This is a genomic window from Kitasatospora sp. LaBMicrA B282 (genome assembly GCF_050325825.1).
In the GTDB taxonomy this organism is placed as follows: Bacteria; Actinomycetota; Actinomycetes; order Streptomycetales; family Streptomycetaceae; genus Kitasatospora.
In genome coordinates, this window is the sequence record NZ_JBNQTI010000034.1 from 1 (window position 1) to 57671 (window position 57671).

Genomic DNA, 57671 nt, shown 5'->3' on the forward strand with positions numbered 1-57671 from the left:
GGTGCGTTGCCGGGGTACGGGCCGGCGGGGGGCACCGGGGCGCCCGGTCCGGGGGGCTGGGCGCCGGCCGGCTGGGGGCGGACCCAGCCGCCCGCGCCGCCGCGCGCGGTGGGGTCCCAGACCGCCGGTGTCATGTCGCCCTGGTCCGTCATCGTGTCGCCCCCGCCTTCGGGTCGGGCCCTGCGGCTGATCGCTGGTCGGTGCTCTGCCGGTGGTCACGGTACCGGCCACGGGGCACCCCGGGTGCGTCGGCTCCCGGAAAGGCGGCGGAAACGGGTCGACCCGGGACCGGTTCGGCCGACTTGTCCGTTCGGGGGGCGACGAGGCCGTCGGGGCGGGTCAGTGGCGTGGGGGCGGAGCGGGCGGCGGCGGGGTCAGGCCGCGCGGCGGCGCAGGACGCGCAGCGAGCCGGTGACGGAGACCTCCTCGAAGCCCTCGGCCAGCGCGCGCAGGTAGACCCGGTAGGGCGCCTGACCGCCGTCGGCCGGGTCGGGGAAGACGTCGTGCACCACCAGCAGGCCGTCCGGCGCCAGGTGCGGGACCCAGCCCTCGTAGTCGCCGGTGGCGTGCTCGTCGGTGTGGCCGCCGTCGATGAAGACCAGCGCCACCCGGCCGCCCCAGACCGCCGCGATCTGCGGCGAGCGGCCGACCAGCGCGACCACGTGCTGCTCCAGGCCGGCCGCGTGCAGGGTGCGGCGGAACCGCGGCAGCGTGTCCATCAGGCCGACCTCGGGGTCGACCAGCGAGGCGTCGTGGTACTCCCAGCCCGGCTGCTGCTCCTCGGAACCGCGGTGGTGGTCCACGGTCAGCGCCACGGTGCCGGCGCGCCGGGCGGCGTCGGCCAGCAGGATCGCCGAGCGGCCGCAGTAGGTGCCGATCTCCAGCACCGGCAGCCCGGTCCGCTCGGCGGCCGTCACCGCCGCGGCGTAGAGCGCCAGGCCCTCGTCCACCGGCATGAAGCCGTCGGCCGCGCTGAAGGCGGCGAGCACCTCGGGGGCAGGGGCGGGCGCCGGGGCCGCGTGGTCGGGGCCGGTCTGCTCCCGGGTCTCGATCATGGCGGCGCTGCTCCCTGGTCCGGCGGACGTGTCCGATGGACCTTACTCGATCCGGAGTGCGCCGCTGTTACCCGCGGGTAGCACCGCGGGCGGGCGGGTGGCGGCCTGGGCCGAGGCGGTGGCCCGCCGGGTCCAGGACGGTCGGCCGGGCCGGATCGGTTGCACCGGGTGGGTCGGAGGTGACGGGAGGGACCGCGGCGGCGGGGTCGTGCGGGCCGGAAGTAACGGACGGAACCGGGGTGGTGACGCGGGCCGGGTCGCCGGCGGGCGGCGTGTCGCCACGCCGACCCGGCGCCACCGCGGACTGCCCGGACAGCCAGTGCCCGACCAACTCCCGGTAGAGCGGCGAGAGCACCTGCAGGTCGCCGTGGCGCGCGACGGTGGCCTGCCCGCCGTCCAGCAGCAGCACCCGGTCCGCACGCAGCGCCGAGCCGATCCGGTGCGCGACCACCACCAGCGACCCGGGCCGCGCGGCGAACGCCGCCTCCACCCGGGCCTCGGCCGCCTGGTCCAGGTGGCAGGTGGCCTCGTCCAGCAGCACCACGGCGGCCGGCGACAGGTAGAGCCGGACCAGGGCGAGCAGTTGGCGCTCGCCGGCCGACAGCGCGGCCGGGTCGGCCAGTTCGGCGTCCAGCCCGCCGAGCCGGGCCACCAGCGGGCCCGCGCCGAGCAGCGCCACGGCGGGCGCCGGGTCGGCGTCGGGCGCGAGCCAGGTGAGGTTCTCCCGGACGGTACCGGTGAACACGTACGCCTGCTGCGGCAGCAGCGCCACCCGGGCGGCGCGCTGCGCGGCAGGCAGCGCGTGCAGTGGCACGCCGTCCAGCGTGACGCGTCCGGCGTCCGGGGCCAGCAGGCCGGCCAGCAGCGCCGCCAGCGTGGACTTGCCCGCACCGCTGGCGCCGACCACGGCGAGGTGCTCACCGGGCGCGATGCCGAGGTCCAGCCCGGTCAGCACCGGAGCAGCGGCGGGGGAGTGGGCGTAGCGCAGCCGCTGGACCCGCAGCGTGCCGGGCGGGTCGGCGGTCGCCCGGGCGGTGCGCCCCGGGCGTGCCGCGGCGGGGGGCGACACGCCGGAGGCGGGGGCGCGCGGGGTGGGGGTGCGTGCAACGGTGGTCGTGGTCTCCGCCAGCCGCTCGAGGGCGATGGTGAGTTGCGGCAGCCAGCCGCCGAACGCGCCGGACAGGGTCCGCACGGCCGGTTCCAACTGCTGGGTGAGGTAGGCGATCACCCCGAGCACCGCACCGGTCGTCAACCAGTGGTGCAGCACCAGCCAGGGCGCCGCGAGGACCACCAGCAGCACCGGCAGCCGCCCGCCGAGGGTCACCGCCAGGGCCCGCAGCGCGCCGGCCCGCCCCAGCGCCCGGGTCGCCGCACCCTGCGCCCGGACCGCCGCGCCGACCGAGGCCGCCACCCGCTGCTCGGCCCCGCACGCCGCCACGTCGCGCAGCCCGCCGAACACCTGCCCCGCCTCCGCGGCCACCCGCTCACCGGCCAGCACCACCTCCTGGCGCCGCCGCAGCAGCGGCGGCAGCAGCCGGACGAAGAGCAGCCCGCCGGCGCCCAGCGGCAGCAGCACCAGCGGCAGCACGACGGGTGCGAGCAGCGCCAGCCCGAGCAGCGCGCCGACCAGGCCGACCCCCACGCCGCGCACGGTGCGCAGCAGGGCGGCGGTCAACTGCCGTACCGTCTCGACCTGTTCGGTGAGCCGGGCGACCGCGGCGAGGTCGTCGGCGTGCGGGTCGGCCAGGGCAGCCGTCACCACCTGGCCCACCAGGGCGTCGCGCAGCGGCTCGACCACGGCGGCGACCTGCGGGAACGCCGCCCTGGCGGCCCAGCCGCGGAGCACCAGCCCGGCCCCGAGCAGCGCCAGCCAGCCGCAACCGGCCAGCGGTCGGCCGACCAGGAAGCCCCGGTCGGCGGCGGTGGCCAGGATCAGCCCGGAGCAGAGCGTGGGCACGGTCTCCACCGCGGCCAACAGCAGCAGCCGCAGCAGCGGGCCCCGCGCAGCGCCGAGCGCGGCACGGCGCAGCGGTGCGAACGGGCCGGGGGAGTCGGGCCGGCCGAACCGGGGACCCGGCCGAGGGTGGGTGCCCGGGGTGCGGGCGGTGGTGTGGCGGCCCATCAGGACACCGCCGTCGCGACCAGCACAGCGCGGTACTCCGGGTCGGCCAGCAACTCGGCATGCGGCGCCAGTGCCCGCAGCCGGCCCCCGTCCAACCACGCCACCAGGTCGGCCCGGGCCGCGGCCGCCGCACGGTGGGCGACCACCAGTCGGGTCCGCCCGGCGGTGGCAGCCGTCAGGGCCCGGGTCACCTGGAACTCCGTGACCAGGTCGAGGCTGCCGGTCGCGTCGTCCAGCACCGCGACCCGCGTGGGCCGGGCGAGCAGCCGGGCCAGCCCGAGGCGCTGCAGTTCGCCGCCGGAGAGTCGCAGTTCGCCGGGCGGGGTGGCCGGCCCCGCCGGCAGCCGGGCGACGAACTCGGCTGCCCGGGCCGCCCGCAGCTGCTCCGGGCCGGCGCCCTCCAGCGCCTCGCCCAGCGTCCGGCCGACCAGCACCGGCCGCTCGAAGGCGTAGCCGACGGCAGCCCGCCGGGCGGTGGGGGAGAGCCGGTCGAGCGGCACGCCGTCCAGCGTCACGATCCCGCGGTCCGGCGCGCGCAGGCCGCCGGCGACCGCGGCGAGCAGCGACTTGCCGGCGCCCGAGCGGCCGACCAGGGCCACCGTGCTGCCGCCGGGCACGGTCAGGTCCAGCGGGCCGAGCAGCGGGGCGCCGCCGGACTCGCCCGCGACCACCACCCGGTGGAGCCGTAGTTCGCCGGGCCCGTCCGGCGGCAGCTCGGCGGTGCCGGGCGTCGGGGCGGGCGCGTCGAGCACCTCGGCCAGCCGTTGCCGCCCCGCCCGGGCGTGGGCCAGCCCGGCCAGCGCCTCCACCTGCTCGAAGAAGCCGATCCCGAGCGCCGACCAGCCGGCCGCGGCCGCCAGCGCGCCCGCGGGCAGCGCGTGCCGGGCCACCAGGGTGCCGGCGGTGGCCAACACCGCCAGTTCCACGGCCGCGATCAGCAGCATCGCCTGCCACACCGTGCGACGCTGGGTCGCCCAGAACTCCCGTCCGGTGGCGGCCAGTTCGGGAAGCGGCGCGAGCACCCGGGCGGCCTCGCCGGCCTCGGCCCCGGCGGCGTGGATGCTGCGCAAGCCGGTCAGCGCACCGCTCAGCCGGGCCGCGATCGCGGACTGGGCCTGCTGGTAGCGGACGAACCCGTCCCCCGCCGCCTGCCCGAACAGCCGCACCAGCAGCACCCCCGGAACCACCCCGCCCAGGAAGGCGAGCGCCAGCCAGGGCGACAGCACGCCGAGCCCGAGGATCGCGCCGAGCGAGGTGAGCAGCGCGGTCCCGGTGCCGACCGCCGCCGGGACGCGGTTGCCGGCGTCCGCGGCGGCGGTGACCAGCCGGGCCGTCAGATCACCGGCGGCCCAGCCGACCCGCTGGGGCCCGAGGGCCAGGACGTGGTCGAGGAAGCGTTCCCGTTGCGCGACGGTCGCCGCGGCCGAGCAGGCGGGACCGGCCAGCGCCAGTACGGTGGCGGCCACCGCACCGGCGAGCAGCACGGCGGCCAACAGCAGTACGGCCGGGGTCGCGGCCGCCGGCCGCTCGGGGTGGGCCAGGACGGCGTCGGCGGCCCCGGCGAGCGCGGCGGGCAGGGCCAGCGTGAGCGCGGCGTCGACCGGGGCCGCGACAACCAGGGCGAGAGTCCAGCGCCGCGCCATGTGAGCTCCGGGGGGGTAGGTGGGGGTGACGTGTGAGGTGGGGCACCAGGAGGTGCCGGGTGTGCCGCAGGGCACCGGCCGGTCGGGCGGACGGTGCCCTGCGGGCGGCAGCACCGCGGTCCGCGGTCCGCGGTGCTGCGAGGTCGTGCGGTGGTGTACTGCCCGGTGCCGGGCCGACGGTGGGTCAGCCCAGCCCCTCTCCTGGGGTCAGGAGAGGGTGAAGATCAGGCAGGTCAGGATCAGGCAGGTGAACTGGCACCCGCTGCCGTGGCCGGTCAGCTCGGCCGACTCGGTCTCCGGCAGGTCCTGCAGGGCCGCGAGGTCGGTCTCGAAGCCGGTCATGTTCTCCACGATGGGTCCTCCCCTTGCTGGTGGTGCGCAGCGCGAACTGCCCTGCGCACCTTCGGTGTCGGTTCGCCGTGCGGTCCGTTCCGGACTGGACCGGACCGCACGGGCGGTGCTCCCCGGCCGGCCCGTGGGACGGGCGGGTCGGGGAAGTCTCGAGAGTGGCGGGCCGGCCGCAGTGGCGGGCCCGCCGCGGGGCTAGCCGCGCAGGAAGCCGGCGAGCAGTTCGTGCAGCACGGCTGCGCCCTCTTCGGCGAGCACCTCGTGCCCGGCGCCGGCCACCTCCAGGTAGCGGAAGTCGACGCCCTCCACCCGGCCGAGCCGCAGCAGTTCGTGCCGCAGGGTGCGGGACTGGCTCACCGGAACCACCTCGTCGCGGTCTCCGTGGACCACCAGCAGCGGCACGGTGAGCGAGCCGGCCAGGGCCAGGACGTCGCGCGGGCCCAGGGCGTCCTCGATCGGCTCACCGCCGCCGAGCCGGGTGGTCAGGGCCCGGACCGGGGCGGCGGCCTCGGCCAACAGCCGGGCGCCGGACAGGAACGGGGCGACCACCGCACAGCGGCCGAGCTGCCCCGCGGGTGCGTGGGCGGCGGCCAGCAGCGCCAGGAAGGCGCCGTAGCTGACCCCGAAGAGGCCGGGCGGCGGCAGGCCGAGGGCGGCCCGCCGGTCGGCGACGGCGGTCACCAGCGCGAGCACGTCCGCCAGGTCGGGCCCGCCCCAGGCGCCCTTGATCGACATCGCGTGGGCGACCCCGTAGCCGGTGCTGCCGCGCTGGTTGGGCGCCAGCACCGCCAGGCCCTCGGCGGCCATCCGCTGCAGGGCGGGGTCGAACTCCAGTCGCCAGGCGTCGGCCGGGCCGCCGTGCAGGGCGATGGCCAGCCGCGGGCTGCTCAGCCAGGCCGCGCCGCCGTACACCACGGCCTCGATCGGTCCGGCGGGGCCGGCGAGTTCCAGGCTGTGCGCACCGTGCCAGCGGCTGCCGCCGCCGGGCTCGGCGCTGCCGTCCAGCCGCCAGCCGGTGGCCGCCGTGTCCACGACCCGCGCGGTTGCACCGAGCGCGCCGGCCGGCGCGCCCGGCACCGCCCCCTGACCCGTGCCGGGGATCGGCAGCACCGGGAGGACCGGCGTCAGCGCCGACGCGGATGCCGGCCCGCCCCGCCCGGCCAGCAGCCGGTCCACCGCCAGGGTGGCCAGCGCCGCCGGGTGGTCCGGCGCCGAGTACGGCATCCGGAGCCCGGCCGCGGCCGACCAGTGCCCGATCGCGCCGAACCGTCCGGGCGGCACCGGCAGTCGCTCCAGCCGTCCGTCGGCCGGCCGCCAGAGCACCAGGGCCGAGGCGGCGCCGTGGTCGATCTGCACCGCCACCCGGCTCCGCTCGGCAGTGACCGAGCCGGGTTCCACCGCCACCGGGCGCAGGAACCGGCCGGGGGTGTGCAGGCAGTCCGGGAAGCGCACCGGCCGCTCGCTGCCGAGCACCCCCCAGCCGAGCCGGTCCTCGCCGGCGGCGTCGCTGCGCAGCAGCAGGAAGCCGGTGTCGGGGTCGAAGAGCATCAGTCGGTCGTTGCTGCGCTCGGCGATCTCCAGCAGCGGGGTCACGGTGCCCAGCCGCAGGTCCAGCGCGACGGTCTTGACCACGCCGGCGTGCACCCGGTCCAGGGCGAGCAGCCGGCCGGTGCGGTCCAGCCAGACCCCGCCGCCGTGCAAACCGGGCAACTCGGCGACCTGGCGCGGGGCGCGGCCGTCGGCGTAGACCAGGTAGGCGGTGGTGGTCGGCTGGATGTCGGTCCCCAGGGCCACCGCGACCGGCTGGTCGCCGGGGGCCGCCAGCGGGTCGACCGGCAGCGGCAGCAACCGGAGCCCGGGGGTCCGCAGCGTGCTCAGCGACTGTTCGGCGGCCACCTCGCCGTCCCGGGCGAGCAGCACCAGGTCGTGCCGGTCGCCGTCGTGCCGGCAGACCAGGACCCGGCCGTCCGGCAGCGCGACCAGTTGCGAGCGCAGGCTCTCCGAGCGCTCCCCGGGGAGCAGTAGCGGCACCGGGCGGGCCGGACCGGTCGGGTCCAGCGCCCAGCTCTCGGCGTACCAGCCGCCGTCCGCGCCGGCCGCCAGGCAGGCGGCGTGCGAGCCGTCGGCGGCGAAGGTGAAGCTCAGCCGGCGCAGGGCGGGTGCGGTGGCGCGCAGGACGGCGGTCATCGGGGCACCGCCCCGGTGGCGGAGTCGCGTTCCGGTGCCCGGCTCTCCGGGACCCGGGGCCGGCCCTGGGCCTGGCCCGTCGCGACCTGCGACTGCTCCTGGCCCGTCGTGTCGGGCAGTCGGCCCGCCGTGGCCGGCACCGGGTCCAGCCAGAGCCGCGGGCCGCCGTGCCGCAGGCGCAGCAGGAAGGCGAGCGGACCGGCGGTGCCGGTGCCGTACCCGGCGGCGCAGCCGGTGCCGGTCTCGTCGGGCACCACCAAGAGCCCGTCGCGCAGCACCGCCCGGGCGGCGATCAGCCGGGCCAGTTCGCGCGCGCCGGCCAGGAACCGCGGCTCGCCGGTGGCCTGGGCCAGGTCCAGCAGGTACTCGCCGTCCCCGGCCAGCCCGTGGCAGGCGCTGGTGCCGCTGCGCCACCGGTTGGCCAGCACCGCCGTCCCAGCGGCGGTCGCGAGTTCGCGCACCGCCGGGTCGCCGTTGACCTGCCAGAGCCGGATCAGGAAGCTGCCGACCCCGGAGGAGCCGCTGCACCAGTGGGACAGCCGCACGTGCGGCGGGTCCCCGGCGCTCTGCGGCCACCAGGCCGTCGGTGCCGCGGTCGTCGTCGGTGCAGCCGTCGTCATCGCGGCCGTCGTCGGCGCCGCGGCCGGTGTCGTCGCAGCCGCCTCCGCGTCGCCGCCGCGGCGCACCGTGGCCGCGAGGGTGGCCGCCGCCCGTTCGGCTCCGGCCAGTGCGGCCGGGTCGCCGGTGGCGCGGTGGACGGCGAGCAGGAAGGCGCCGACCCCGGCCACCCCGTGGCCATAGCCCAGGTGGGTGATGCCGGCCAGGGTGGAGTCGAAGTCCGCGGGCACCGGCCAGACCGTGCCGTAGGGCTCGGTCGTCGCGGCCGCCAGCAGGCTGCGCGCCGCGGCCAGCGCGGCCTCGTGCTCGCCGAGCCGCAGCCGCAGGAAGCCGGCGCCGGCCGCGCCGTGGCAGATGTCCGGGTTGGGCCAGTGCTGCGGCACGGCGGCGGCCAACCGGCGGGCACGAGAGGCGAGTTCGGGATCGTCCAGGGCCTCGGCGGTGTCCAGCAGGGCCCAGGCCGCGCCGGAGCGGCCGAAGTGCAGGCCGGGCAGCACCACCGGTTCGGCGGCGCACCGTCGCTCGATCCACCGAGCGGCGTGACGAACCGTCAGCTCGACGTCGCCGTAGGTCGATTCGTCGAGCAGGTCGGGCGTGGCCAGGGCTCGGGCCAGCACCGCGAGCACCCCGGCCGCGCCGTGCTGGACGTTGCACGGGTCGGTCTGCTGGCCGTTCGGCACGGTGGGCCAGAGCCGGTCCGGGCGCTGCGGGGTGGCGGTGGCGGCCAGGTGCCGCAGGCCGTCCAGCAGGACCCGGTCCAGCACCCCGTCCGCGGCGCGCTCGGCCGCCTCCGCCGCCCCGCCCGCACCTGCCGCCCCACCCGCATCGGTCGCGACGGTCACTGCCGGGTCCTGGGCCGGGTCCGGGGCGGAGTCAGGGTCCGCGTCCGCCGCCAGTGCCTCCCGCACCCGCGCCGGTGACCACCGCTCCGCCGCCACCGGCGCCCGCAGCCCCAGCAGCGCCGCCTGCAGCCGGCGGGCGCTCTCGCCCTGCCGGGCGGCCAGCGCGAGCCAGCGCCCGAGCCGCTCGGGCACCGGTCGGGCCTGCGGCAGGTCCTCCGGCAGCAGCGGATCGTGGCCGGTGGCGAGCAGGAAGAGCAGCCCGCCGAGGGCGAACAGGTCGGCGCTCGGCGCGGCGCGCAGCGAGCCGACCCGCTGCTCCGGCGCCCGGTAGCCGGGGGTGCCCGCCGTGCCGGCCAGGACGCCCGTGGGGCAGGCGAGTTCGAGGTCGATCAGGTGCAGCTGCGGCGCTTCGTCGCCGTCGGGCAGCACCAGGACGTTGCCCGGGGACAGGTCGCGCAGCACGTACCCGGCCGCGTGCACCCGTGCCACCAGGTCGACCAGGGCCAGCGCCATCGGCCGGGCCGTCGCCCAGGGCACGCCGGGCGCGCCGTCGGTGGTCAGCCGGGCGGCGACCCAGCTGCCCAGTGGCTGGCCCGGGATGTGCTCCTGCACCAGCAGGACCGAGTCCGCCTGTTCGATCAGGTCCAGCGGTCGGGCGGTGAGGCCGCGGTCGGCCAGCTCCGTCAGCACCCGGGCCTCGTGGTGCAGCGCGGTGCGCGCCTCGGTGCCCGCCCGGTCCACCTCGATGTGCGCCCGGGCCTGCTTGACCACCACGTTCCGTCCGGTGCGGGTGTCGTTGCCGAGGAACACCCCGCCCTTGCTGCCGTGCCGCATCGCTGCGGTCAGCAGGTACCGGTCGCCGATCAGCACGCCGCCCTCCTTGCCTTCCGGTCGTCGCGCGCCTGCCGGCCGTCCCGCACCCTCCGGTCGTCCCGCCGGGCGGCCGGCCGGTCCGGTGGCGCCCGCGGGCGGTGCGCCGGCCGGCCGCCGACCCTCGACGGGGTCGACCACCCACGGCGGGCGCCGGTAACTGGCTCCGCGCACGTCCTCGATCCGCCGGCCGTCCGGCGCCCGCAGCAGCGAGCGGTAGGCGCCGTCGTTGCCCAGCTCGGCGCGGGCGGAGATCACGCCGTACCGGTAGTGCACCCGGCTGCCCGGCGCGAACGGCCGGTCGGAGAGCACCACCGGGCCGGGCCGGCCCTCGGTGGCCCGGTGCAGCGCGCCGGCCAGTCGCTCGAACTGGGCTTCGTCCAACGGGTAGACGGTGATGAACTTGCCGGCCGAACCCCGCTCGCTGTTCCGGGAGTTGATCTGGTGCAGCCGCTCCCGGTCGGCCGCGAACTTGAACACGCACGGGTCCTCGGCCAGCACCTCGGCCACCGCGCCGAGCACCTCGGCCGCCACGCCGGCGGCCGCGCTCACGTGGATCTTCCAACCCTGTTCGGGCAGCAGCTCGGGACGGGCGAGCACCGCGGGCGGCCGCACCGTGCACCAGAACTCGTCGAAGGCGGCTCCCCAGCCACCCGCGACCCTCCCCGGTGTCGTTCCGGTGCCGGCCACGGCCGCCCGGGCCACCTCGACCAGCGTGTCGTCCGCAGGTGCTCCGGTCCGCCACGTCCGGTCCACCGACTCCGGCCCCGCGGCCAGTCGCAGCGGTATGCCCGTTGCCATCCGCTCCCACCCCACTCCGTGTCCGTCCGGCTGTCGGTCATTCCCCCCGGGAAATCCCCCCGGGGATCCCTGCGGGACCCCCGCGCACCGGGTGCTGCCGGCGCCATCGGCTGCCGCAACTCCCGTTCGCACCGGAGAAGTTACTTTCGGCCCTGGGGTCACTCAACGCAGCGCGGGTCACTTCACTCTTTGGGGTGATGTGGCGGCCCTTTCGGGTGCGGACCGACCCCCGGCTCTGCCACAGCGACGTCGTGGCGGGGCTGGCGGGACCGGGTTCCGGTGGGCGGCGCGGCGGGTCGTACGAGCGGGTCGGGGCAGGTCGCGGGGGTGCGCGCGGGTTGACGGCGACGCGGCCGGGCGCACCCCGGTCGGGTCTCGGCCGGCCGTCGGCCGCGCCCCCCGGATCCCGCGCCCGGTCCTCCCCGGCCGCGCGCCCGGTCCTCCCCGGGATCCCGTGCCCGGCTCTCCCCGGCCCCGCGCCCGGCCCGGCCGGGGACTCGGGCCCGGCCCCGCGCGCGGTAGTCTCAACGGGTGCCGAAACTGTCCGACGTCATCAACGCGCTCGACGAGCTCTACCCGCCGCAGTGGGCGGAGTCCTGGGATGCCGTCGGCCTGGTCTGCGGCGATCCGGACGACGAGGTGCGCCGGGTGCTGTTCGCCGTCGACCCCGTGCAGCCGGTGGTCGAGGAGGCGGTGGCCTGGGGCGCCGACCTGGTCGTGACGCACCACCCGCTCTACCTGCGCGGCACCACCAGCGTGGCCGCGACCTCGTTCAAGGGCCGCGTGGTGCACACCCTGATCCGGGCCGGCATCGGCCTGTTCGTGGCACACACCAACGCCGACAGCGCCGACCCCGGCGTCTCCGACGCCCTCGCCGCCGCGCTCGGCCTGACCGTCCTCGGCCCGTTGGACCCGGACCCGACCGACCCGGCCGGCCGCCGCGGCATCGGGCGGATCTGCGAGCTGCCCGAGCCGATGCCGCTGGCCGCGTTCGCCGCGCAGGTGGCCGCGGGGCTGCCCGCGACCGCCACCGGCGTGCGGGTTTCCGGCGACGGCGACCGGCCGATCCGCCGGGTGGCGGTCTCCGGCGGCTCCGGCGACGGCTTCTTCGCCCAGGTCCGGGCGGCCGGCGTGGACGCCTTCGTCACCGCGGACCTGCGCCACCACCCGGCCGCCGAGGCGGCCGAGGCCGCCCCGATCGCCCTGCTCGACGCCGCCCACTGGGCCACCGAGTGGCCCTGGCTCGACCAGGCCGCCCGCGAGCTCACCGCGGCCGCCGCGAAGCACGGCTGGGAAGTGGCGACCAGGGTCTCCACCCGGGTCACCGACCCGTGGACCGCGCACGCACCCATGCCGTACGACGCCGAGTCGGCCCGCCCGGCCACCGCACACCTCTGACCCGCACCACCCCGTCATCACAGGAGCCCTCCGCTTGAACGCCGCGCCCGCCGACCAGATCCGCCTCCTCGACCTGCAGGCCATCGACTCCAAGCTCGACCAGCTGGCCCACCGGCGCCGCACCCTGCCCGAGCACGCGGAGATCGACAAGGCCACCGCCGACCAGACCGCGCTCAAGGACCTGGTGGTCGCCGCCCAGGCCCAGCAGGGCGACACCGCCCGTGAGCTGACCAAGGCCGAGCAGGACGTCGAGCAGGTCCGCACCCGGGCCACCCGCAACCAGCAGCGGATGGACTCCGGCACGGTCAGCTCCGCCAGGGACCTGGAGAACCTGCAGCACGAGATCGGCTCGCTGGCCAAGCGCCAGGCCGACCTGGAGGACGTGGTGCTGGAGGTGATGGAGCGTTCGGAGGCCGCGCAGACCCGGGTCACCGAGCTGACCGCCCGCCTGCAGCACGCCGACGTGGTGCTCGGCGAGGCCGTCGCCCGCCGCGACGCCGCCTTCGGCGAGATCGACGCCGAGGCCGCCAAGGTGGGCCGCGACCGCGAGGCCGTCGCCCAGGTGATCCCGGCCGACCTGCTGAAGCTCTACACCCGCCTGCGCGAGCAGCAGGGCGGCGTCGGTGCGGCCCGCCTCTACCAGCGCCGCTGCGAGGGCTGCCGGGTCGAGTTCGCGGTCTCCGACCTGAACGCGATCAAGGCCGAGCCGAAGGACGCCGTGGTGCGCTGCGACAACTGCGGTCGGATCCTGGTCCGCACCGGCGAGTCGGGCATCTGAGCGTGACCGCTCGCAGGTTCGTCGTCGAGGCGGACGGCGGCTCCCGGGGCAACCCGGGCCCGGCCGGCTACGGCGCCGTGGTCCGCGACGGTGACACCGGCCAGATCATCGCCGAGGCGGCCGAGTACATCGGCCGGGCCACCAACAACGTGGCCGAGTACCGCGGGCTGATCGCCGGCCTGCGGGCCGCCCACGCCATCGACCCGACCGCCACGGTGGACGTCCGGCTGGACTCCAAGCTGGTGGTCGAGCAGATGTCCGGCCGCTGGAAGATCAAGCACCCGGACATGCAGCCGCTGGCCGCCGAGGCCCGCACGGTCTTCCCGCGCGGGCAGGTCGGCTACTCCTGGATCCCGCGCGAGCGGAACAAGGAGGCCGACCGGCTGGCCAACGAGGCGATGGACGCGGGCCAGGCGGGCCGCGCGTGGCAGCCGAAGGCCCGCCCGGCGGCACCCGAGCTCTCGGTCGCCGAGGCCGCGCCCGAGCCGCTCGCCGAACCGCCGGCCGCCAAGGCCGGCTGGGCCGCGCCCGCCGACCTGGGCACCCCCACCACCCTGGTGCTGCTGCGGCACGGCGAGACCGCGCTGACCCCGCAGAAGCGCTTCTCCGGCAGCACCGGCAGCGACCCGGAGCTCTCCGAGCGCGGACTGTGGCAGGCCGAGCGGGCCGCCGAGGCACTGGCTGCCCGCGGCACCGTGCAGGCGGTGGTCTGCTCGCCGATGCTGCGCACCCGGCAGACCGCCGAGGCGGTGGCGCTGCGACTGGGCCTGCCGGTGCGGGTCGAGGAGGGGCTGCGCGAGCTGGACTTCGGGGACTGGGAGGGCCTCACCTTCGCCGAGGTGCAGGAGCGCCACCCCGAGGACCTGACCGCCTGGCTCGCCTCCACCAAGGCCAAGCCGACCGGCAGCACCGAGAGCTTCGCCTCGCTGACCCAGCGGGTCGGGGTGGCCCGGGACAAGATCCTGGCCCGTTACGCGGGCCGGACGGTCCTGGTGGTCTCGCACGTCAGCCCGATCAAGACGCTGGTCCGGCTGGCCCTCGGGGCGCCGCCGGACGCGGTCTACCGGATGGAGCTGTCGGCCGCCTCGTTCTGCGCGGTGCAGTACTACGCGGACGGCAACGCCTCGCTGCGGCTGCTCAACGACACCGGGCACCTGCGCTGAGCGGTTCCCGGAGCTGATGGGGCGTCCCGTGTCGACGCCCCATCAGCCCTCCTCCCGGCCTTCCGCGAGGCTCTCCTGGCGTTCCATCGGGTGATCATCCCGACTCGCCGTCAGTGGATCTCGGTGACCACCACGTCCAGCTGCCACGGCTTGCGGGCGCTGCCGGCGGCCGCCGTCTCGACCGTGTAGCCGAGGCCGCGCAGCACCTCCAGCAGCTCGCCCGGGGTGGCCGGCTGCTCACCCGAGTTCAGCAGGTCGCGCACCAGCCGCCCCTTGGTGGCCTTGTTGAAGTGGCTCACCACGGTGCGCTTGCCGTCCTTCTCCTGGAGCACCCGCACGGTCGCAGTGCGCGCCACCAGCTCGCCGGCCGGCTTCCAGGAGGCGGCGTAGGCCGAGCTGCGCAGGTCCAGCACCAGGCCGTCCGCCTCGGCGGGCAGCACCTCGGCCGTCTCCCGGCGCCAGTACCCGCCGAGCGCGCCGAGCGGCGGCAGCTTCACGCCGCCCGAGCACCGGTAGCCCGGGATCCGGTCGCCGATCCGGACCGCGCCCCACAGCCCGGAGAAGACCAGCAGCGAGCGCTCGGCCCGGGCGTACGCCGCCTCGTCCAGCTTGGCCAGGCCGAGCGCGTCGTAGAGCACCCCGGTGTACAGCTCGCCGGCCGGCAGCGTGCCCGCGGTGCGCAGCGCGGCATTGCGGGCGATCTCGCCGCGCAGGCCCTTGCTCAGTCCGAGCACCTCGGCGGCCCGGTCCTCGGCGGCCTGGTCCGCCGCCGCGTCCCGGCACAGCTCGACCAGTGCCGCCAGCACCCGCTCCCGGGCGGCAGTCAGCCCGGGCAGCGAGAGCGAGGCGAGGTCGAGTGGTGCTCCCGCGGGTGCCTCCGCCTTGCCCTCGGACGGCGGCAGCAGGACCAGGTAGGCCATGCGCTGGCTCCTCTCATCTCGTCTCGTCGCGCGTCGGGCGACGCGGTGCGTCGCGTCGTCCCACGCATTGAACAGTTTGTTGAATCGGCGCCCGGAAATCTACCCGCCCGCCCGCCGCCTCCCTACCATGGGCGGCAGGGGGTGCATGCCGGTGCGTTACGTCGAGCAGGTGGAGATCCGGGTCCCGGCCGCCGAGGTCTGGGTGGTACTGGCGGACGTCCAAGGATGGCGCAAGTGGACGCCGTCGATCGAACTGGTCCGGCGGCGCGAGCAGCACCGGCCGTTCGGACTGGGCTCCGAGGCCTGGGTCAAGCAGCCCCGACTGGCCGGCTCGATCTGGCTGGTGACCACCTTCGAACCGGAGCGCTCCTTCGTCTGGCAGACCGAGTTCCCCGGCCTGCGGACCACCGCCGGGCACCACCTGCACCCGCAGGCCGACGGCGGTACCCGGGTCACCCTGGAACTGCGGCAGAGCGGCCTGCTGGCCCCGCTCGCCGGCCTCGCGCTGGGGCGGTTGACCCGCCGCTACCTGGCGATGGAGGCGGCCGGGCTCAAGTCATACTGTGAGGGGATTCGTCCCATCCATACCTAGGCTGGTCGGGTGACCGATCAGACCGCCCTCACGCGGGGCCGCCGCCTGTTGATCCTGGCGATCTGCTGCATGAGCCTGCTGATCGTCGGGCTGGACAACACCATCGTCAACGTCGCGCTGCCGTCCATCCAGCACGACCTGAAGGCCCCCGCCTCCGGGCTGCAGTGGGTGGTCGCCGCCTACACCCTGGTCCTGGCCTCGCTGCTGATCCTCTCCGGCTCGGTGGCCGACCGGATCGGCCGCCGCCGGATCTTCCAGCTCGGCCTGGTCTGCTTCGTGCTCGGCTCGGCCCTGTGCAGCATCGCGCCCAGCCTGGGCTGGCTGATCGCCTTCCGCGCCCTGCAGGCGGTGGGCGGCTCGATGCTCAACCCGGTCGCCATGTCGATCATCACCAACGTCTTCACCGACCCGCGCGAGCGGGCCCAGGCCATCGGCGTCTGGAGCGGCGTGGTGGGCATCAGCATGGCGCTCGGCCCGCTGGTCGGCGGCGTGCTGCTGGACAACTACAGCTGGCCCTCGATCTTCCTGATCAACGTGCCGATCGGCCTGCTCGCCATCGCGCTGGCGGCCCGCTTCGTGCCCGAGTCCCGGGCACCGCGGGCCCGCCGGCTGGACCCGGTCGGCCAACTGCTGGCCGTGCTGGTGCTCGGCGCGGGCACCGGCGCGATCATCGAGGGCCCCGACCACGGCTGGACCTCCCCGGTCATCCTGACCCTGATCGTCCTTGCCGCCGGTGCGCTGATCGCCTTCCCGCTCTGGGAGCGCCGCCACCGCGAGCCCCTGCTGGACCTGCGCTTCTTCCGCAGCGCACCGTTCTCCGGGGCGACCCTGATCGCGCTCTGCGCCTTCTCCGCGCTCGGCGGCTTCCTCTTCCTGAACACCCTGTACCTGCAGGACGTGCGCCACTACTCGCCGGTCGAGGCCGGCCTGTGGACCCTGCCGATCGCCGGCTTCACCCTGGTCTGCGCCCCGATCTCGGGCCGGATCGTCGGCTCCCGCGGCCCGCGGATCCCGCTGGTGCTGGCCGGCCTCGGGGTGGCCGCCAGCGGGCTGCTGCTCACCCGGCTGACCGCCACCTCCTCGCCCGCCCTGCTGCTCGCCTCCTACAGCGTCTTCGGCTTCGGCTTCGGCCTGATCAACGCCCCGGTCACCAACGCCGCGGTCAGCGGCATGCCGCGGGCCCAGGCCGGCGTGGCGGCCGCGGTCGCCTCGACCAGCCGCCAGGTCGGCCAGTCGCTGGGCGTCGCGGTGCTCGGCACCGTGGTCACCTCCGCCGTGGTCGGCCCGCTGGCCGCCGGGTTCGCGCCCGCCAGCCACGCCGGCTGGTGGATCGTGATGGCCCTCGGCCTGGCCGTCGCCGTGCTCGGCCTGCTCACCAGCACCCCCTGGGCGCTGGGCACCGCCGCCCGGGTCGCCGCCCGCTTCAGCGACGGCGCCCCGGCCGGTCCGCCCAGCGCCCGACCCACACCCACCCCGGCTGTCCAGGGCAGCCCCGCCGACCGGCTACGATGACCAGTACGGCGGACGAGCCGGCCGGGCGGTCGCGACGGGTCCTCAACGACCCGCCGAGGAACGTCCGGGCTCCACAGAGCAGGGTGGTGGGTAACGCCCACCCGGGGTGACCCGCGGGACAGTGCCACAGAAAACAGACCGCCGACGGCTCCGGCCGCCGGTAAGGGTGAAACGGTGGTGTAAGAGACCACCAGCGACCGAGGTGACTCGGCCGGCTCGGTAAACCCCACCTGGAGCAAGGTCAAGATCGGTGCCCCCGGGCACCGTGCGCGGGTGTTCGAGGGCTGCTCGCCCAAGCTCGCGGGTAGACCGCACGAGGCTGTCGGCAACGGCAGCCCTAGATGGATGGCCGCCTCCCCAGGCCGCGCAAGCAGCCCGGGAGACAGAACCCGGCGTACAGGCCGACTCGTCCGCCCCTAGCTTCGGCTTTGCCTCGGAAAGGGCCTCTGACCTGCGTCGGAGGCCCTTTCTGATCTTTCAGGGGCTTGCCGTGTTAGGCGCCAAAACGTCCCTCGAAAGTCCCTCGGACAGAGCTGAAAGTCCCTGAAAAGTCCCAGAGACAGAGGCCTCCGAGAGGAGCCCGAAGCAGCCGAGCTGAGCCGTCTGATCAGGCAACTCGGAGGTGTTGGAGAGACTGCCCCTGCGTGGTGAGCTCCGCTGTGGATGCTGAAGCGTGACGGGTTCCGACGGATCGGGCCGGGTTAATGTGCACGCGCTCTAAACTGATCAGTGAGCTGTGCTGCGGGCCCGTAGCGGGTGCACCGTGCCCTTTGCACGTGGCCACGGGTTCAGGATCGAGTTCCGAGTCGGGCGGGGGTACGAGGGCGCTGATGAAGCCGTTGGACAGCGATGTGGACCCCCTGGTGCTCGGCCCGTTCGAATTGCTGGCCGTTCTCGGCGAGGGGGGCATGGGCCGGGCCTACCTTGCACGGCGGTTGCCGTTGGACAACCTGGGTCCCGAGTTGGAAGCCGGGTACTACCTGGCTGAGGGCGATGACGACCGAGAGAACACCCTCTCGGTCGTGAAGGTCATCAGCCCGAAGTACCTGCAGAACACCCAGCAGGACGAGGATGAGAAGCGCGCCCGGTTCGCGCAGGAGATCGGCGCGGTGCGGGCGGTCGTCAGTGACAGGGTGCCTTCGCTGCTTGCTGCTGACCCGGAGGCAGCGCAGCCGTGGCTGGCGATCGACTACGTGCACGGTCCTGACCTCAGCACCATGATCAAGAAGACGGATGTCTTCTCGGTCGGCCCCTACGCTGCTCTGGGGCTTGCCCTGGTGGACGCGCTGCGTGCCATCCACGGGGCAAAACTGCTGCATCGGGACTTGAAGCCGGCCAACGTCGTCCTCGGCCCCACCGGCCCCGTCGTCCTTGACTTCGGCCTGGCGGTACTGGTCGACCGCCGTACCAGCCAGGCTGTGACCAAGACCGGGTTGGGGTTCGGCTCTGCCGGCTACATGCCGTTGGAGCAGGCGACTGACCTGAAGCGAGTCAAGGAACCGGCCGACGTGTACGCGCTTGGAGCCACGCTGTTCTTTGCGGCGACGGGCCGTCCCCCCTATCCGTATGGCCCGGTCCTGGTGTCGCCGGTCTGGGACGACGTCGACAACACATTCGTCCCGCTGCTCGCCAAGATCCTTGTGCCCATTCCGGAGCAGCGTCCGTCGCTCGACGGGGTGGAGCAGGGTTTGCATGAGCTCCTCATTCAGCACGGGCTGACACCCGAGGACGCTGACGCGCAGTTGCGAGAGGTGGTCGAGGGGGCGGGGCTCGCGCCGGAACTGCCCCCTTCGGCGCTTGCGGGTGCCGCGAATGCCGAGGTGCGGGCGGCGGCGCAGCAGGCGGTGGACGCCGGAGCAGCGCCCGACGCGCCGTGGGTTGGCGGTGATGATCTCTTCGCGCAGCTCTTCGCCTCGGATGAGCTCGAAGTGGTAATGCCCGAACCGGGGCAGGAGCCCGAAGAGGGCTACTCGCCCACGTTGATCGATCCGGCGAACGTGGTCACGGTGCCGCTTACGCCTGCGGATGCACCGTCAGGCAGGACGACCATGATCCTTCCGACCGAATCGCCGCAAGCTGGCGCCGCCGCTGAGGCGCCGCCGCGGGTCGCACCTGCGGCCGCGCTACGCGTCGCCAAGTACCTCCGCGAGGCGTACGCCCGTAGCCGCAAACTGTAGGCGCACGCTCCAGCCGCCGACGGATACCTGGTGGCCGATGGGACTGAAGTCACCACTCGCCCTCCTCCCCGGGCAGTCGGGGCCTAGGGTGCTAACAGAAGACCATTCCGCCAGCTCAGCGCCCATACAGCGGCGCGATCGTCTTTCGAGAGGTCACCACGCGATGTCCGACGCAGCAGCCGCTTCACCCGACCACGTCGGCGCAGCCGCACCGCTCGGGATCGCCGTCGGCACCGTTATCGAGGTGCGTGACGAGGACTGGCTGGTCCGTAGCATCAGCGAGCCCAGGGAAGGCGAGTACCTGATCAAGGCGACCGGTGCCTCCGACCTGGTCCGAGGGCACGAGGCCCGCTTCCTTACCTCCCTGGACCAGCCCCGGGTACTGCGTCCTGAGGACACCCGGCTGGTGCCCGATACCTCGAAGGAGTTTCGGCGCAGCCGCCTCTTCCTGGAGGCGGTCATGCGCAGGACGCCCCTGCCACAGTCCGAGAAGGGCTTGGCGCTGACCGAAGGATTCCTGCTTGACCGCATGGACTACCAGCTGCGCCCCGCTGAGAAGGCCCTGGCCAACCCCCTTCGGCCACGTTTGCTGATCGGCGACGTGGTGGGCCTCGGCAAGACCCTGGAGATCGGGGTGCTGCTCGGTGAGTTGGTCCGACGCGGGCGCGGTGAGCGGATCCTCGTGGTAACGCCGGCCCCGGTGCTGGAGCAGTTCCAGCACGAGATGTGGACACGGTTCGCGCTTCCGCTGGTGCGGCTGGACAGCGTCGGCATCGCGCGCATCGAGCGGCGTGTCCCGGCGGGGCGCAACCCCTTCACCTACTACAAGCGCGTGATCGTCTCCATGGACACGATCAAGAATCCGAGGCGCTACAAGCCATGGCTGGAGAACGTCCGCTGGGACGCAGTCGTCATTGACGAGTCGCACAACCTCATCGGGGAGAGCAGCGACCGCCGGGCGCTGGCAAACCTCCTGGCGGAGCGCACCGACGCGCTGATCCTGGCCAGCGCCACGCCCCACAACGGCAAGATGCGATCCTTCGCCGGCCTCGTCCGGCTGCTCGATCCGATGGCCATCAAGGACGTGAACGACCCCCAGCCGGACGAACTGAGGCACCTCTACATCCGCCGCACCAAGACCAGCCGCGAGGTCTCGCAGGTACTTGCGACGAAGACCGAAGTGCGGGACGGGAAGACCGTCGAGGTGGTGAAGTGGGCACCCCGGGGAGGCTCGTACCCGGTGGAGCGGAATGCGACGGATCTGGAGGATCAGGTCTTCGCCGAGCTCGCTTCGTTCTGGCTGCGACGCCCCGGGGAGGTTGGAGGCGAAGGAGCGGGGTCGCGCAGCGACGAGAACAGACTGTTCCCGTATGTGCTGTTGAAATCGTTCCTGTCTTCGCACCGCGCGCTGTTCGCGACCGTACGGGAACGACTGGGGAAGCTGGGCCACCCGCTGCCGCATGACCACAAGCACGTCACCGACCCGCCGCTCGTGGACCCGCCGGCGTCCACGCCGGAGGTGGCCTCCCTGCTGCGCCTGGCCGATCTGGCCCGTGACATCGAGCAGGCCGTCAGCACCAAGGGACAGCACGGGGCAGCGAAACTCGCCGGGCTGGTGGAGGAGTTGCGCGAGATCGGCGTCAGGTCCGGCAGCGGGACGAGGGCGGTGGTGTTCTCCGAGCGCCGCGAGACTCTCGATTGGCTCGGGGTAATCCTTCCGCCGTTGCTCGGCTGGAAGACGGACGAGAGCGGCAGGAACGCGGTCAAGGTTCTGCACAGCCTTGTGTCGGACACCGAGCAGCAGGAGTACGTGGACGAGTTCGCTCGGGCCGGCAGTGATGTGCGGCTGCTGTTGACCGGTGACGGGGCGTCCGAGGGCGTGAACCTGCACCGCCAGTGCCACCACCTGATCCATTGGGACCTGCCGTGGAGCCTGATCCGGGTCGAACAGCGCAACGGCCGCATCGACCGCTACGGACAGCAGCACCCGCCGGAGTTCCGCGCGATGATCCTCGCTTCCGGCGTTGAGGGTGCACTGGACGACCGGGATGTCGCGCAGCGGGTTCTGGACCGTGAGGCGGTGGTTCACCAGGTGCTCGGCACAGTGGAGGCCGTCAGCCAGGAACACGATGTCGACAAGGAAGAGAAGCGGCTGATGGAGTCGCTCCTTGCCGGCCGCCGCCCTGAGGACGCGGTTCGAGACCTGGAGGCCCACACGGCCTCCCAGGAAGGCGAACCGCCAGTCGAGCAGGCGCTGATGGCCGAATACGACGATGGCCCGGTCGGGATGGACTTCCTCGACATGCTTGATGCCGGGGGCGAAGCTGAACCTGAGGAAGCGCCAGTGGACGACCTCCCCGCTCCGCCGGTCCTGGTCGAGGAACTGCGTCTCTTTTCCACCCGGCGCGACTACGTCCTGGCCGGCCTCGACGAGCTCGAGGACCTGGAATCGTTCCGGCTGAAGACCCTCGTCGAGGGTAACGACCTGAGCTTCGACACCCCCGAGGACCTGGCCGACCGCCTCTCTATTCTGCCCGACTCCTACCGCCGCGATCAGGGCATCGACCGGCGCCTGAATCTCACCTTCGATGCTGCGGACGCCGCCGACTCGCTGCGCCGTGCCCGCGAGGACCCCCACTCCAACTCCCTGTGGCCGGACTCCCACTACGTCGGCGAGCTGCACCCGGTCCTGGAGTGGATCACCGACAAGGTGCTGGTCCAGATCGGCCGCCAGAGTGCCCCCGTACTGCAGGTGGACGCCAAGAAGGTGCCGGAGCCGGTCTTCCTGACCCAGGGACTGTGGTCCAACTCGGAAGGGCGCCCAACTGTGGTCGCCTGGCTCGCCGTCGACCTGCTGACGCAGGACCATCCACGAATCCGCCCGCTGACGCGCGAACTTCTCGCCGAGCTCGGCGTTGGGCCCGGCATGGACGACCACTTCGCTCCGGGCGATCGCGACGCGCTTACCGAGCTGCTCCCGGCGGCCGTCGCCGCAACCCGCCGTGAGCTGCACGAGCTGCGCAAACTCAGCGACGAGCTGGTGGACGCCCCGCTGCACGAGTACGAGAAGAAGATCGGGCGCTGGCAGCAGACCCTGCCCGGGCTCGGCGCCCTCGCGCGCAGCGCACGCGACGAGACCGCCGAGCTGCTGCGCAAGCGCGCCGAGCGGCTCAGGACTGCGGGCAAGCCGATGGTGCGCGTCCTGGCCGTCCTGGAACCCAGCGCATGAGCGCCAACGACGTTATGAGCAACTGCAGTAGTGGGCAGGAGGAACAGGCGTGACGTACGACTCCCTGGTCAACGAGGGCGAGTACTTCCCCGCCTTCTACCTCGACGAGATCCTGCCCACGCAGCTCAAGAACGGTCCCCTCAAGCAGTGGACCGCCAAGGAACGCGCGGGAGAGGACACCCCACGGCAGGGCCTGCGCAACCTGTCAGTGCCCTATCTCGCCGCCCGCGCCGCACTGCGCGACGCTGCCGACAAATTCAACGCCACCGAGGACGTGTATGCGGTCGCCGTCCAGCAGGCCGGCGCAGAGGCGCTGAAGTCGCAGCGATTCCTGGAACACGACGAACTGGCCGCCGCCGTCGCACACGCGAACCCCGAGCCCGGCGCCGCCTGGGCGAGCGACAGCAGCCACGAGGCTGAATGGCGTACGGCCCTGGCCAGTTGGCACGACCGGCTGCTGCGCGCCCTGGGCTACAACCCCGCTCCCAGCCTGCGCATCGCCCACAGTCCAGCCGGGACAGTGCCAGTGCCCGTCGCCCTCAGCGAGGACCAACTCGTTGTCCTCACTGGCGGCTTCGCCACTTCCGTGGATCAGGTACGCGGTGGCGGAGAGGATGGAAGCGGAGGGGCGGCGGGCCGACTGCCCGCCCCGGTCCGCGTCGGCTCCGGCAAGACCCTGACGACCGTCACCGACCTCGCCGCCTGGCTGCTCAGCGCGGACAATCCGCCGCGCTATGCCCTGCTGCTCTTCGGCGGTGTGATGATCCTCGCCGACCGGGAACACTTCGCCCGGGGCCGGTACCTCGCTGTCAGCCTCGACGTCGCGCTGCCCCGCAAGGGCGCCAAGGGCGCCAACGCCGGGGAGCTCGACGTCATCGCCGCGCTCTTCGGAGCAGACTCCTTGCGTCTCAAGGAGGACGGCAAAGAGGACGACATCGCCCGCTTCGTCGCGGAATCCCGTGACCACTCGGTCGGTGTCACCGGCGACCTGCGCAAGGGCCTGCAGGCTTCGGTCCAGCTCATCGCCAACGAGGTGCTGAACCTCGTCCGGGAGCAGAAGGTGCGGGTCGAGGACCTTGCCGCGTGGCTGCCCGACGTCCTCAAGGAGCCTGGCGACCTGCCCAAGCTGCTGACGACGGAGTCGCTCCGGTACCTGTACCGGATCCTCTTCCTGCTGTACGCAGAGGCCCGGCCGGAGCTCGACATCCTGCCGATGAAGAGCGAGGAGTACGTCACCGGATACAGCGTCAGCCGCCTGCGGGAACTGGTGATCCCGGAGAAGTTGACGGACACCCGAGCCCGGCGCGGACACCACTTCCACGACTCGCTGGCGCTGCTCTTCGACAAGGTCTTCACGGGCCATCCCGTGGCCGAGACCGTCTCCACGCGTGACGCGATGGATATGGGGGAAGCCGCGGAAATCAGCGGTGACGACGGCCAGGAGGGCGTGCGGATCGAGGCCCTGCGCTCACGGTTGTTCGACCCCACGTCGATAAGGCTCGTCGGGCAGAAGCTCTCCGCGCCCAGCCACGGCGCCGGCGACAGCCCTGAGATGTTGGACCTGCGGTTGCGCAACGATGTCCTGCACAAGGTGTTGCGCCACCTCACCCTGATCGAGGGCAAGGGCCGATACGGCAGGGGCGGCTTCATTTCCTACGCCAATCTGAGCATCAACCACCTCGGTGCCGTGTACGAGGGCCTGATGTCCTACACCGGGTTCATCATGGACGAGGTGAAGTACGAGGTCGCCAAGGGCGGCGACCCGGAGGCTGGGTCCTGGCTGATCACGGGCAGTCAGGTTGCCTCCGGGCGCTACCCGGACACACCAGGCGACAGCGTCTTCGTGAAGCGGACGGTCAACAAGGAGACCCGCGAGGAGGAGTCCGCGACGTACCCGGTGGGCACGTATGTCTATCGGCTCGCGGGCCGCGACCGGCAGACCAGCGCCTCGTACTACACACCCGAGTCCCTGACCCAGGCCACCGTCGAGCAGGCCCTGCGGTTCCGACTGGACCCGGAGGGGAAGGTCGACCCGAAGGAGCCGGAGAAGGCATGGGTGAACGCGGCGGACGTGCTGCGTTGGCGGGTGTGCGAGCCGGCGCTGGGGTCGGGCGCGTTCCTCAACGAGGCGGTGAACCAGCTCGCCGAGCTGTATCTGCGCCTGGCCGAGCGCGAGCGGGGCGTGCAGATCGACCCCGAGGAGTACCAGCGGGAGTTCCAGAAGGCCAAGGCGTACATCGCCCTGCACAACGCCTACGGGGTTGACCTCAACGACACGGCGGTGGAGCTGGCGGAGATCTCGCTGTGGCTCAACACCATGTACCCGGGGATGAAGGCCCCCTGGTACGGGCTGCACCTGCACCGGGGCAATTCGCTCATCGGCGCGTCACGGAAGGTGTATCCGGGAAACGCCCTGCATGAGGGCGGATGGCTCAGGAGTAAGGGACAGGCCGCGCCGAAGGAGGTACCGCTTGGGCAGCCGCTGCCCGGGCAGGCGGTGCACCAGTTCCTGCTGCCTGCGCTGGGGTGGGGGTCGGTGGTCGACGACGTGTCGGTGCGCAAGCCGAAGAAGGGCGCGGCCGACCAGACCGAGACGAGTGTGGTGGCCGGGGTCGAGGCCGAGTGGCTCGAACCCGAGATCATCGAGGCGATGACGAAATGGCGGGCGGGGCTTCGCCGTGCGCCGAAGGGTGGGGGCGCGGCGAAGAAGGCTGCGGCAGCGCGGAAGGCGGCGCCTGAGACCGTCACGGCTGACGTGGCGCTGCCGTTCGAGGACGAGCACGGGCAGGGGGCGCTGGACCTTGGGTTCGATACGTGGCAGCAGGGCGCCCTGAACCTCAGCGGGTCGGCAAGCGGCGGGCGGGGGATGGCCGCGGCCAAGCGCGTCCAGCGGACAGAGGTACGGCAGGAGGAGAGCGAGCAGAGCGCGCAGGTCGGCCGGCTGATGGCGCTTGCCCAGCGGGTCGAGTACCTCTGGCAGTTGGTCGTCAAGCGGCTGCAGCTGTCGGAACAGGAGATCGCTCGCACGGTGGGTGTGTGGGGCGCGAGTGCCGACGTGCTTGCGAAGACGCGTGTCGCCGCCGGTGGACTGGCTATGGACCGCGACGCGGTGCTGGCGGCACTGCACGCCGAGGGCAGCCCGTACTGGCGATTGCGACAGGTGATGGACGCCTGGTGCTCGCTGTGGTTCTGGCCATTGGAGGAAGTCGGGCTGCTGAACGGCACCGACCGTGCACGGTACTTCCAGGGTGACATCGATCTGACGAAGATCAAGAAGGGTTACCCGGGACGCAAGACCGCACTGAAGTCCCTCGACGATTGGATCGAGTTCGCCGAGGCCGTAGTGGGGCGTGTGGACGTCGACTCGGGGAAGCAGAAGGTGTCGTTCTTCGAGGTCGCCGAGGTTACCGACCTGGAACAGCTGGACGAGGCGGAACGGAACCTCGACGCGCAGATGATCGACGCCACGGCGTGGGAGGAACCGTACGACCTGGGTGACCTGTTCCCTTGGTATGGGACGGCGTACCGGATCGCGCGGGAGCGAGGGTTCTTCCACTGGGAGCTGGACTTCGCTCATGTGTTTGCGGAGGGTGGGTTCGACCTGATGGTGGGGAACCCGCCGTGGGTCAAGCAGGAGTGGAAGGAGAGCAGCGTCCTTGCGGAGTTCGAACCGTGGTTCGAGCTCGCAGACCAGCCGAGCAATGAGGAGTGGGCCGAGCGTAAGGCCGCCGTACTCGCCCAAGCTGGCGCACGGTCAACTTTTCTGGGAGAGCTGGCTGACTCGGCAGCGATGTCAAGCTTCATGGCATCGGTGGACGCCTACCCGGAACTGTCGGGAACGCAGCCTGACTTGTATCGGGCATTCATGCTCCAGTCCTGGCGGGCGATCGGAGAGCATGGTATTGCTGGACTGCTGCACCCATCTACGCACCTGACGGGATCGAAGGACGGTACCTTGCGTCGCGCGGCATACCGGCGGTTGAGGCTGCACGCGGACTTCGCAAATGAGCTCTACCTGTTCGCAAAGCCCGTCATGAACGACACCCGATTCAGCGTGAACGTCTATGGCTCAGTCAAGGAGATTAAGTTTCAGCATATCTCCTGGCTATTCCACCCTCAGGTGTTGCTGCGGTCGCTAGGCCACGATGGGGTGGGCCCCTTGCCTGCTATCAAGCGATGGGATTCCGAGAAGGATAAATATACCTGGGATCTCAGGGCGCACGGTAAACGTATTTTGGTTGTGGATCGGAATGTCCTTGAAGGTTGGCGCGCCCTGATTGGCGAGGAAGGAGCCCCGCCAGTCGAGGAGACTAGGATACTATTCCCGGTTACGACCTCTGAAGAGTCGGCTATTCATTCCCTTGCATCCTGGCCATATCGGATCGGAGGCGCCAATCGGCGAATTAGTCGCGGATATGACGAAAAGAATGACCGGACTGCCGGCTACTTTGTTGAACATCCCGGCCCGGTAGATGGCTGGAAGGATGTTATCCTCCAGGGCTCATTCATTGGCGTGGCCACGCCGTACAGCAAGCAGCCGCCACCAGGGGGCTCAAAGACAATGCGAGACTATGAGCGCTGGGATCACTTTAACCTGATCGAAAATGCTGTCCCTCGGACTAATTATCGCCGGGCTGGGAGTCTTGATCGGTTCATCGCCGCACAGGATCGTTGGATTGATACCGTTAGATTCTCGCAGCTCTTGAATAGCCCCGCAGCAGTGGCGGCGGCGAACAATGATATCGAGGAATTGCTGCCTGAAGCCTCTCCATCGGAGAGGCGGGCTGCAGTGCAGCAGCTGCTTGCCGATGCCAGCAAGCGCCCCTATTCGGAGTTCTATCGGGTGGCCTGGAGGGAGATGAACCGACCAAAGAATGAACGAGTTCTCCAGGCGGCCATCATCCCTCCAGGGCCCACTCATATCCATGCCGTGCGGAGCATGGCGCTTGAGTATAATAAAAATACTGTACTTGTGGCTGGCTTCTTTTCGGCGATTCCATTGGAGTATCTGCTCAGAATTACAAATCGCGTCCACATGGACGTATCGGATGCTGATGTTTTCCCGGCGCCAATTTCAGGGCATCCGTTGGCTTCTGCGCTGGAGCTGCGAACGCTTCGCCTGAACTGCCAGACGAGTGCCTATGCCGCACTCTGGTCAGACCTTTATGATTCGAGGTGGGTTGGAGACGAATGGGCTGCGCAATGGCAGAATTTGTCGCCGCTTTCTGGGTCGATTGGTTCCGTTTGGACTCGTGATACTCCGCTGCGTACGGAGCGATCTCGCCGGGCAGCCATCGTTGAGTTGGATGCTCTAGTCGCAGTATGGCTGGGTATCGAGGCGGATGCGTTGATTGCTATGTATCACTCGCGATTCCCGGTGCTTCGACAATACGAAGATAAGATGTGGTTCGATGCTTCTGGGCGGCGGATTTCGTATGCGCCGCACGCGCGCGGATATGGGCAGCCCGAAGGTGCATGGAAGCAGCTGATTTCCCATGGTGACTTCCCCGTCACGGCGAATGTCCCTACTGGCTATACCGGGCCTCTCTACCGCGCAAACCGCGAGGCGGAGATGAGGGCGGCACACGCCGAGTTCACCCGCCGCATGCTCGACGTAGGCTGGGTGCCCGGAGCGACGAAGCCCGGCCTGTCAGCGACGGCCGATACGTTCGACCCGAGCCATGAACACCGGGCACCTGAGACATCGTCATCCGAACACTCGCATACCACGGGGGGCGGTTCCGCGTCATGAGGCCCACACTCGCCGCGCAGGGGCTGCGCGATACGACCGTCGAGTATCTGACCACGACGTTCGCGTTGGCCGAGCCGGACACGCAGGATGCACTGACAGAGCTCCTCACCGACCCCGCCGACGGGCTGTTCCGTGGCCCGTACCTGCGTATCCGCCGTCCGTTCCGCTCGGCCGACGCCGGCTGGCAGGAGCACCTCGACTGGTGGCAGGACGGCTTCTGGCCGTACGCGCACCAGGCGGAAGCCTTCGCGCGGCTGACGACGAAGGGTGGCCACACTCCCCTGCCGACCCTGGTGACCACTGGCACCGGCTCGGGCAAGACGGAGTCGTTCCTCGTGCCCGTTCTGGATCACTGCCGCCGTGCCCGGTTGCAGGGCCGCGGCGGGATCAAGGCGATCCTGCTCTACCCGATGAACGCCCTGGCCGGTGACCAGGCGGACCGGCTCGGCGATCTGCTGGAGGATCCGCGTCTGGCGGAGGTCACCGCAGGGCTCTACATCGGTGAGGCGGGCGCCTCGCGTGCCGCCTCGCCCTACAAGCGAGTCATGGTGGACCGGCAGGAAATCCGGCGCAATCCGCCGGACGTCCTGATCACCAACTACAAGATGCTGGACCTGCTGTTGCAGCGTCAGCATGACGCCCCGCTGTGGCTCGATACGGACCTCGCCTACATCGTGATCGACGAGTTCCACACCTACGACGGCGCCCAGGGCACGGACGTGGCGATGCTGCTGCGGCGACTGGCCGCCGCCGTGGGAGCCTCCGAGCCGGGGCGCCCGCTGGGCGGGATCTGCCCGGTCGCGACGTCGGCAACCCTGGGCGAGACCTCAGCCGCCTCGAAGCCGGCTTCACCCGAGGCAGGAACCATCCTGCCCGGCGGCGTCACGTCGGCCCGTCCGATGCTGGACGTCGCCTCGCAGGTCTTCGGCGTGCGGTTCCCCGACGACGCCGTGGTCGGGGAGGATCGGCGCGACCTCAATTCCTTCCTTTCTCAGCTCGACCTGACGCTCCCTCAGCCGACCCCTGCCGTCCTGGCCGCGCTCCCCGACCCTGCCCGCGCGCCGCACGCGCTGGACAGGATCGCCGAGGCCGTCGCCGGCTGCGATACCACCGACCCGCGTGAGCTGGGCAGCCGCCTACTGAAGCATCCACTGGTCCATGCCTTGCTGCGCGCCGACGTTGACGCGCCATTGACGTCCGCCGAAGCTCTCGCCGCGTTCGACCCCACCTCCGCCTGGCGTACCACCGCTGCCCAGGACCCGACCACGGCCGCCGCCGCGCTGGCCCGCCTGATCGCGCTCATCTCGGTCGCCCGCGACCCGTCCGCGCCCGCCGACCGCGAGCGCCCACTGCTGCTGGTGGAGACGCATCTGTGGGTGCGTGCCCTTTCCCGCGTGCTGCGGTTCGTTGCACCCGAGCCGGTGTTCTCCTGGTCGGACGCCGACCAGGCCGCGATCACCAGCCAAAGCGCCCGACCGCAGCGAAGCCAGAGCCAAGCCACCCGCGCAGGTCGTCTGCCGTCCGTGTACTGCCGCGACTGCGGCCGATCAGGGTGGGCGGCGATCTCCCCGGAGCGCAACCCCGCTGCGCTGATCAGTGATCCCGACGAGATCTACCGGCGCAGCGCCGCGGACGGTCCGATCAAGGCACGGGTGCGGGCGTTGGTGTCCGCGACGCCGGCCGAGGCGGCCGAGCAGGCGCGGGCCATCCTGCAACAGCGTGAGCGCCGGGGACGCAGAGCAGCCAGTCATGACGCGACTGTCCTGGTACTGGAGAACAACGGCGAGGCGCTGCGCCGCATCGACCCGGACGAGGTCTTGCTCGGTGGCGGGCGGATCGCGACCGCGCCGGAGAACGGCGTCTACGTCCTCGCCTGGTACGACAATCCTGAGGCCGACGACTACTCGAAGAACGAACGCTGCCCGGCTTGCGGCCAGGCGCAGGGCATCCGCTTCCTGGGCGCCGGTGTCGCTCCGCTGGCTTCCGTGGTCGTGACCCAGCTGTTCACCGGTGGTGAGCTGCCCAGTAAGGATCCGAAGGGGCAGGATCGTCGTCGAACTCTGATCTTCAACGACTCCGTGCAGGACGCCGCGCACCGGGCCGGGTTCGTGGCGAGCCGGGCCTGGAAGTTCTCACTGCGCTCCCTGATCCACGAGCAGTTGCGGTGGCGCGCGCTGGACACGGACGACTACCGCGAGAACGGCCTACCGCTCAACGAGTTGATCGCCTCGCTCGTGAGTCGCGCCGCCGTGCCTGAGGAGAATCTGCTGGCATCCGTTGTCCCGCCGGATCTGCATGACGTGGACCGAGTGGCACGGCTGCTGGACAAGAAGAAGCGCATCCCCGCCAGCACCTGGACGTTGGTCGGTGAGCGCTTGGCGTTCAACACCCTTCTGGAGTTCGGACTGTACTCCCGGATGGGCCGCACTCTTGAGCTCACTCGGACCGTCGCTGCCGAGGTCTACGTCAAGGACCCGGCTCGGGCAGCGAAGACCGCTGAGTCGCTGCTTCAGGTGCATCTGGACCGCCGCCAGGTCCTGGAGGGGGTCGACGACCCGGCCGCTGTGGCGATGAAGCATCCGCTGCCGCCGGCCGGGATCGACCGCGACCGCCGCTTCGAAGGCTACGTCCGTGGCCTGCTGGAGCATCTGCGGCAGAGCGGTGGCATCCAGCACGCCTGGCTGCACACCTACGTCGACGAGGAGGGCCGCACCCGCTACCCCGTCTGGACCGGCCGCCCCGAGGGCATGCCTGCTTTCGGACTAGGCTCTGACGCGCCGTCGTTCCTGCTGGTGGGTTCCCGCTTGGGGCGTACCGACTTCGAGCGGGCCGACTCCAAGGACAGCTGGTACGCCGACTTCACCCACCGCTGTCTCGGGCTGGACCACACTGAGGCTGCCGCCTACCTGGCCGATCTGGTACCGCTGCTGGCCGAACCGGACATCGAAGCGCTCGCGCACCGGCGTACTGGCGATGCGCGGTCGGGTGGCCAGAACCAAGTGCACGGAGTGTATGGGTTGACGGCTGGTCATGTCCGGGTGCGTCCGCTGGACGACAGCCAGACCGCCAAGGCAGCTGTGACCTGCCCCGAGTGCGGGTGGACGCAGACCGTCCACCCGGGCCGGGTTCCGGTGTGGCAGGGACTGCCTTGCCCCCTTAAGCGCTGCGAGGGCGCACTGGTGATGCCCTCGTCCAGCGCAGAGGGGCGCGCGGCGCGGGACTTCCGCTCCGACTACTACCGTCGGCTGTATCGGGAGTCCGAGCCCTACAGCGTGGTCGCCGCCGAGCACACCGGTGCGTTGACCCGCAAGGAGCGCGAAGCCGTCGAGAAGGGCTTCCGGCAGGGCAACGGCCGCCACACCGACCCCAACGTGCTGTCCTGCACGCCGACCTTGGAACTCGGGATCGACATCGGCCAGTTGGAGGCGGTTATTCTTGCCTCCCTGCCGTCATCCACTGCGGGATACGTCCAGCGGGTGGGCCGTGCCGGGCGTTCGACCGGCAACGCGCTGATGGTGAGCATCGCAGACACCAGTCCGCGTGCCCTCTACCACCTCGCCGATCCGCGCCAGCTCATTGCCGGGCGCATCCTGCCCCCTGGGTGTTTCCTCTCCGCGGTGGAGCTGCTGCGTCGCCAGTACACCGCCCACCTGGTCGACCTCACGGCCCGGGGCCGAATCGAGGGCGTCCTGCCGTTGCCTGACCGGGTCACCGCGCTGTTCGGCCGCACGGGCTGGCTCAAGACCTTCGGCAAGGCGGTAGCCGGGCGGATGGACTTGGTCGAGGAGTTCCTCTGTCTCTTTCCCGACATCGACGGCGTCCTCGACGCCGGCGTGTCCCGCGACGCCCGCAAGGCCCTGCGCCGATACGCCGAGGCCGGCCTGCAGGTCGCGCTCACGAAGGCCGAGGACGCTTGGGAGGCGGAGCGCGCCGAACTGCTGGACCGCCGCGCGATGATCAACGAGGCAGCCGACAAGCTCCAGGAGAACGTCGAGGACGAGGCCCGCGAGAAGCGCAACCTTGAGCGCGAAGCTGCTGGTGTCAGCCGCCGTCTGGACGAGCTCGGCCAGGCCAGCGCGCAGAGCTTTCTGGTCGAGCAGGGCCTGCTGCCCAACTACAGCCTCGTCGAAGACGGCGTGCACTTGGAGGCCACCCTCAGCCACAAGGAGCCCGCCCGTAAGCAACGGAACTCCGACGCCGAAAACGACCAGGCGACCTCGAAAGCCCGGTGGCGCACCGATCTACGTACCTATAAGCGCCCCGCCGAGGCCGCGCTCACCGAACTCGCGCCCGGCAACGCCTACTACGTACGCGGCTACCGGCACGAGATCGACGGCTTCGACCTCGGCCCGCGCTCCCGCCGCTCCGAGAGCGGCACCTCGGAAGGCGTACAGATCTGGCGGGTATGCCAGGACTGTGGATATGTGCGAACCCGCGACGCCGAGAGCAACACCTCCGCGTGCCCGCGTTGCACCGGTACCGGCATCGGCGGGCGGGCAGCCCTGCAGGCCGTGATCGTGCCCCGCAAGGTCACCTCCCGTGACAAGCGCGACGACGCCCGGATCATCGACGACCACGACAGCCGCCGCAGCGGCGTCTACACCATCGCGACCGCCGTCGACGTCGACCCCGCCGCGATCAAGGAGACCTGGCGGCACACCAAGGCCACCTTCGGTGTGGACCACGTCCGCGAGGCCGTCATCCGGCGCTTCAACCTCGGGCCGGCCAAGTATGGGCGCCGACCTGACACCGCGTTTGCCGGGCAACCTGTCACGGTCACGGGCTTCACCGTGTGCCCGATGTGCGGAGGAGCGACCGAGCGCGAGCCAGGCAATGCGCCTGTTCAGGAAGTTCTCAGCGAATCCTTGGCCGGACGCCCTGACCTGGCCCACCATCGCCCCTGGTGCCCCACCCGCAGCCGCAGCCACCCCCAGCAGCCCGATGACCGGCGCGTCATCACTGCCACCGAGCACCGCACCGAGGCCCTGCGTATCTTGCTGCCTGCGGCCACCCTCCAAGTCCATGAACGCCTGGCCTCCTTCTCCGCTGCCCTGCATCTGGGCATCGGCCTGCGCTACGGCGGCGACCCCGCCCACATCCGCTCCACGACCAGCACCGAACCCGACCGCGACACCGACCTGACCCGCCACTACCTCGTCCTGTACGACGCCCTCGCCGGAGGCACCGGCTACCTGCAGCGCTTGGCCGACGCTGACGGCGAGGAATTCCGAGCTGTCCTCGCCGCCGCCCAGCAGGCCCTGCGCACGTGCCCCTGTGCGGAGGGGCAACGCCGCGCCTGCCATCTGTGCCTGCTCGGCCATGCCCCCCAGCGCGACTACCGACTGCTGGACCGCCAGGAAGCTCTGTGGATGCTCGACGAGCTCCTCGGCCCTGACGGCCACAGCCGCTGGAGCGTCCGGAAGGAAGGGACCGGCGAAGCACGGCAGCGGTTCGCCAACCAGGCTGAGAGTGACCTGGAACGCCGCTTCATCGAAGCCCTCGACCGCTGGCTCGCCGATCCCGACAACCACGCCGTCCCGAGGCACGACGAGACACCAACCGGACGCGCCGGCAAGCAGTTCACGCTGCACCGAGGCGACCCGGCGGGCCCGTCCGTCCACTGGGAGCTCGTAGCCCAGAAGTACTTGCCCGAGCACGCCACACGCCCCGACCTGTTGCTGCGCCCGGTGGCCGGCGACACGACGGGCGACGGAGCCCCGCCGCTAGCGGTCGCGATCTACCTCGACGGCTACCGCTGGCACGCCTCCTCGAAGACAAACCGCATCGCGGACGACGCCGCGAAGCGCGCCCGACTGCGCGCGGACGGCACCCTGGTGTGGCAGATCACCTGGGATGACGTCATGGCCTGGGAACAGAGCCTCCGCGGCGCGACGAAGCCCCGCCCCGACGACGTCGACGCCCCCGTCAACCCCCTTGCCGCAGTGATCGCCGGGCCTGCCGCCGACGCCGCCTGGCCCCCGTACGACACCGCGAGCGACGCCAGCCCTGGTGGCAAGGTCCGCGCGCAGTGGCGCAAGGCGAGGCGCGACCCACTCGAGCTCGACGAACTGGTCTACGCCGGAGCCATCCCCTCACTCCTGGGATTCCTGCGGAACCCTGACCTGGCACGTTGGCAGGACCTCGCCGTCCACGCCGTGGGCGGGCTCCTGTACGGGGTCCGCCCCGGCGACGCCGTGGACTCCCAGCCCGCCGCGGCCACGCCCTGGATAGAGGCCGCGCTGCGAGACGAGACCCGGCCACCCGTCACCGGCAACGGCCTCAAACTGATCGCGGTCCGCGACGCCTCCGGTCTCCCGCTCACCTTGATCGCGGACCGGTCGAAGGGACTGCGCTGGAGCGGCCTGGCCGTCCTGGATGACCGCACCCAGGCGGTGGACGGCGATCGCGCCGAACACCGCCGCCGCTGGAAGGCATGGCTCTGCTGGGGCAACCTGCTGCAGTTCCTCGACCCGATCGGCACGGGACGCGCTGACGGCTTGCAACTCGCCCGCTCCGGCCTCGACGCCTTCGACGCCGGACTGCTGGCTGCGGTATCCAGCGCTGCAGCTGCGGACCAGGCCACCGGGCTACTGGCCGCGTTGCGCGACAACAACCCCGGCACCGGTCTGACCTTCGCACCCCCGGCCGAGCCCGAACCTGGACCGGCGGCCGCCGACCAGACGCAAACCGAGCTGGAACGTGGCTTGTGGCAGATCGTCCTCAAGGAACTGTCCTACACGGGCGACCCCGACGTCGGCGCCCTTGCGCGCCTGCTCGCCGATCGCAAGGGTGCCCCGGTAGCCCGGGCAGGCCTGGACATCGTCGGCGTCGAGCGGCCCATCGAGCTCGCCTGGCCCGATCACAGGATCGGCGTAGTCCTGGCCGAGGACGCCGACGACCACGCCTACATGGACCAGTGCCGCAGCGCGGGCTGGAACGTGCGCGCACCGGGCGACTGGACGATCGACGAACTCCTCACCCTGCTCAGCGAGCCGACCGAGCCCACCCCCACGTCCGGAGGTGGACGGTGAACAAGATCAGCACCCAGGTCACCGTCTCACCCCAGGCCCACCAGGACATCCGCCGACTGGGACGCGACGCCAAGGACGCCCTCGGCGACTTCGTTCGCCGACTACGCGCCGACCGCACCAACCGTGCGCTGCGCCTGCTCCCGTTGCGCGCGGCCGGCGACAACGGCCAGCTGTGCACGGCTGTGCTCGACAGCACCCGCATGGCGCTGCTCCTGGAGACTGAGGAGAACCGCCTCACCGTTCTCGCCCTGCGCGAAGGCTCCCTTGCGCACGACGAGCTCACGCGCCTGACCGTCGACATCAACCCGGTCTCCGGCGGCATCGAGCTCGTTGACCAGGCCGAGGTTAGTGCCAACGTCGTCGCCCTGCCCGAACGCCCCGAACCAGCGGCGGCTCAGGAGCCGGACTCGCCGTCGCAGCCGACCCTAAATCTGCCGGTACGACTCTTCGCGCGCTTCGACGACGCCACGCTCACCAGCCTCGGCGTCATCGCCTCCCTGCTTCCCGCACTTCGCAAGCTCACGGACGCACATCAGCTCGACGCCCTACTCGCTCACAATCTTCCTGAGCTCACCAAGGACGTCCTACTCGCCCTTCACGGCGGCATGGACCCCGACAACGTGCGCCAGCACATCACCAGCCAGTGGAAGGCCGACGAGCAGGTCGACCCCCACGACTGGGCCCAGGCAGCCCGTCGCCCTGTCTCTCAGGTCAGCACCGAGGACGCCGCCGTCCTCGACGCGCTCGGATCCAGCTTCGACGCCTGGCGGCTGTTCCTGCACCCCGAACAGCAGCGCTTGGCCACCGCTACCTTCAAGGGGTCGGCAAAGGTCACCGGAGGCCCCGGCACCGGCAAGACCGTCGTCGCCCTGCACCGTGTGCGCCACCTCGTCGACCAACTACAACCGGGCCACACCCGCCCTGTTCTGCTGACCACTTACAACACCAACCTCGCCGCCGACCTACGGCACCGCCTCCAGCTCCTCGGCGGCCCCGAACTGCTGCGGCGCGTCGACGTCAAGTCCGTCGACCAGCTCGCCCGCGAGGTCGTCGAGGAGCAGCCGAGCGTGCGCCTGGGGCGGCCGATCGACGACGAGACGGCACTGAACCTGTGGCACACCGTGTGCACCGAGGCAGGCGAGTATGAGTTCGACGTGGAGTTCCTCGACTCGGAGTGGAGGCACGTCATCCTCGCCCAGGGCTGCGGCACCTGCGCGCAGTACATGCGTGCCCCACGCAAGGGGCGCGGCCAATTCCAGCGCTCCCAGCGCGCACGCGTCTGGGCCCTGGTCGAGGCGTACCAGACCAAGCTCGCAGAACCGCCGCTCCAGACCACCTACGCGCAGATCGCCGACCAGGCCGCCCGCACAGAGGAACACCGGATGTCCCGCGTCGAGGCCCAGGCGCAGTACAAGGAGGAACACGGCGGCCTGGACCTCGTCCACCGCGAGGCCGGCAGCGGAATGTGGCTCAAGCCCCGTTACAAGCACATTGTCATCGACGAGGCCCAGGACCTCTCCTCCTCCCACTGGCGGATGCTGCGCGCCATGGTCCGGCCCGGATCGAACGACATCTTCCTCGTCGGCGACGCCCACCAGCGCATCTACTCCCACCAGGTAGTCCTGGGCCAGCTCGGCATCAAGACCCCAGGCCGCGCCTCACGCCGCCTGACGCTGAACTACCGCACCACGCGCCAGATCCTCGGCAGCGCCCACGGCCTGATCACCGGCGAGACCTTCGACGACCTCGACGATGGCATCGACACCCTCGATGGCTACCGCTCGGTGCTCTCCGGCCTAGCCCCGCAGCTCTACCGGGCACCCGACTGGCAGACCGAGATGCGGACCGTGGCCACCCTCATCAAGGAACGCCACGACCAGTACGGCACTCCATACGAGGCGATGGCCATCAGCGTTCCCGACGGCGCTTCGGCAACTCAGATGGCGCTGACCCTGGCCCATCCACCGTTCTCCATCCCGGCCACGCAACTGGGCAAGGACGGCCCACGAAGCCCTGAGGGCGTACGGATCGGAACCATGCACCGCTTCAAGGGCCTCGAATTCCAGCGGGTGTTCCTCACCAGCGTCAGCGACGGACAGGTGCCGCACCAGCGGATCGAGACCCATCGCCTGAGCAACCCCCAGCGTTACCGCCAAGAAGAGCAGCGTGCCCGATCCCTCCTCTTCGTTGCCGCCACCCGCGCTCGCGACGAACTTGTCATTACCTGGAACGGCAAGGCCAGTCGGTTCCTCCCCAGAGACGCCGCCCAGCAGGCCCTCAGCGCCACCGACCTACTGGCAGGCGAAGGGCCGCCGTCCAGCTCCGCCGCAGCCTGAGCAGGCGTCGCGGGACTTGGGCGTTGTGGCGGAGGGCGGTGGCGATGTTGGTGACGCCGGTTCATTTCAGGGCGCCGCTGACCAGGTTGCGGAAGGTCGCAATCGTTCGTGGCACGTTGCCGATCAGTAGTTGGGAGGCGTGCTCGGCGAAGGCGGTGTCGCGCGCACACCGCGTCGGCGGCACCGTCTCCCTTGTGTCCACAAGCCGGGGCACCTCACATTTCCGCAGAGCGCTCACCTGCGGCAGTGCGGGGGCTCGGCGGCGAAGATGATGTGTGTGCCGCCGTCGCGGGAGCCCGGAGCGGCGCATGCCGTGGCTTCGTGGTCCAGGAAGCGCTGCCATCGCAGTTGATCCTGTTCCAGGGCTGTCAGGCTGCCGGCGTGCTGGAGGCTGGCCCAGTTGCTGGCCGAGCTGTCGACGAGGCGGGCGTCGGCGGCGTCGACCAGGTCCGCGACCTCCTGCCAGGTGAACATCCGGCAGACGTGTTCCAGCTCGGGGACGTGGCGAAGGTCGCCGGTGGCGAGCACCAGGCCACCCATTGCCGTTCCGTGCTGCTCCTCAAGCGCTAGAACGCCGGGGAGGTGGGCGCGCCAGGTGCCCCACCGTGACATGACGGATGCCAGGACCAGCCCGCCGGGGCGCGTCACCCGGACGAGCCCGTTCATCGCCGTCTGCTCGGCTTCGAAGACGTAGGAGAGCGGTCCGCCGAAGGCGAGGACAGCGTCGAAGGAGTCGTCGGTGTACCGGGAGAGGTCGCGGACGTCGAGTTCCTCGCGCCGTTCCACGGCGTGCTCGGCTCCGGCGGCAGTAACGAACTCGGTGTTCAGGGCGAGCTGCACGGGGGAGAGGTCGCTGACGACGACACTGGCGCCGAGCGCAGCGAGTTCGACGGTGAACCGCCCCGGGCCGGCGCCGACCTCCAGCGCCCGCCAGCCGGGACGGATGTGCCGACGGAGGAAGCGCCGATGCACCTCTAATGAGACGCGCCCCGGGATGTCCTTGACCAGGCGCTCGGCCTCCCCATGGGCGAGGCGGTCGTAGAACCGGCGGATCCCCTCGGACGATCCGTGACGGCCGTCCTGGTCCTGCGAACTGGTCGGCACGTCGTGGTTCCCGGCTCTCGTGCTGAGGGGCCGCCCGGAGCTGTGTGGCGGTGTGGGCCGGCTGCACGGCCGGGCGTCACACCCCGGCGGTTGCCGGGCCCACTCGGGCAGCGTGACCAGCATGCGACTCTCGCTGCCTGCGTCGGGATCACCGTCGGCGCGACACCCTGGGGGGTTCACCGGGAAGAACGAGTCCCGCGACGGTCAGGGGCTGACCGTGGCAGGGCATCGATGTTCCTCGGCGGCGCTCAGTGCTGTGTCGCGGCGTGCACCTGGATGAGGCCGTAGGTGCCGCTGGTGCGCCAGGGTTCTCCGGTGGCGCCCAGGCGTGCGACCACCGGCTGGTCGAGGCCGACGATGACGTCCGACTTCAGGGTGCGCAGGGCCGCCGCCGGGGACGGGAAGTGGCCTGCCCGCTCGGCGAACGGATCGCTGGCGTCCCAGAGCTGGTCCCCAACGAGCCGCCGGTAGTTGAGGTCACCCTTGACGATGGTCAGGGCGGCCCCGGAGAGTTCGGCGCGCAGGTCGGCGGGCATCTCGTGGAACGGGAGCGGCGCGCAGAAGAACTGGTGCGTGCGGGCCTTCAGGGCGCCGGTGCTGATGGCCTGCCAGAGCCGGCGGCCGATCAGCTGGGCTTCGCTCCGCGGCCCGGCGACTAGACGGTTGATCGTGGCCAGGACGTCGGCGGTAGTCGCGTCCGACACGTAGTAGGGGAACGGCTTCACGTAGAGGACGGCCTCGGCGGCGAGGCCGGTCGCCAGGAGGTGGTCGAGCAGGACGAGGTCGGGCAGCAGCTCCCGTCCGGCGTTGTCCGCGAGGAGGCAGACCCGGGAGCCGCTCGCGCCGTCGAGCGCGGACCAGAGTAGCGGGCTGTCGTCCGCGAGGAGGGCAGTGTGCTGGGCCTCTCCTTCGGCCGAAGCGGTGATCTGGAAGCTGAGGTCGGCGCGGTTGCCCCAGAGCGCGGAGGCGAGCAGTGCCTCGCCGCGTTGGCCGGCGGGAAGGAGCGGCAGGTCGTCGAGGGCCGCGAGTTCGTCCTCGACGGCTGCCCCGGTCAGTTCGGCGTTCTTGAACGGGGTGAACGGGTCGATGCCCTGCCAGGGCCCGGGGCGGAAGTAGCCGGTGGCTTCGAGCAGTCGGCGGTAGAAGTAGCTCTCGGCCCACAGGAAGGGAGCCTCGGCCCACGGGCGGCCGAAGAGGCCCTCGCCCCACCGCGCCCACTGCTGGTGGTCGTGTGCGCTCTCGTTCAGCGGTTCCAGTACCCCGTCGGTGCTCTCGGCCAGCAGCTGCTCGACGGCGTCCTGTGTCTTCGGCTCGTACGGCAGGGCATCGAGCACCTGCCGGATGAGCTTGGGGTGCCGCTCGTGGAAGACGCCCCAGGCGAAGGAGCCGGGGGTGCCGCTCAGAATCATGGGTGCGGTGTTGGCGGGGGCCACGGTCAGGCTCGTCCTTCTCCTCGTCGGCTGTCGCCGGAGCCCGGGAGCGGGTCGGCGTCGAACTGGTCGTCGGCGGGTGTGGTGTGGTTCAGCCGCAGCGAGGCTGGGCCGGATGCGCTGCCGACGAGTACGCGGCCCGTGCCGGGGTCGGCCGCAGCGCAGTTGAGCGTCGCGTCGACACGGACCTCGGCGAGCTGGCGCTGCCGGCCGAGTGACCAGGCCCGGACCGTCCCGTCGGCCGCTGCCGACACTAGTCGATCATGGTCGTCGGTGAACGCGACCATGAGGATCCGGCCCGCATGGCCGGCCAGATGTCCGATGAACTGCTCGGTGCGGACATCGCAGATGTGGATCTCGCCCGTGCCGGAGCCCACCGCGAGACGGGTACCGGCCGCGTCGACCGCGATCGGCCGCGCCCAGCCGCCGGAGTTCACGAACCTGCTCAGGTGCCGGCCGGTGTCAGCGTCCCAGAGGTACACGGTGCCGTCGCCGCCACTCACCGCGAGCAGGCTGCCACCCGCGTCGAAGGCCAGCGACCGGACGCGACCGGCATGCGCCTGCAGCTCCCACCGCAACGTCCCGCTGGGCAGGTCCCAGCACCGGACGCGGCCGTCCCCGGTGCTGGCCGCGAGCCGCGTGCCAGCCCGGGGAAGCGCGACTCCCCAGCTCCGCTCGACGTCCTCGTTCAGCCGCAGCGACCAGTCCTCGTCGTCGAGGGACCAGACGTGGACCGAACCGTCTCCACAGGCGGCTGCGACGTACTTGCCACCGGTGGCTGCGGACCAGACTCGGCCCGCTCCACCACGGAGTTCGCGGCGCGGCGTGGCAGTGGGAAGGTCCAGCAGCTCGATCCGGCCGTCGCCGTGCCCGACTACTCCGAGCGTGCCGTCGGCCGTGATGGAGGTCGACCAGACCGTGTTCGAGCCGTTGGCGAGAACCCGGAGCCCGCCGGGCTTCGACTTCGACCACACTCGGATGGCGCCGTCCTCGCAGCCGGCGATGACCGTGGAGTCCGTAGTGCCGGCCAGACCCCGCACCCAGTCGACGCCGGGAGGAAGCCGGATCTCGCCCACCGGTCCGCTGGAGTCGAAAGCACGGATGACGGCGTCCTCGGTCGCCGCGACCAGGGTGTCCGACGTGCCGTCGACGAGCACCGACCGCACCCGGGCAGGGAGGCCGTCCACTCGCCGGACTTGGTTGAGCCTTCCGGCACTGGTGTCCCAGAGCACGACGGAGCGGTCGCCGGAGCCCGAAGCGAGGAGCGACCCGGCGGGGGAGACGGCCACGGTCCGGACCCAGTCCCGGTGGCCTGCCTTCTCGTCGTGGAGCGCACCGGTCGGCAGGTCGTAGAGGCGGACGAACTCGTCCTCGCCCGCGGTGGCCACGATCCTTGCCGCAGCGTCGACGGAGACCGTCCACAACGGTGTCCCGCAGGCCGACATGCTGTGACTGAGCGTCAGTCGGTCGATGTCCCAGACGTGCACCTGCCCGTCCTCGGCAGCCGAGAGCAGGCGCCGGCCGTCCAGGGTGAAGCTGAGGCCCCGGATCCGGCGCTCGTGGCCGGTGAGGGTGCCGAGGGCCTTGCCTGTGCGCGGGTGCCAGAGGCGGATCAGGCCGTCCTCGCCCGCTGAGGCCAGCGTCTCGCCGTCGTTCGTCAGCGCCGTGGTGAACACCCAGCCCGTGTGCGCGTGGAAGGCGTGGAGCAGTTCGTTCGACGCGAAGTCCCAGACGCGGACGGTGCCGTCCTCGCCGCCGGAGGCGACCAGTCCCGCTGCGGTCGTGACCGAGACGACCGCACCCACGTGGCCCGTGACCGCTTCCTCCGGACGGGCGGGTCGTGCCCAGCAATTCAGGAGACCTGACTGGTTGTCACCGTCTGTGGCGTTAGCGGGTGGAGGATCGCCGGCGCGGACGAGGGCGAGAGTGAGCGTCGCTTCCATATCCTGTGGTGTCCGCAGTCCGTGCAGCAGGTAGCCGGCGCTGGTCAGGACGCCGGCCCGGAGCCAGTCCTGGAGCTTGGGGCGGGGCTCGGCCTGCCGGGCGTCAGCGGACCGGAGGATCTCGGCATCGGCGGCCAGCGACTGGCTGCCGACGATCGAGGCTTTGCTCGCCACGTACGAGGTGGAGGAGAGCAGGTCGACGAGCTCGTCGTCGAGCCCCGCCTCATGGAGGTGGTAGGGCAGTTGCTGCCACATGTAGGCGTGCTGCGCGGGGAGTTGTGACCAGTCGCTGTCGGCGGAGTGTCGGTAGGAGCCGATCAGTGAGCGGTGCAGGGCCGTCCACCGGTCTCCGACGAGGTGCTTCAGGTAGGAGCGGAAGACGTCGTGGAGGACCACCGCCTGCCGGTCGGCCAGGTACGCGCTGATCAGTGAGCGGTCGGCCAGGACTCGGCAGAACTGGCGGACCGCCCTGTCTCGACCCAGAGGATCTCGGGGAAGAGCTCCTGCACCCGCAGGTCGCCGCAGAGCTGGGTGACGAGGGTTGTCTTGCCGAATCCGCCGGGGCCGCACACGCCGAGGACCGTGCCGGTCCCGGCGCCGCTCGCCTCGGTCAGCAGGCGACGACGCTGTCGAAGTCTTCGGTTCTGTGGACCAAGCCGTGCTCCGGAGGTGGTGCGAAGACGTAACTTCCCGCGTCGGGTGCCCGCCGTCGGTCTGGCCCGTCCAAGAGGTCTCGGAAGCGTTCCATGACGTCCGGGTCCGCTCGGTCGAGGACCGTGTCGAGCATCGCCTGCGAGTCGGGCACGGGGAACATGTGCTCCCCGCCGGCCTCCCACTTGGAGACCGTCCGATCACTGGCCCCGAGGTGGGCCGCGAAGGCACGAACGGACATCCGCAACGCTCCACGCAGAGCCTTGGCCTCCCGGCCTGACCAGCGCTGCACAGTCCCCAGACAAGCCCCCGTGATTGGTAGTGATGACGCTAGCAGCGTATGGCGGACGAGCCCCGGCTGTACGGGCAACGGTTCACCAGGAGTTCAGCACGAGTGCGACACCGGCCGGTGACTCCCCGTCGATGGTCGACCTCGGTGCCGGAGGGCACTGTTCGGCATGGATTCGACGGGGGTGCGACGCGCGGACCTCGTGGAGATGAGGTCCGGGGAAGCAGGCTTCCATCCATCACCGAACAGATGGTGGAGGGAGAGTGATGAACAGTCCCATCCAGCTCACCGCTGTGATCCTGGACCTCTTCGGCACCCTGGTCCCGGCACCGGACAGCCATGAGCGGGAACGGGCGGTACGAGAGATCGCCGCCGCCCTGGACGTGTCGGAGCGAAGCGCCGACCGCGCCCTCAAGGAGAGTTGGCGAAGCTGGCGCGACGGGACGTTGCGTACCACTACCGCGATCGCCGAACACCTCGCCGCAGTCTGTGGAGCACCGGTCGCGCACGTGCCGAGGGTGGAGTCGACGCTGCGGCGGCTGGCCCCGACGAGGCTGCACACCGATACGACGGTGCCGGAGTGCATGGCGGACCTGCGGCGCGCCGGTCTTCGGCTGGGATTGCTGAGCGACGCGGACCCCGATGTCGTCGAGGCGTGGGACGACTCGATGCTTGTCGCACAGTTCGACGCGGTACAGGCCGACTCGTCCGTCGCTCAGCCGAGGGAAAGCCCTCTGATCCGCCGGCCGGCGGATCGGAGGGCCTTCGCCGTCTGTACTGTGCGGATCATGCTTGCGATACGGGGGAAGTTGGAGCGGGCGCTGCTGCGGGACATCGCCTTGGTGTGGCTGGCGGTCGGGGTGATCGGGGTGTCGTACGGGGCGATCGCGGTGGCCGGGGGTTTCCGCTGTGGTTGCCGGTGGTGATGGCGACGTTGGTGGTGGCCGGGGCGTCGGAGTTCCTGTTCGTCGGGATCGTGGGGCCCGGGGGGAGCCTGGTGGCCGCGGTGTTGGCGGGGTTGTTGGTGAACGCGCTGTCCGCCGGGTTGCCAGTGCTGTTGGGGTTGTTGGGGCTGGCGATCCCGCTGTGATCGTGGGTGGGGGCAGCGCCCGTGCCCGAGACAGGAGACGTGCGGTGACCGGCCGTCCCGAACTGCTCGCCGGCGCACTGAGCCTGGCGGCCGGCACCTACGCGCTCCGGCTGGCCGGTCCGCTGTTGCGCAGCCGGCTGAACGTGTCCGCGCGGGTCGTGTGGCTGGTGCAGACCGCGGCCGTGGTGCTGGCGGCCGCCCTGGTCGCCACCACCGCGCTCTTCACCGGGCACTCACCGGCCGGGGTGGCCCGGCCGGTCGGGGTGGTGGTGCTGGCGGCGGCCACCGCCGCGGTGCTGTGGCTGTGCGGGGTGCGCTGAGTCAGCAGGCGGCAGAGGCGACCGTCGGGACCCCGTTCGCGTGTCCGGCCAGCAAAGCCGCCAGGTGGTCGGCGCAGCGTAGGGCGGCCTCGGCCATTGCGGTCCGGGTCATGCCTGCCACGTGCGGGGTGAGCAGCGCGTTCGGCAGGCCGAAGAGGGGTGAGGCGAAGGCGGCGTGCTCGTGCTCGAAGGTGTCCACGGCCGCGGCGGCGAGCGGGTGGGTGGGGTCGCGCAGCGCGTCGGCGAGGGCCTGCTCGTCGACGATGCCGCCGCGGGCGGTGTTCAGCAGCAGTGCGCCGGGCTGCAGCAGGGACAGCTCGGCCCGCCCGATCAGTCCGCGGGTGCCGGCGGTGAGCGGCAGGTGCAGGGAGATCACCTGGCAGGTGGTCAACAGTCGGCGCAGGTCGCCGTCCCGCCCGATGCCGCGGACGGTCATGCCGAGCGCCTCGGCCCGGCTCGCCAGCGCGCGGCCGGTCCGGCCCAGCCCGACGATGCCCAGGGTCAGCTCTGAGAGTTCCCGGGCCGGTGGCACCGAGCCTGGCCAACTGCCCTGGTGCGAGGTCGTGTTGTGCTCGGCGAGCCGGCGGGTCAGGGCCAGTAGCTGGGCCAGCGCGAACTCGGCGACCCCGGCGGCGTTGCTGCCGGGGGTGTGGGTGACGGTGACCCCGTGGGCGCCGGCGGCCGGCAGCTCGACGTGGTCGGTTCCGGCGCCCGCCCGCCCGATCACCCGCAGCGGGCGGTCCAGGGCCGGGTCGGTCGCGGCGGCCAGGAAGGCGGCCCGCAGCGGTGGCCCGGAGCGGGACTTCAGTGCGTCGAACCCGACCCCGCCGGCCACCGTCGCGGCGGTCAGGGCGGCCTGGTCGAAGGCGTCGAACTCGGTGAACGCCACCCGGCCGTCCCAGCTCGTGCGCACCGCCGCCCGCTCCTCGGCGGGTACTCGGCGCAGGTTGAGGGTGGGTGCGAGACCGTGAGCGAGCAGTCGGCCCAGCTCCCGGTCGAGCAGGTCGCCGGGTGCGGCGTCCAGCAGCAGGACTCGTGCGCGTGCCATGGTGATTCCCCTGTTCCCCCGTGGAACGACCGACCCTATCCCGACCGGCGGCCGAACTCGGCGATCAGCTGCCGGTAGGTGTCGAAGGCGGGCTTCGGCGTGTAGTCGTCGTGCAGCAGCCCGAACCGGTCGAAGCGGCCCTCGCCCGCGCTGTTCGCATCGCGCAGCGCGAAGCAGGAGTACCCGCCGAGGTTCGGCTCCGTCCGCAGGCCGATCACGGTGCGGACCACCTCCGCCAGCACCTCGGCCTGCCGCTGCTCGGACCGTCCGGGGCCGGTGGGCCAGCCGTGTTCGCAGATCCGGAGCGGCACGTCGGGGCCGATGCCCGCCTGGGCGAGGCTGCTGGTGCGCAGGTGGGTGAGCACGCCGGTGACCGCGGCGGCCAGTTGCCCGGGCGGGATCGGCCGGAAGACGTCGGGGAAGAAGTCCACCCCCACGTAGTCGAGCGAGCGGCGGAACCGCGGCTCGGCGTCGGCCAGTTCGCCCAGCTCGCGCCAGAAGGTGTCCGCCGGGTCGAAGCTCGGTGCCGCGTTGAATCCCACCGCGAGGTCCAGTCCGGCCGAGGTCGCCGCCTCCTTGGCCGCGACCACCCCCTGCACCAGGGCGCGGCGGACGCCGGGGATGCTGCCGTCCACCGGGGGCAGGTCCACGTTGGGCTCCTCGCAGACCTGGACCGCCGCCAGGTGCGGCCCCAACTCACCTACGGCGGCGCGGATGTGGTCCAGCCACCGGTCGAGGGGAGCGTCCGGGTGCGGCGCCGGTTCCCGGTAGCAGAGCACCAGGTCGAGTCGACGTTCTCCGCCGAGCAGCCGCAGCGGTTCGGCCGGGGTGTCGGGCAGCACGCCTGCCGGGAACGAGCGGTAGGCGCGCACCAGCAGCGGTTCGGCCGGACCCTGGAGCCGCTGGAGTGCCGCGCCGATCGCGGTCGGCTCGTCGGGGCGGACCGGCTGGACGTAACCGGTGTCGCTGCCGAGTAGGGCGCCCGGGTAGATACCGAACGGGAAGGCGGGGCGGGATGCGGAGAAGAAGGGGAAGGCCATGGCGGCACCCTAGCCGATAATTTTGGTGTGACACCAAAATTAAAGTGACTCCATGATGCTGTGACGGCAACCTAGGATGAGCCCGTGGGACTCCGCGAAGAGAAGAAGCAGCAGACCAGGGCCGCCCTCGCCGACACCGCGATGGGCCTCTTCGTCGAGCGCGGCTTCGACCGGGTGACGGTCGCCGAGGTGGCCCGGGCGGCCGGGGTCTCGGTGAACACGGCGTTCAACTACTTCCCGACCAAGGAGGACCTCTTCTACGACCGGCAGGCCGAGGTGGAGGCCCGGCTGGCCACCGTGGTCCGCACCCGCCCGCCCGGCTGCTCGCCGCTGGCGGCGGTCCGGGCGGACCTGCTGGCCGGACTCGCGGCGGGCGAGCCGACCCTCGGCCTGAACCCCGCGGCGAAGGCCTTCTGGCAGGTGGTCGCGGACAGCCCGGCGCTCCAGGCGCGCGGTCGGGAGATCGCCGAACGGGCGGAGGCGGCGCTGGCGCCGGCGCTGGCCGAGGCGAGCGGTGCGGACCCGGCCGATCCGCTGCCGCGGCTGCTGGCGGGCGCGATCGCGGGGGCGTACCGGGCGGCGGTCGCGGAGATCCGCCGCCGGATCGTGGCGGGCGAGCCGGCCGAGCTGATCGGGCGCTCCGTCAGTGCGGCGGTGACGCAGGCCTTCGACGCGCTGGAGTCGGGGCTCGGCGCGGGTCGGCCGGGGTCTCGGTAGCGGTAACCGGCGACTGCCGCGCAGGTCCCGACTCGGCCGACCCGGCAGACCCGGCCGCCCAGGTCAGCCCCCGCAGGCGCCGCGCAGTCGTTCGCGCAGTCGGGGGTCCGGGAGCTCCGCCAGCGGCACCCAGCGGGCGGCCGTGACCTCGGACTCCTGGAGCCGGCAGTCGGGTCGGGTGGCCACCGTGTGGGCGAACCGCGCGTGATAGGCGGTGCGGCCGGAGAACCGGCTGGTGTACCGGAAGAACTCGACCGGCAGCGCGGCGGCCGGCACCGCCGTGTCGATGCCGGTCTCCTCCGCCAGCTCGCGTTCGGCGGCGGCGAGCAGCGAGGGGTCGGCCGGATCGAGGTGGCCGCCGGGTAGCAGCCAGGCCTCCTGGGCGCGGTGGCGCAGGTAGAGGACCTCGTCGGCGGGGCCGCGCACCGCGGTGCTGACGGTGAAGCGTTCCGCCAGCTCGGTGGCCGGGTCGGCGGCCAGCGCCAGCGCGGGGGCCAGCTCGGTCGCTTCCTCGGGGTGGCGGGCCAGGTAGGCGGTCAGGGTGTCGTGGATGTGCTGGGCCATCGCCATCGGCTGCTCCTCGCTCCTCGGCCGGGCGGCTCCGCTGCGCGGGGCGCCGCCGGCGCACGTGGCGGTCAGTCTGGCGGATCCGCGAGCCGTTCGGGGCTCGAACCCCCGAACGGGTGACACCGCGCGCGGGCCCGTGGCTGACGGTGTGTCATGGGGTGCATGACGCACCGACAGCACTGGTTGATCCGCTTCACCGACGAGTTGATGACCATGACCGACGACCTGACGCAGGACCAGGCCGCCGACTTCGTCCGCCGGGTCTACGCGGCCGGCCACGAGGCGGGCGTGGCCGAGTCCGCCGAGGAGAGCCGCCGCGAGGGCGAGTGAGCCCGAGGTGGTGTGGTCAGTGAGCCCGGACCCGACCGGCGAGTGAGCCCGGACCCGACCGGCGACTGAGCCCGGGCCGGAGCGCCCCCGCCCCCCTAGTGCGGGATGCTGTCGATCAGCTCCCGCGCCCCCTGTCGCAGCAGCGCCACCGCGACCGAGGTGCCCAGCGTCGCCGGGTCCAGCGGGCCGGCCCACTCGTGGGCGTCCAGCACCGTCTTGCCGTCGGGGGTGAAGACCCGGCCGCGCAGCGACAGGCGGCCGTCCCGCTCGGCCCGTGCGTAGCCGGCGATCGGGCTGTTGCAGTGGCCCTGGAGCACGTGCAGGAACATCCGCTCGGCGGTCATCTCGCGCCAGGTGGCCTCGTGGTTGAGGCCGCGCACCGCGTCGATGGTGGCGGTGTCGTCCTCCCGGCACTGCAGCGCGAGCACCCCGGCGCCGATCGGCGGGCAGAGCGCCTCCAGGCTCAGCACCTCGCTGATCCGGTCCTGCTCGCCGATCCGGGCCAGCCCGGAGGCGGCCAGCAGCAGGGCGTCGACCTCGCCGGCGGCCAGTTTCGCCAGGCGGCTGTTGGCGTTGCCGCGCAGCGGGGCGCACACCAGGTGCGGGTGGCTGACGGCCAGCTGGGCGATCCGGCGCACCGAGGAGGTGCCGATCCGGGTGCCGGCCGGGAGCTGATCGAGGGTCAGCCCGTCGGGGTGGACCAGCGCGTCGCGCAGGTCGTCGCGGCGCAGCACGGCCGCGAAGACGGTGCCGGCGGGCAGCGGGCGGTCGGCGGGGACGTCCTTGACGCAGTGCACGGCGACGTCGGCCCGGCCGGCCAGCAGCGCCGCGTCCACCTCCTTGGTGAACGCGCCCTTGCCGCCGAGCGCGGACAGCGCCCCGGGCCAGCGGTCGCCCTCGGTGGTGACCGGGACCACGGTGGTGACGATTCCCGGGTGCAGGACGGCCAGTTCGGCGCGGAACCGTTCGACCTGGGCGAGCGCCATGGGGGAGGAGCGGGAGACGATCCGGAGCGTGTCGGGCAGGGACGCGGCGGGCGTCGACGACGGCGAGGACGGCATGGCGACCAGCCTAGGGGGTGTCTCTCGGGTCACGTCGGACCGGCGGGCGTCTCCTCCAGGGTGCTCCGGGCGGTGGACGGTGGGGGCAACCGGCCGGGTTCTGTGTGGTGTTCGAGCGGTGGCGCGATACCGTTCCTCATTCGTACAGACATCGCACAGCCGGCACGGAACGCCGGCACCGAACGCCGGGCCCGGGCAGCCGGCACGGAGACCGCGCAGCCGCACCAGCGACCGGAGGGGGTCGGGATGACCGAGACACGCGAGAGCGCGATCCCGATCCAGCGCGTCCCCGCCTGGGGCCGGGTGGCGCGGGCCGCGGCCGGGCGGGCGCACCGGGCCCGCCGGGCCGGCACCGGCTGGCTGGCCGAGAGCGCGCCGCACATCGGCCTGGCCGTGATGTTCCTGGGCGCCTACAGCCTGCTCGCCCTGGTCCGCTACGACCGCTTCGGCTCGCCCTCCTGGGACCTCGGCATCTTCACCGAGGCGGTCAAGGGCTACGCGCACCTCAAGGCGCCGATCGTGTCGATAAAGGGACCCGGCTTCAACGAGCTGGGTGACCACTGGTCGCCGATCCTGGCCGTGCTGGCGCCGTTCTACTGGCTGGTCCCGTCGGCGGCCACGCTGCTGGTCGCACAGGCGGCGCTGTTCGCCTGGTCGGTCGGCGTGGTCTCGGACACCGCCGAGCGGGTGCTCGGCTCGACCACCAGCGGGATGCTGATCGGCATCGGGTACGGGCTCTCCTGGGGGCTGCAGCGGGCGATCGACGCGGAGTTCCACGAGATCGCCTTCGCGGTGCCGCTGCTCGCCCTGGTCTGCCGGTACCTGCTGCTGCGCGACTGGGACCGGGCGGCCTGGTGGGCGCTGCCGCTGGTGCTGGTCAAGGAGGACCTCGGGCTGACCGCGGCGGCGCTCGGCGTGGTGCTGGTGCTGCGGGCGCGCCGCTGGTACTCCGGCGCGGTGCTGGTCGTCTTCGGGGTGGCCTTCACGGCGCTGACCATGCTGGTGCTGGTCCCGCACTTCAACCCGACCCACCAGTTCGACTACTGGTCCAAGCTGCCGGGCGGCACCCATCCCAAGCTCTGGCAGGTGATCAGCGGTCCGTTCACCCGGCTGACGGTGTGGAAGACGGTCGGCTGGCTGTTCGGCATCGTCGGCTTCCTGGCGCTGCGCTCACCGCTGGTGGTGCTCGCGCTGCCCACCCTGGCCTGGCGCTTCGGTTCGTCCAACCCGATGTTCTGGGGTCCGGACTGGCACTACAACGCGACCCTGATGCCGATCCTCTTCCTCGCCATGGTGGACGCGATCGCCCGGATCCGGGCCGCCGAGCACTCGGCGCTCAAGGGGTACGCCGAGGGGCTGGTGCCCGCAGTGCCGGCGATCGCGGTGGCCTGCATGGTGAGCCTGCCGGTCGGGCTCGGCGGGCTGACCGACCCGGGCGCCTGGAGCGGCGGGACGCACGCCCAGGCGCTGCGCGCGGCGATCGGGCGGATCCCGGCGGACGTGACGGTGGAGTCCTCGATAGCGCCACTGGCCCGGCTGGCCGCCCGGGACGACGCCTACTGGTTGGGCGGTAGCAAGGTGGCGCCGCAGTACCTGTGCGTGGACACGCTCGGCTGGCAGGGCGGGCCCACCGACCTGCCCGGCTACGCCGCCGCCCTGCACCCGGGCGCGCACTACGCCGTGGTGTTCAGCGCGGACCAGGTCACGGTGCTGCGCCGGCTCTGACCGGTGGCAGCACCCTGCCCCCGCCGCCCCGCAACCGGCGGCGGGCTCAGCGGTGCTCCGCGGCCAGCTCCTCCAACGCGCGCAGCGCGCGCTCCGCCTCGGCGGCGGGGACGAACAGGTGGTCGTGGTGGAAGCCCGCCACCACGTTGCAGCTGATCCCGTGCTCGGTGAGCCGCCCGGCCACCGCCGCGGTCAGGCCCACGGTCGCCAGCGCGGAGTGGATCCGCAGCGTGATCCAGGCGGCCACGTAGTCGTACCCGAGCCCGAGCGCGTCGGCCTCCTCCTGGTCGACCACGGCCGTCACCCCCTCGGCCTCGGCCACCGTCACCACGGGCCGCAGCCCTGCGGGCACTCGCCCGGCGAAGGTGCAGTAGACGAACCGGCCCGGGTTGAGCACCGGGCGCAGGTCAGCGAGCAGCTTCGGGAGATCCATGTCACCGGCCATGCCCGCCACCGTAGCGGCTGGCGTGCCGCTGACTCGGGAAGCGCTCGGAAAACGTTGACGAGCGACAGTTACCGATATATCGTCGAAGCATCGAGAGCGTACGGAGATGGCTCGCGAAACCTCGTGAGTGCTTCGGCGACGACGACACGATTGGACGAAAGGCGGTACGCACCATGCGTACGCAACGGATGTACGGCGGTGGCCGCGGCCACCGCGACGGCGGGCGGCGGTTCGACCGGGTGCCCGGAGAGTTCGAGCAGCAGCGGCCGGCCTTCGGTCCGCCCTTCCCGCCCGGCGGCGGCCCCTTCGGTGGCGGCGGCCCGTTCCGCGGCGGCTTCGGCGGCCCCGGCGGGCGGATGCGCGGGCGGCACGGCGGGCGGGCCCGGCGCGGCGACGTGCGCGCCTCGCTGTTGGCGCTGCTCAAGGAGCGGCCGATGCACGGCTACGAGATGATCACCGAGATCGGCGAGCGGACCGGCGGCGCCTGGCGGCCCAGCCCGGGATCGGTCTACCCGACCCTCCAGCTGCTGGAGGAGGAGGGCCTGATCGTGGCTCAGGAGACCGGCGGCAAGCGGCTCTTCACGCTCACCGAGACCGGGCGCGCGGAGGCCGAGTCGGGCTCGACCGAGCCCTGGCAGGCGGCCGGCAGCGGGGTCGACTGGGAGGCGGTGCAGGAGGTCGGCCAGGCGCTGGCCTCGGTGGACCACGCGATCCGCCAGGTGATGGCCACCGGCACCGAGGAGCAGCGGACCAAGGGCCTGGCGGTCCTGGTCGAGGCGCGCAAGAAGCTGTACCTGATCCTCGCCGAGGAGGCGTGAGCGCCACCCGGCGGGGGAGGCCGGTCGCGACGCGGCGGGGGAGGCCGAGCGCTGCGCATCGGGTGAGGCCGGTCGCGGCCCGGCGGCCCGGCCGCTACGCGGCGTCGGGCGACGGCGGCTCGGGAGTCCCGGGTTCGCCGCCGTCCGCGGCGCCGTCCTGCTCCGGCCCCGGGAGGCGGTCCTGCTCCGTCGCCTCGTACTCGTAGACCCAGCGCGGCCGCCCCTTGGCGCTGTGCCGCTTGGCCCGGCGGTACACCAGTGTCCGGGCCGGCTCCTCGCCGTGCGCGGGGACCGGCACCTTGTACACCTTGGGCACGGCGTTGAACGGATTCAGGTAGACCGGCAGGATGCGGCCGTCCAGCGGCCCGCCGATGAATTCCGTCTCCGCGCTCCTCATCCGACCAGCTTCGCATCGATCGGGCGGTGATCCCAAACACCCCCGGGTCGGGAGTGCCCGAACGCTCCCTTATCCTGCTCAGTACGCCCTCGGGCCCGGCCCGGGTCGGACGGCCCCGTGCGGGGCCGGGCACGGCGCGTGTCCGCCTGCCCGATCCGCCCCGACCGCCGCTGTCCGCCGGCCGGTCCGGCGACCCCGGGAAGCCGCGGGCCGCTCCGGGCGTTTGCGTCCGTAGTTGCGTCGAGGGCGGTGCCGTACCGGGCACGCCGTGCGAGCGAAAGGGGCCCGATGGAAGCCAGCAGCAGGTGGACGGCGTGGTGGCAGCGACGCGATCGACAGCGCCCCGGGCCGACCGCAGGCGCGACTTCCCCCGCGGCCCGGCTGGAGCTGCTGCTCTCCGCGGTGCGGGCCGGCTTCCCGCTCGCCCCGGCCGCCCATCCGGCCGGCTACCGCTGCTCCTGTGACCGGGTCGGCTGCCCGGCGCCCGCCCAGCACCCGGTCTCCTTCGCCTGGCAGTCCCAGGCGACCACCGATGCCGACCAGCTGACCCGCTGGCTCTCCCGGGACCCGCAGACCAACTTCATCACCGCCACCGGGCGCGCCCACGACGTGCTCGACGTCCCCGCCGAGGCGGGCCGGCTGGCCCTGGACCGGCTGACCGCGCTCGGCGTCGCCGGCCCGGTCGCCGCTGTCGGGGAGGAGCGCTACCTCTTCTTCACCGCCACCCGCGGGCGGCCGGAGGACGAGGACGAGTGGTGGTCGAGCGCGCTGGACACCAACCCGGACACCATGTCCGAGCACCCGGGGCTGCGTTGGCACTGCCGCGGCTCCTACACGCTGCTGCCGCCGGCAGCGCTGCCCGACGGCTCGCAGGTGCGCTGGCTGGTGGGCCCCGAGCACCCGCTGCCGGACCCGCTGCGGGTGCTGGACGTGCTCACCGACGCCTGCACCGAGGTGGGCGCGGTCGCCGAGGAGCAGTGGCTGATCGGCTGACCGGCCGAATCAGCCACCGCCCCGCGCCGCACGGCAGCGGGCTGCCCCGCGCTACGGCAGGGTGAGGACCTCCGCGCCGTCCGCCGTGACCAGCAGGGTGTGCTCGAACTGGGCGGTGCGCTTGCGGTCCTTGGTCACCACGGTCCAGCCGTCCGGCCAGATCTCGTAGTCGTAGGTGCCCAGGGTCAGCATCGGCTCGATGGTGAAGGTCATCCCGGGCTTGATCACCTGGGTGGCCCGGTCGCTGTCGTAGTGCGGGATGATCAGGCCGGAGTGGAACGAGGTGTTGATCCCGTGGCCGGTGAAGTCGCGCACCACGCCGTAGTCGAAGCGCTTGGCGTAGGACTCGATCACCCGGCCGATCACGTTGATCTGCCGCCCCGGCTTGACCGCCTTGATCGCCCGGTCGAGTGACTCCCGGGTCCGCTCGACCAGCAGCCGGGACTCCTCGTCCACCTCGCCGACCAGGTAGGTGGCGTTCAGGTCGCCGTGCACGCCGTGGATGTAGGCGGTGGCGTCGATGTTGACGATGTCGCCGTCCTGCAGCACGGTCGAGTCCGGGATGCCGTGGCAGATCACCTCGTTGATCGAGGTGCAGATCGACTTGGGGAAGCCCCGGTAGCCCAGGTCGGACGGGTAGGCGCCGTGGTCGCACATGTACTCGTGGGCCACCACGTCCAGTTGATCGGTCGTCACGCCGGGGGCGATCAGCTCGGCGGCCGCCGCCATCGCCTGCGCGGCGATCCGGCCGGCGATCCGCATCTTCTCCACGGTCTCGGCGTCCTGTACCTCGGGCCCGGTGTAGGGGGTCGGGGCGGGCTTGCCCACGTACTCCGGTCGGGCGATGTGCGCCGGGACCTTGCGCGTGGGGGACTGGGTGCCGGGAACGAGGTGAGCCATGGCCGCGAGTCTAGCGCTCGCGGCCCGCAGCGCCCCGGCTGTGTGTGCGAGGCTGCCGCCGGGAACGATCAGGGATGGCGGACGAGGAGGAGCAGATGGCCCTGTTCAAGCGGAACCAGGTGGGCAAGCCGGGGGAGTGGTACTACTGCCTCAAGCACCAGAAGGTCGAGGAGGGTCCGGAGTGCCCGGCCAAGGACCGGCTGGGCCCCTACGCCACCCGCGAGGAGGCCGGGCGGGCGCTGGACACCGCCCGGGAGCGCAACGAGGAGTGGCAGAACGACCCGCGCTGGCACGACCGGCCGGCCGACGGCACGGTCGACGGCACGGCCGCGGAGGAGGACTGACGGAGAGTCGGCCCGCCGGTCAGGCGGCTGCCGCGGCTGCCTCGGCCGCCGCCGTCTCTGCGGTCGCCGTCGCCGCCTCGCGCTCCGCGCGGGCCGCCGCCACGTGCGGGTCGGTCCGCGCGTCGTAGGCGAGCAGCGCCGGCAGCGCCGTGGCCAGCGCGCCCACGCCCAGCACGCAGGCCAGCCCGCCCAGCCAGACCGAGCCGCGCACCCCGACCAGCGCGGCGGTGCCACCGGCCCGCACCTGCCCCAGGTTCGGGCCGACCGAGTAACTGAGCAGCTCCACCCCCGCCAGCCGGCCGCGCAGCCGGTCCGGGATCGACTGGTTCCACATGGTCGAGCGGCCCATCCCGCTGATCATGTCCGCGCCGCCGGCCGCCGCCAGGCAGAGCAGCACCAGCCAGACGTTCCCGGCCAGCCCCGCCACCGTCATCGCCGCGCCCCAGCCGAGCGCGGCCAGCAGCACCATCCGCCCGTGCCGGTGCACCGCGGAGGCCCACCCGCTGGTGGCCCCGACCAGCAGCGCGCCGACCGCCGTCGCGCCGTACATCAGCCCGAGGGCCCAGTCGGCGTGCAGGTCGTCGGCGAGGAACGGGAAGATCGCGTTCGGGAAGGCGAAGAGCATCGCCACGATGTCCACCGCGTAGGTGCCGAGCAGCTCCGGGCGGCTCCAGGCGTACCGCACCCCCGCCGCGATCGCCGCCACGGAGGGCTTGTCGGCCCCGGTCGGCGGCGGCACCGCGCGCAGCCGGACGAGCAGCAGCAGCGAGGCGACGAAGGTGAGCACGTCGAGCCCGTAGGCGGTGCCCGGACCGCCCGCGTACGCGACGATCACGCCGGCCAGCGCCGGACCGAGGATGGTGCTGGTGTTGCGGTAGATCGAGATCAGCGCGAACGCGGCGGTCATCTGCCCGTGCTCGACGACCCGCGGCACCAGGGTGTCCAGGGCCGGACGCTGCAGTCCGTCCACCGCCGCGGCCAGCGCGGCGACCAGGTAGAGCGGCCAGAGCAGCGGGTGCGGCAGCAGCGCGTTGAGCAGCAGCAGGCCGCTGAGCAGCCCGAGCGCCGCCTCCGCGCCGAGCACCAGCTTGCGCCGGTCGAGCGCGTCGGCCAGCGCGCCGCCCCACAGGCCGCAGACGACCAGCGGCAGCAGCTCGACCGCGCCGATCGAGCCGACCGCGAGGTAGGAGCCGGTCAGCTCCTTGATCTGCAGCGGGAGCGCGACGTAGGTGAGGAAGCTGCCGAAGCTGGAGATGCAGCCGGAGCCCCAGAGCAGCCGGAAGTCCGCCGAGGTGCGGAACGGGGTGAGGTCCGGCGTCAGCCGGCGGAGCAGGGGGGTGCGGGCCGCGGCCGCGGCGGTATGGCTGTCCTCGTTCACGAACCGTCATCCTGCGCCGCCGCGGACCTGCGTCGCAACGGATTTTCCGCCCGGCACCGCAACGGCACGTCCGCCCGGCCCGACCGTCGCGCCCGCCCGGAACGCCCGCCGCGCCCGCCCGGTTCGCCCACGCAGCGCCGGGCGGCCGGCCCGCCGTCACCAGCGGTTGACCGGCTCCATGGAGAACTGCCGGACCAGCCGGGCCAGTCCGGACCGCCGCCCGGGACGCCGCTCGCCGGCCGCCGCGCTCACCAGGTGCTGCACCAGATCGAACCCCGGCTCCTCCGGGCTCTCCACGGTCAGGTTCTCGTGCGCGAGCCGGCCCAGCTCCGGGTCGCCCGCCGCCAGCGCGAGCACGGTCGCCCCGCCCCGGCGGGCGTCCGCCACCCGCTCCAGCAGCGCCGGCCGGGCCGGCTCCGGGGTGACCACCAGGACCGTCTCGCCGCGCCCGGCCGCCGCCAGCCGGGGCAGCCCGTGCCGCAGCCGCTCCGACCCACCGGCCGCGGCGGTGGCCCGGTGCCGGACCAGGGTCGGGGACAGCTCGGGGACGCCGGCCCAGGCCGCCTCGTCGTCCAGGTGCGCGGCCAGGTGCCATGGCTCGTACCCCGCGCTGCCGACCAGCAGCAGGCCGCGGGCCGAGCGGCGGGTCACGGCGCGGCGCAGCGAGCCGGCGAAGGCGGCCGTCGAGTCCAGCAACGGGGATCCGGCCAGCAACTCGCGCAGGCCGCTCACTCTCGTCACGTCCATGGCGCCAGGATGGAGGCGCCCGGACGGGTTTGGCAGGATCTCGGTATGACTTCCCTCGAATCAGCGAACCCCGGCGCCGCGCAGCCGGACGGTGCCGCGCTGCCCGACGCGCCCCGGCTGCCCGACGTCTCCCAGCTGGTGGTCGGCGTCCTCGGCGGCACCGGTGACCAGGGCCGCGGGCTGGCCTACCGGCTGGCCAAGGCCGGGCAGCAGGTGATCATCGGCTCGCGCAGCGCGGAGCGCGCCGAGGCGGCCGCCGCCGAGATCGGCTTCGGGGTGCGCGGCGCGGACAACGCGGCCACCGCCCGGGAGAGCGACGTGGTGATCGTCGCGGTGCCCTGGGACGGGCACGGCGAGCTGCTGGCCGCGCTGGCCGGCGCGCTGGCCGGCAAGATCGTGGTGGACTGCGTCAACCCGCTGGGCTTCGACAAGCAGGGCGCCTTCGCGATCCGTCCCGAGGAGGGCAGCGCCGCCCAGCAGGCCGCCGCGCTGCTCCCCGGGTCCCGGGTGACCGCGGCCTTCCACCACCTGTCGGCGGTGCTGCTGCAGGACCGGGAGATCGCCGAGATCGACACCGACGTGCTGGTGCTCGGCGACCAGCGGGCCGCCACCGACGTGGTGCAGGCGCTGAGCGACCGGATCCCCGGCATGCGCGGCGTCTACGCGGGCCGGCTGCGCAACGCCCACCAGGTCGAGGCCCTGGTGGCGAACCTGATCTCGGTCAACCGCCGGTACAAGGCGCACGCCGGCCTGCGGATCACCGACGTCTGAGCCCCGCCCGTCGTGACACCACGTGTCGATGGCGTGACGATCCGGTGACGACACCGGGGGTCCGGGCCGACCCGCCTGCGGGTGGGCCCGGACCCTCCGGGAGAATGGACCCCCGGAACGACCCACCCGACCCTTCTGGAGCCGGCCGCCATGCCCCGCAACGCCCTGTACGCCTCGCTCGTCTTCGTC

General features: G+C 72.3%; 42 protein-coding genes and 1 other RNA gene (1 of these 43 running past the window's edge). 22 read left to right on the top strand and 21 right to left on the bottom strand.

Features of this window, described 5'->3' with window-relative positions; translation table 11 throughout:
• Positions 1 to 374: 374 nt before the first annotated feature.
• The 6 genes from ACQRUO_RS12420 to lanL all read right to left on the bottom strand — a co-directional run bounded on the left by ACQRUO_RS12420 (position 375) and on the right by lanL (position 10486).
• Entirely contained in the window at positions 375 to 1055 is a 681-nt protein-coding gene (locus tag ACQRUO_RS12420; RefSeq protein WP_428315888.1) for a class I SAM-dependent methyltransferase, read from the bottom strand.
• Between the two features lie 67 nt (positions 1056 to 1122).
• The gene (locus tag ACQRUO_RS12425) at positions 1123 to 3177 is read right to left on the bottom strand and encodes an ATP-binding cassette domain-containing protein (protein WP_428315889.1); all 2055 of its coding nucleotides are present in this window, start codon (positions 3175 to 3177) and stop codon (positions 1123 to 1125) included.
• Positions 3177 to 4820 (bottom strand): ATP-binding cassette domain-containing protein, encoded by a 1644-nt coding sequence (locus ACQRUO_RS12430; RefSeq protein ID WP_428315890.1) that lies wholly within the window; start codon positions 4818 to 4820, stop codon positions 3177 to 3179. The genes ACQRUO_RS12425 and ACQRUO_RS12430 overlap by 1 nt, the downstream gene beginning before the upstream one ends.
• Positions 4821 to 5027: 207 nt before the next feature.
• Positions 5028 to 5162 carry a VenA family class IV lanthipeptide gene (locus ACQRUO_RS12435; RefSeq protein WP_428315930.1) on the bottom strand — a complete coding sequence of 45 codons (135 nt, stop codon included), beginning with the start codon at positions 5160 to 5162 and terminating at the stop codon, positions 5028 to 5030.
• A gap of 201 nt (positions 5163 to 5363) precedes the next feature.
• A complete protein-coding gene (locus ACQRUO_RS12440) occupies positions 5364 to 7355 on the bottom strand; it encodes an alpha/beta hydrolase family protein (RefSeq protein ID WP_428315891.1) in 1992 nt (663 codons plus the stop codon).
• Positions 7352 to 10486, bottom strand: coding sequence for a class IV lanthionine synthetase LanL (lanL, locus tag ACQRUO_RS12445; protein ID WP_428315892.1), 3135 nt, complete (start codon positions 10484 to 10486; stop codon positions 7352 to 7354). The genes ACQRUO_RS12440 and lanL overlap by 4 nt, the downstream gene beginning before the upstream one ends.
• 531 nt (positions 10487 to 11017) lie before the next feature.
• Here lanL and ACQRUO_RS12450 point away from each other — a divergent pair.
• Genes ACQRUO_RS12450 through ACQRUO_RS12460 form a run of 3 tightly spaced genes read left to right on the top strand, consistent with a single transcriptional unit; the run spans position 11018 to position 13825 of the window.
• Positions 11018 to 11884 (top strand): Nif3-like dinuclear metal center hexameric protein, encoded by an 867-nt coding sequence (locus ACQRUO_RS12450; RefSeq protein ID WP_428315893.1) that lies wholly within the window; start codon positions 11018 to 11020, stop codon positions 11882 to 11884.
• 34 nt (positions 11885 to 11918) lie between these two features.
• A complete protein-coding gene (locus ACQRUO_RS12455; protein WP_428315894.1) occupies positions 11919 to 12662 on the top strand; it encodes a zinc ribbon domain-containing protein in 744 nt (247 codons plus the stop codon).
• Positions 12663 to 12664: 2 nt separating this feature from the next.
• The gene (locus tag ACQRUO_RS12460; protein WP_428315895.1) at positions 12665 to 13825 is read left to right on the top strand and encodes a bifunctional RNase H/acid phosphatase; all 1161 of its coding nucleotides are present in this window, start codon (positions 12665 to 12667) and stop codon (positions 13823 to 13825) included.
• Positions 13826 to 13935: 110 nt separating this feature from the next.
• Here ACQRUO_RS12460 and yaaA read toward each other — a convergent pair whose 3' ends face one another.
• Positions 13936 to 14745, bottom strand: a complete 810-nt coding sequence (gene yaaA, locus ACQRUO_RS12465; protein WP_428315896.1) for a peroxide stress protein YaaA — start codon at positions 14743 to 14745, stop codon at positions 13936 to 13938.
• 145 nt (positions 14746 to 14890) lie between these two features.
• Here yaaA and ACQRUO_RS12470 point away from each other — a divergent pair, with 145 nt between their 5' ends.
• From ACQRUO_RS12470 to ACQRUO_RS12505, 8 genes are all read left to right on the top strand, one after another.
• Positions 14891 to 15337 carry an SRPBCC family protein gene (locus tag ACQRUO_RS12470; protein WP_428315897.1) on the top strand — a complete coding sequence of 149 codons (447 nt, stop codon included), beginning with the start codon at positions 14891 to 14893 and terminating at the stop codon, positions 15335 to 15337.
• A 9-nt stretch (positions 15338 to 15346) separates the two neighbouring features.
• On the top strand, positions 15347 to 16849 hold the full coding sequence (locus tag ACQRUO_RS12475) for a DHA2 family efflux MFS transporter permease subunit (protein WP_428315898.1): 1503 nt from the start codon (positions 15347 to 15349) through the stop codon (positions 16847 to 16849).
• A gap of 13 nt (positions 16850 to 16862) precedes the next feature.
• Positions 16863 to 17262: RNase P RNA component class A (gene rnpB, locus ACQRUO_RS12480), an RNA gene on the top strand.
• 417 nt (positions 17263 to 17679) lie between these two features.
• Positions 17680 to 19026, top strand: a complete 1347-nt coding sequence (locus ACQRUO_RS12485) for a serine/threonine protein kinase (protein ID WP_428315899.1) — start codon at positions 17680 to 17682, stop codon at positions 19024 to 19026.
• Positions 19027 to 19189: 163 nt separating this feature from the next.
• Positions 19190 to 22255, top strand: a complete 3066-nt coding sequence (locus tag ACQRUO_RS12490; protein ID WP_428315900.1) for an SNF2-related protein — start codon at positions 19190 to 19192, stop codon at positions 22253 to 22255.
• Positions 22256 to 22304: 49 nt separating this feature from the next.
• A complete protein-coding gene (locus ACQRUO_RS12495) occupies positions 22305 to 28007 on the top strand; it encodes an Eco57I restriction-modification methylase domain-containing protein (protein ID WP_428315901.1) in 5703 nt (1900 codons plus the stop codon).
• Positions 28004 to 35038, top strand: a complete 7035-nt coding sequence (locus ACQRUO_RS12500; protein WP_428315902.1) for a DEAD/DEAH box helicase — start codon at positions 28004 to 28006, stop codon at positions 35036 to 35038. The genes ACQRUO_RS12495 and ACQRUO_RS12500 overlap by 4 nt, the downstream gene beginning before the upstream one ends.
• On the top strand, positions 35035 to 37374 hold the full coding sequence (locus tag ACQRUO_RS12505; protein ID WP_428315903.1) for a UvrD-helicase domain-containing protein: 2340 nt from the start codon (positions 35035 to 35037) through the stop codon (positions 37372 to 37374). The genes ACQRUO_RS12500 and ACQRUO_RS12505 overlap by 4 nt, the downstream gene beginning before the upstream one ends.
• A 234-nt stretch (positions 37375 to 37608) precedes the next feature.
• Here ACQRUO_RS12505 and ACQRUO_RS12510 read toward each other — a convergent pair whose 3' ends face one another.
• From ACQRUO_RS12510 to ACQRUO_RS12530, 5 genes are all read right to left on the bottom strand, one after another.
• On the bottom strand, positions 37609 to 38478 hold the full coding sequence (locus ACQRUO_RS12510) for a class I SAM-dependent methyltransferase (RefSeq protein WP_428315904.1): 870 nt from the start codon (positions 38476 to 38478) through the stop codon (positions 37609 to 37611).
• Positions 38479 to 38726: 248 nt separating this feature from the next.
• The gene (locus tag ACQRUO_RS12515) at positions 38727 to 39887 is read right to left on the bottom strand and encodes a damage-control phosphatase ARMT1 family protein (protein ID WP_428315905.1); all 1161 of its coding nucleotides are present in this window, start codon (positions 39885 to 39887) and stop codon (positions 38727 to 38729) included.
• Between the two features lie 26 nt (positions 39888 to 39913).
• Entirely contained in the window at positions 39914 to 42247 is a 2334-nt protein-coding gene (locus tag ACQRUO_RS12520) for a PQQ-binding-like beta-propeller repeat protein (RefSeq protein ID WP_428315906.1), read from the bottom strand.
• Positions 42248 to 42276: 29 nt separating this feature from the next.
• Positions 42277 to 42423 carry an NB-ARC domain-containing protein gene (locus ACQRUO_RS12525; RefSeq protein ID WP_428315907.1) on the bottom strand — a complete coding sequence of 49 codons (147 nt, stop codon included), beginning with the start codon at positions 42421 to 42423 and terminating at the stop codon, positions 42277 to 42279.
• Between the two features lie 38 nt (positions 42424 to 42461).
• On the bottom strand, positions 42462 to 42743 hold the full coding sequence (locus ACQRUO_RS12530) for a hypothetical protein (RefSeq protein WP_428315908.1): 282 nt from the start codon (positions 42741 to 42743) through the stop codon (positions 42462 to 42464).
• A gap of 314 nt (positions 42744 to 43057) precedes the next feature.
• On the opposite strand from ACQRUO_RS12530, the gene ACQRUO_RS12535 reads away from it, so the two are divergent.
• Genes ACQRUO_RS12535 through ACQRUO_RS12545 form a run of 3 tightly spaced genes read left to right on the top strand, consistent with a single transcriptional unit; the run spans position 43058 to position 44201 of the window.
• Positions 43058 to 43717 (top strand): hypothetical protein, encoded by a 660-nt coding sequence (locus tag ACQRUO_RS12535; protein WP_428315909.1) that lies wholly within the window; start codon positions 43058 to 43060, stop codon positions 43715 to 43717.
• Positions 43717 to 43881, top strand: coding sequence for a hypothetical protein (locus tag ACQRUO_RS12540; protein ID WP_428315910.1), 165 nt, complete (start codon positions 43717 to 43719; stop codon positions 43879 to 43881). The genes ACQRUO_RS12535 and ACQRUO_RS12540 overlap by 1 nt, the downstream gene beginning before the upstream one ends.
• A 44-nt stretch (positions 43882 to 43925) precedes the next feature.
• Positions 43926 to 44201, top strand: a complete 276-nt coding sequence (locus tag ACQRUO_RS12545) for an AzlD domain-containing protein (protein WP_428315911.1) — start codon at positions 43926 to 43928, stop codon at positions 44199 to 44201.
• Position 44202: 1 nt separating this feature from the next.
• On the opposite strand, the gene ACQRUO_RS12550 is transcribed toward ACQRUO_RS12545, so the two are convergent.
• Both ACQRUO_RS12550 and ACQRUO_RS12555 read right to left on the bottom strand, forming a co-directional pair.
• A complete protein-coding gene (locus ACQRUO_RS12550) occupies positions 44203 to 45249 on the bottom strand; it encodes an NAD(P)-dependent oxidoreductase (RefSeq protein WP_428315912.1) in 1047 nt (348 codons plus the stop codon).
• A gap of 35 nt (positions 45250 to 45284) precedes the next feature.
• Positions 45285 to 46289, bottom strand: coding sequence for a hypothetical protein (locus ACQRUO_RS12555; RefSeq protein ID WP_428315913.1), 1005 nt, complete (start codon positions 46287 to 46289; stop codon positions 45285 to 45287).
• A gap of 84 nt (positions 46290 to 46373) precedes the next feature.
• On the opposite strand from ACQRUO_RS12555, the gene ACQRUO_RS12560 reads away from it, so the two are divergent.
• Complete coding sequence (locus tag ACQRUO_RS12560; protein ID WP_428315914.1) at positions 46374 to 47006, top strand: TetR family transcriptional regulator; 633 nt, start codon at positions 46374 to 46376, stop codon at positions 47004 to 47006.
• Between the two features lie 63 nt (positions 47007 to 47069).
• On the opposite strand, the gene ACQRUO_RS12565 is transcribed toward ACQRUO_RS12560, so the two are convergent.
• Positions 47070 to 47576 (bottom strand): NUDIX domain-containing protein, encoded by a 507-nt coding sequence (locus ACQRUO_RS12565; protein WP_428315915.1) that lies wholly within the window; start codon positions 47574 to 47576, stop codon positions 47070 to 47072.
• A 159-nt stretch (positions 47577 to 47735) separates the two neighbouring features.
• Here ACQRUO_RS12565 and ACQRUO_RS12570 point away from each other — a divergent pair, with 159 nt between their 5' ends.
• Complete coding sequence (locus ACQRUO_RS12570; RefSeq protein ID WP_428315916.1) at positions 47736 to 47903, top strand: hypothetical protein; 168 nt, start codon at positions 47736 to 47738, stop codon at positions 47901 to 47903.
• 95 nt (positions 47904 to 47998) lie between these two features.
• On the opposite strand, the gene hemC is transcribed toward ACQRUO_RS12570, so the two are convergent.
• Complete coding sequence (gene hemC / locus ACQRUO_RS12575) at positions 47999 to 48964, bottom strand: hydroxymethylbilane synthase (protein ID WP_428315917.1); 966 nt, start codon at positions 48962 to 48964, stop codon at positions 47999 to 48001.
• 246 nt (positions 48965 to 49210) lie between these two features.
• Here hemC and ACQRUO_RS12580 point away from each other — a divergent pair, with 246 nt between their 5' ends.
• On the top strand, positions 49211 to 50689 hold the full coding sequence (locus ACQRUO_RS12580) for a DUF2079 domain-containing protein (protein WP_428315918.1): 1479 nt from the start codon (positions 49211 to 49213) through the stop codon (positions 50687 to 50689).
• A gap of 46 nt (positions 50690 to 50735) precedes the next feature.
• Here ACQRUO_RS12580 and ACQRUO_RS12585 read toward each other — a convergent pair whose 3' ends face one another.
• Positions 50736 to 51134 carry an ACT domain-containing protein gene (locus ACQRUO_RS12585; RefSeq protein WP_428315919.1) on the bottom strand — a complete coding sequence of 133 codons (399 nt, stop codon included), beginning with the start codon at positions 51132 to 51134 and terminating at the stop codon, positions 50736 to 50738.
• A gap of 173 nt (positions 51135 to 51307) precedes the next feature.
• Here ACQRUO_RS12585 and ACQRUO_RS12590 point away from each other — a divergent pair, with 173 nt between their 5' ends.
• On the top strand, positions 51308 to 51952 hold the full coding sequence (locus ACQRUO_RS12590) for a PadR family transcriptional regulator (RefSeq protein ID WP_428315920.1): 645 nt from the start codon (positions 51308 to 51310) through the stop codon (positions 51950 to 51952).
• A gap of 94 nt (positions 51953 to 52046) precedes the next feature.
• On the opposite strand, the gene ACQRUO_RS12595 is transcribed toward ACQRUO_RS12590, so the two are convergent.
• Positions 52047 to 52349 (bottom strand): hypothetical protein, encoded by a 303-nt coding sequence (locus ACQRUO_RS12595; protein WP_428315921.1) that lies wholly within the window; start codon positions 52347 to 52349, stop codon positions 52047 to 52049.
• A 288-nt stretch (positions 52350 to 52637) separates the two neighbouring features.
• On the opposite strand from ACQRUO_RS12595, the gene ACQRUO_RS12600 reads away from it, so the two are divergent.
• The gene (locus ACQRUO_RS12600) at positions 52638 to 53342 is read left to right on the top strand and encodes a bifunctional DNA primase/polymerase (RefSeq protein WP_428315922.1); all 705 of its coding nucleotides are present in this window, start codon (positions 52638 to 52640) and stop codon (positions 53340 to 53342) included.
• Between the two features lie 51 nt (positions 53343 to 53393).
• Here the strand turns inward: ACQRUO_RS12600 and map are convergent, their stop codons facing one another.
• Positions 53394 to 54242, bottom strand: a complete 849-nt coding sequence (map, locus tag ACQRUO_RS12605; protein ID WP_428315923.1) for a type I methionyl aminopeptidase — start codon at positions 54240 to 54242, stop codon at positions 53394 to 53396.
• 95 nt (positions 54243 to 54337) lie between these two features.
• Here map and ACQRUO_RS12610 point away from each other — a divergent pair, with 95 nt between their 5' ends.
• Positions 54338 to 54586 (top strand): hypothetical protein, encoded by a 249-nt coding sequence (locus ACQRUO_RS12610; RefSeq protein WP_428315931.1) that lies wholly within the window; start codon positions 54338 to 54340, stop codon positions 54584 to 54586.
• 19 nt (positions 54587 to 54605) lie between these two features.
• On the opposite strand, the gene ACQRUO_RS12615 is transcribed toward ACQRUO_RS12610, so the two are convergent.
• Together ACQRUO_RS12615 and ACQRUO_RS12620 are read right to left on the bottom strand one after the other, a co-directional pair.
• Positions 54606 to 55964, bottom strand: coding sequence for an MFS transporter (locus ACQRUO_RS12615; RefSeq protein WP_428315924.1), 1359 nt, complete (start codon positions 55962 to 55964; stop codon positions 54606 to 54608).
• A gap of 156 nt (positions 55965 to 56120) precedes the next feature.
• Positions 56121 to 56711 (bottom strand): hypothetical protein, encoded by a 591-nt coding sequence (locus tag ACQRUO_RS12620; RefSeq protein WP_428315925.1) that lies wholly within the window; start codon positions 56709 to 56711, stop codon positions 56121 to 56123.
• 45 nt (positions 56712 to 56756) lie between these two features.
• Between ACQRUO_RS12620 and npdG the strand changes: the two genes are divergently transcribed.
• Positions 56757 to 57482 (top strand): NADPH-dependent F420 reductase, encoded by a 726-nt coding sequence (npdG, locus tag ACQRUO_RS12625; RefSeq protein ID WP_428315926.1) that lies wholly within the window; start codon positions 56757 to 56759, stop codon positions 57480 to 57482.
• A 150-nt stretch (positions 57483 to 57632) separates the two neighbouring features.
• Positions 57633 to 57671, top strand: partial view of a hypothetical protein gene (locus ACQRUO_RS12630; protein WP_428315927.1) — the 5' end (the start) only. 147 nt of this gene lie beyond the right edge of the window; the window shows 39 of its 186 coding nt (coding positions 1–39); it begins with the start codon at positions 57633 to 57635; its stop codon lies beyond the right edge, outside the window.

What these genes read in the sequence shown, in the direction of transcription:
- ACQRUO_RS12420 (WP_428315888.1), bottom strand. Translation starts at nt 1,055, where the DNA reads ATGATCGAGACCCGGGAGCAGACCGGCCCCGACCACGCGGCCCCGGCG.
- ACQRUO_RS12425 (WP_428315889.1), bottom strand. Translation starts at nt 3,177, where the DNA reads ATGGGCCGCCACACCACCGCCCGCACCCCGGGCACCCACCCTCGGCCG.
- ACQRUO_RS12430 (WP_428315890.1), bottom strand. Translation starts at nt 4,820, where the DNA reads ATGGCGCGGCGCTGGACTCTCGCCCTGGTTGTCGCGGCCCCGGTCGAC.
- ACQRUO_RS12435 (WP_428315930.1), bottom strand. Translation starts at nt 5,162, where the DNA reads ATGACCGGCTTCGAGACCGACCTCGCGGCCCTGCAGGACCTGCCGGAG.
- ACQRUO_RS12440 (WP_428315891.1), bottom strand. Translation starts at nt 7,355, where the DNA reads ATGACCGCCGTCCTGCGCGCCACCGCACCCGCCCTGCGCCGGCTGAGC.
- lanL (WP_428315892.1), bottom strand. Translation starts at nt 10,486, where the DNA reads ATGGCAACGGGCATACCGCTGCGACTGGCCGCGGGGCCGGAGTCGGTG.
- yaaA (WP_428315896.1), bottom strand. Translation starts at nt 14,745, where the DNA reads ATGGCCTACCTGGTCCTGCTGCCGCCGTCCGAGGGCAAGGCGGAGGCA.
- ACQRUO_RS12470 (WP_428315897.1), top strand. Translation starts at nt 14,891, where the DNA reads ATGCCGGTGCGTTACGTCGAGCAGGTGGAGATCCGGGTCCCGGCCGCC.
- ACQRUO_RS12485 (WP_428315899.1), top strand. Translation starts at nt 17,680, where the DNA reads ATGAAGCCGTTGGACAGCGATGTGGACCCCCTGGTGCTCGGCCCGTTC.
- ACQRUO_RS12490 (WP_428315900.1), top strand. Translation starts at nt 19,190, where the DNA reads ATGTCCGACGCAGCAGCCGCTTCACCCGACCACGTCGGCGCAGCCGCA.
- ACQRUO_RS12500 (WP_428315902.1), top strand. Translation starts at nt 28,004, where the DNA reads ATGAGGCCCACACTCGCCGCGCAGGGGCTGCGCGATACGACCGTCGAG.
- ACQRUO_RS12515 (WP_428315905.1), bottom strand. Translation starts at nt 39,887, where the DNA reads ATGATTCTGAGCGGCACCCCCGGCTCCTTCGCCTGGGGCGTCTTCCAC.
- ACQRUO_RS12530 (WP_428315908.1), bottom strand. Translation starts at nt 42,743, where the DNA reads ATGTCCGTTCGTGCCTTCGCGGCCCACCTCGGGGCCAGTGATCGGACG.
- ACQRUO_RS12535 (WP_428315909.1), top strand. Translation starts at nt 43,058, where the DNA reads ATGAACAGTCCCATCCAGCTCACCGCTGTGATCCTGGACCTCTTCGGC.
- ACQRUO_RS12540 (WP_428315910.1), top strand. Translation starts at nt 43,717, where the DNA reads ATGGCGACGTTGGTGGTGGCCGGGGCGTCGGAGTTCCTGTTCGTCGGG.
- ACQRUO_RS12550 (WP_428315912.1), bottom strand. Translation starts at nt 45,249, where the DNA reads ATGGCACGCGCACGAGTCCTGCTGCTGGACGCCGCACCCGGCGACCTG.
- ACQRUO_RS12555 (WP_428315913.1), bottom strand. Translation starts at nt 46,289, where the DNA reads ATGGCCTTCCCCTTCTTCTCCGCATCCCGCCCCGCCTTCCCGTTCGGT.
- ACQRUO_RS12565 (WP_428315915.1), bottom strand. Translation starts at nt 47,576, where the DNA reads ATGGCGATGGCCCAGCACATCCACGACACCCTGACCGCCTACCTGGCC.
- ACQRUO_RS12570 (WP_428315916.1), top strand. Translation starts at nt 47,736, where the DNA reads ATGACGCACCGACAGCACTGGTTGATCCGCTTCACCGACGAGTTGATG.
- hemC (WP_428315917.1), bottom strand. Translation starts at nt 48,964, where the DNA reads ATGCCGTCCTCGCCGTCGTCGACGCCCGCCGCGTCCCTGCCCGACACG.
- ACQRUO_RS12580 (WP_428315918.1), top strand. Translation starts at nt 49,211, where the DNA reads ATGACCGAGACACGCGAGAGCGCGATCCCGATCCAGCGCGTCCCCGCC.
- ACQRUO_RS12585 (WP_428315919.1), bottom strand. Translation starts at nt 51,134, where the DNA reads ATGGCCGGTGACATGGATCTCCCGAAGCTGCTCGCTGACCTGCGCCCG.
- ACQRUO_RS12590 (WP_428315920.1), top strand. Translation starts at nt 51,308, where the DNA reads ATGCGTACGCAACGGATGTACGGCGGTGGCCGCGGCCACCGCGACGGC.
- ACQRUO_RS12595 (WP_428315921.1), bottom strand. Translation starts at nt 52,349, where the DNA reads ATGAGGAGCGCGGAGACGGAATTCATCGGCGGGCCGCTGGACGGCCGC.
- ACQRUO_RS12600 (WP_428315922.1), top strand. Translation starts at nt 52,638, where the DNA reads ATGGAAGCCAGCAGCAGGTGGACGGCGTGGTGGCAGCGACGCGATCGA.
- map (WP_428315923.1), bottom strand. Translation starts at nt 54,242, where the DNA reads ATGGCTCACCTCGTTCCCGGCACCCAGTCCCCCACGCGCAAGGTCCCG.
- ACQRUO_RS12610 (WP_428315931.1), top strand. Translation starts at nt 54,338, where the DNA reads ATGGCCCTGTTCAAGCGGAACCAGGTGGGCAAGCCGGGGGAGTGGTAC.
- ACQRUO_RS12620 (WP_428315925.1), bottom strand. Translation starts at nt 56,711, where the DNA reads ATGGACGTGACGAGAGTGAGCGGCCTGCGCGAGTTGCTGGCCGGATCC.
- npdG (WP_428315926.1), top strand. Translation starts at nt 56,757, where the DNA reads ATGACTTCCCTCGAATCAGCGAACCCCGGCGCCGCGCAGCCGGACGGT.